We start from the raw sequence: 56,253 nt of genomic DNA on the forward strand, positions 1-56,253 counted from the left end.
CAAGATTAGCCTTTCAACGCATAATTGGGACAGCGCCATAAAAAACGCCCGGCACATGCCGGGCGTTTTTATGGCTGAGGTGCAGCGGCCAAGGTGCGCAAGGAAGTACGCCCTGCACGCCGCCACGCCATCCGCTTATTGCACGGCGGCGCGCGCCTGGGTCAGCCAGTCGTTGACCAGGGCCTCATGCCCCTTGAGCCAGGCCTCGGCGTGGCGCTCAATATCCGCCGGTTTGTTCTGACCCTTGTTCATCAGCCCGTTCTGGATGTTGATGTCGTTCAGCGGCAGCTTGACTATGCTGAACAACTTGGCCGCCGCCGGGTTGGCCTCGGTGAACGCCTTGTTGGCCACTATGTGCATGGTGTTGACCGGAAAGCCATAATCCTTGCCGCTGGGCAGGCGGGTCTGGGCGGCATCCTTGGCACCGACGGGCACTTCCAGCCACACCACATCCCGTCCCGGCACCAGCTCACTGCTCAGCCAGTAGGGGGTCCAGGTGTAGTAGAGCACCGGCTTGCCACTCTGGTAACGGGCCCGGGTATCGGCGATCAGGGCCGCGTAGTTGCCCTGCTTGTGGGTGACGGTCGGGGTCAGGCCGAACTCGTCCAGATGATGGTTGATGGCCTCTTCACAACCCCAGCCCGGGTTGCAACCCACCAGATCGGCCTTGCCGTCGCCATCGCCGTCAAACAGGGCCGCCAGCTTGGGATCCTTGAGCTGACCCAGGTTGGTGATGCCGTACTGGGTGGCGGTCTTCTTGTCGATGAGGTAACCCTGGGCGGCGCCCGATACATAGGTGCCCTGGCGGAAGAACACCTTGTCGCCGCCAGCCTGTTCGTACTTGTTGTCCTGCAACGGGATCCAGTTAAAGGCCAGGAAGGTGCCATCGCCCTGCGCCACCGAGGCGTAGGCCACGTTGTAGTCCACCTCCTGCACCGCCTGGACGTCATAGCCCAGGCGATCCATCAGCTTGCTGACCAGCAGGGTCTGGAAGGTCTCTTCCGGCAGTGAGCTCTGCAAGGGTTGAACGCGGATCCCCTCCCCCGGCAGTTCGGTGCTGGCCATGGCGACAGAACTCAGCAACAGGGAGTTCAGCACCAGGGCGCTCAGGGTCTTAGTGATGAGTCTCATGCGTTTACTCCTTTGTAATCAATAACGTTACGGCGACCGCGCAGGCGCATCAGCAGGGCCACGGGACCATGTTGATACCAGCGGCCTGTGTGGCTGCGATCCCGCTGTCCCATGGCCTGGGTCAGACGGTCGAGCACTATGGCCAGCAGCACTATGCCGAGGCCACCGATGGAAGCGAGCCCCATGTCGAGGCGACCTATGCCGCGCAGTACCATCTGGCCCAGACCACCGACCGCTATCATGGAGGCGATCACCACCATGGAGAGCGCCAGCATCAGGGTCTGGTTGACCCCGGCCATTATGGTGGGCATGGCGAGCGGCAGCTGTACCTTGAACAGCAGCTGGGAGGGGCTGGCGCCAAACGAATGGGCCGCCTCCACCAGATCTGCAGGCACCTGGCGGATACCCAGCATGGTCAGCCGGATCATGGGCGGCAGGGCGAAGATGACGGTCACCACCACCCCGGGCACGTTGCCGATGCCGAACAGCATGACGATGGGAATGAGATAGACGAAGGCCGGGGTGGTCTGCATGGCATCCAGCAGCGGCCGGGTCCAGGTGGAGAGCCGCTCGCTGCGGGCCAGCAGAATGCCGACCGGCAAGCCGATCAGGATGCAGAAGAAGAGCGAGGTCAGCACCAGCGACAGGGTCACCATGGCATCGGACCAGGCACCTATGAGGCCGATTCCGACGAGAGAAAGCAGGGTTCCGATCGCCATGCGACCGTTGACCAGCTGCCAGGCGATCAGGGTCAGCATCCCTATCATCAGGGTGGATGGCATCGTCTGCAGCAGATGGGTCATGCCGTTGAGGGTGACCTCTACCGGTGCCCGGATCAGCTGGAATAGGGGACGCAGGTTCTCGACCAGCCAGCCTATGCCGCCCTCGACCCAGACATCCAGCGGTACCAGCGCCTGCTGGAAGGGATCCAGCCAGTCGACGGCCGCGGAAGTATCCGCCGCTTCAATCTGGCTCTGCCAGTCGGCGGCCTGGGTTTCGGTACTGCCCCAGGGATCCGTCGCCACAGTCGTGGCGGCCGTGGCGTCCCAGGGATCGGCCTGCGCCTCATCGGCCCGGGCGGGGGCGCTCGCCAATAACAACAGCGCCAGCAAGCCGGTCAGCAGACGATGAAAGGGTTTGATATTCATACCGGGGTACTCCTGTCCAGGGTGTTCAGCAAGTTGGCCTTGGAGATGAGCCCCAGATAGGTGCCATCTTGCTCGACCACGGGCACCTGACAGGGCGCTGCGGCCACCTGACTGATGAGTTCGTTGAGAGAGGTGTCGGCCTGGATGGGCTGGATATCAGCCAGCAAGGCCTGCTCCAGGCTTCCCTTGTTTTGCACCGCCTGACCGAGCGACTCGACCGAGACGACGCCGAGGAAGCGACGGCTGCGATCCACCACGTAACCGAACTCCCGCTCCTGATCCTTGAGCTGACGCAGGGCGTTGCCCGGCCCGTCCGTGGTGTGCTTCTTGATGAGCGGCATCTGCTTGCGACTGACGATATCGCGGGCACTGAACACGTTGGCCAGATCCACACCGCGAAAGAAGGCGCGTACATAGTCGTTGGCAGGCTGGCTCAGGATCTCGTCGGGAGTCCCGACCTGGATCACCTGACCATCCTGCATGATGGCGATGCGATCGCCGATGCGCATCGCCTCGTCCAGGTCGTGAGAGATGAAGACTATGGTGCGCTGATGGCTGGCCTGCAGCTTGAGCAGCTCATCCTGCATCTCGGTGCGGATCAGCGGATCCAGCGCGGAGAAGGCCTCGTCCATCAGCAGGATATCGGGGTCATTGGCCAGCGCGCGGGCCAGGCCGACCCGCTGCTTCATGCCACCGGAGAGAGCATCGGGGAAGGCGTCCATCCACTGCCCCAGGCCCACCTGATTGAGTGCCTGACGGGCACTTTCCTGGCGTTCGAGAAGCGGCACCCCGGCCAGCTCCAGGCCGAAGGCGGTATTTTCCAGCACGGTCAGATGAGGCATGAGGGCGAAAGATTGGAACACCATGCTGATCTTCTTGCGCCGCACCTGGCGCAGTTCACTGTCCGAGATGGCGGCAATGTCCTCACCGTCGATCAGCACCTGACCACGGGTCGGTTCGATCAGCCGGTTGAAGAGGCGCACCAGGGTGGATTTGCCCGAACCGGACAAGCCCATCACCACGAAGATCTCTCCCTCGTGGATGGCCAGATCGACCCCATGCACACCCAGGGTCTGCCCGGTCTTCTGCAGAATGCTGGCGCGGTCGTGCCCTTTCGCCAGCAATTTGAACGCCTTTTCCGGCTGTTCTCCGAAGATTTTATAGAGTGATTTCACTTCGAGTTTGACTGTCATACTGTCCTTTTTTCATGGTCGACATCTTGGTAGTTAACCTGCCGAACGCGAACCAATTACTTTCTACACTAAGCAATTTCCATGAAAAACAAAAGAACCATAAGAGTCCACACAAAACAATAAAAACATAACACATTGATTTATATGCTTTATTTTTGACAAGAAAAAGCCATGAATCGACAAGCATGGGCCATGCCAGCATGAATTATTTGATTAGATAACTAATCATAGTTCTGTTTTGACAGGCCAATAAGAGGGGAAAATCAGGCAGATCGGGGGGATGCCGCCAAGCAGGATCCTGAACAGGCTGCAGGGCATGAGAAATCCTTACAGCCCGAATGATATGCAGGCAAAAACGAGGGAATATAAGAGGGGGGTTGAATGCAGCAATGTCAGAGGCCCTGCCTGTCGGACCTGCCCTTTGTTGCAAGAAAAAAGCCCCTGTGCAGCACGAGGGGCTTTTCGGCCTCAACGGTTATTCAATGCGATTCAGCGCCGCTGCCAGGTTTCGAAGCAGTAGGGATGGGGGTTCTTCTCGTCGGGCTCATGGGGTTCGCGCTCAACGCAATGCCACTCGTCCTCCTCGAAGGCGGGGAAACGGGTATCCCCTGCCACCGCCAGATCGATTCGGGTCAGATAGAGGCTGTCGGCCCGTGGCAGCAGCTGACCATAGAGATGACCGCCACCTATCACCATCAGCTCGTCTACCGCCTGACCATCGGCCAGCAGCGCCAGCGCAGCCTCGACCGAATCGACCACCTCCACCCCGTCGGCCTGGTAATCTGGGTTGCGGCTGATCACCAGATTGCGCCGCCCTGGCAGCGGCCGACCTATGGATTCGAAGGTCTTGCGCCCCATCAACACCGGCTTGCCCAGGGTCACCCGCTTGAAGTGGGCCAGATCCGCCGGCAGGTGCCAGGGCATCTGGTTATCCAGGCCTATCACGCGGTCGTGCGCCATGGCGGCAATCATGGAAATCTTCATGGGGTCAGCCTCTCACACCGTCTGTCAAATAATGGGCCGGTTACGGTACACGACCAGGGAGGGGATCGCCAAACCGAAACTGAGGGCCCCCACGATGAAGAGTGCCTTGAGGCCGTTCTCCACCGCACTCTGGATAAGATCCATGGTCACCCCGGAGATGTTGAGCTCCACCACGGCGATCATCGCCTTGAACGCATAGCTGCCCGGGATCATGGGGATGATGGAGGCGACACTGAACACGGGGCGCGGCGCCAGTAATCGGCGCGACCAGTAGACGCAGACAAAGCCGACCGTGGTCGCCGCCGCCAGGGTGGCCCACTCGATGGGCATGCCGTAATGAATAAGCAAGGTTCGCAGGCTGTGGGCCAGGGCACCGCCCATGGCGCAGTACTTCAACATGCGCGGCGGCACGTTGAACAGCATGGCAAACCCTACCGCCGGAATGGAGGACCAGAAGGCATCCTTGGCCAGCAACCAGACAAGATCCATCATACTTTCCACCCCCAGATACCAGTGACCGACATGGCCAGAATGATGCCGATGGCGGCGCTGATGGTGAGCAGGGTTGCCGTGCCCCAGCGGGCCAGCCCCATGTTGAAGTAACCCTTCACCATGTCGGAGACCGCATTGATGAGCGGGAAGCCCGGCACCAGCAAGAGCACGCTGGCGGCCATGGCGAGATAGGGCTGGGCGCCCCAGTTGAAGAAGGTGGCACTGGAGGAGAGCAGGGTGGCGATGAAGCCGGTCGCGGCAAAGTTGATGAGCGGGCTGTGGTGATGGCGGGCGATCAGCTGGCGCACTCGCATCGCCACGGCAGAAGAGAGGCAGGTCACCAGGAATATGGGCCAGTCGCCGCCAAACAGCAGGCTGAAGGCGCCGCAGGAGAGCCCCACCATGGGCACCACCAGCCAGGGGTGGTAATGAAACGGCACTATGCCGTCGAGCCGCTGACGCACCTCGCGCGCACCGATCAGCTCCTTCTCCGCCATGATGCAGATACGCTGGATCTCGCACACCACCTGCATGTTGATGCCGTGCTCCCGCACCCGGCGGGTGGTGGTGACGCAACTGCCCTGATAGAGGCTGGTGAGCACTATGGCGCTGGAGGAGATGGCCATCTCGACGCTCTCCAGCCCCAGCGCCATGCCGAGCCGGACCGTGGTCTGCTCTATGATGCGACTCTCGGCCCCGAACTGGGCCAGCATCTGGCCCACCTTGACGATGATACGGGTGATCTCTGTCTGCTGCTCCCGCGACAGCACCCGTCTTGGTGTGATACTTCTCATAATCCCTTCGAGTCGTAGCAAAATTAAAGTATCGCCATATTAGCCTAACTGTCGGCGCCATACATCCACACCGATCACGGCAATAATCAATTTTTAATAAAACAGCGAACGCCACGAAAACACATCAAATAGATTACAAATCACCCCAGATAAATTAACGTCGACAAGCGGACCTCACCCGATGACAAATATATAATGCGGGATATTATTCAGCCATTCCATCAAGAGGATATTTATTTCTTTTTGCGATAATAATCGAAGAAAGAAACCACATTATTTTCTCTATAGACGGGGGCCTGGTCGGCATAGAGATTGGCATTGAGCTGGATCATCTCGCTGCGCATGGAATAAAAGGAGTCGTGCATCATGGCCGCAATACGAATACAGCTATCCATGTTGTTCTTGGCCAATTGACGTTGACAGTCGATACGAAACTGCAGGCCGCGCAATCGCTGCTGCTGCTCCGGACTGACCCGGTCGATCAACCCCTCTATCTGCTGGCGCAGCAACTCGTCGAGCCGCTCCGGCTCCGCCACCGCCAGTCGCCTCAAGGTATCAAAATCAGGCAACTCCATATGCCCTCCCGCGGCCAGCCGCTGCATGGTGATACTCAAACAACAACGATCAGTACAAGATTCAACCAACCGTATAATGAGTTATATAAGACGATTGCCCTCCAGGTTCAATCCATACCACGGCCTTTCGAGGCTGACTGCGCCAAAAAATGACCGCCGTTCGGGGAATCATTTTCTTATTCGTTATGGATCAACCAATTAATCACCAATATGTCGGCTGTCTTCGTTTATACATTTTTAGGACGGCAATGCCGGAGCCTTATGTCTTATTGAAAGAGAGTCTGCAAGATTGCTTTTCATTCGACACTCCATCTTGTGCCCCAGCCTCGCCAACCCCTGACCTCGTTTAACATATCTCACTGATTATGTTATTTTATTTGCCACTTATTCCAGGCAACCAAGAGCAGACCATGAGCAAGGCAAGAATCGGCATCGTCACCGTCAGCGATCGCGCCAGTGCAGGCATCTACGAAGACCTCTCCGGCAAGGCCATCATAGAGACGCTGAACGCATATTTGACCTCAGAGTGGGAACCCGTCTATCAGGTGATCCCGGATGAACAGGATCAGATCGAGGCGACCCTGATCCGGCTGGCGGACCAGGAGCAGTGCTGCCTCATAGTCACCACGGGCGGCACAGGCCCGGCCAAGCGGGATGTGACCCCGGAGGCCACGGAGGCGGTGTGCGATCGCATGATGCCTGGCTTTGGCGAGCTGATGCGGGCCGAATCTCTCAAGTTCGTGCCGACCGCCATTTTGTCGCGCCAGACCGCAGGCCTGCGCGGCAGCTCCCTCATCGTCAACCTGCCGGGCAAGCCCAAGTCCATCCGTGAGTGCCTGGATGCCGTCTTCCCCGCCATCCCCTACTGCATCGATCTGATGGAAGGGCCCTATCTCGAATGCGACGAAGCCGTCATCAAGCCGTTTCGCCCCAAAAAATAGGCCCTGAGTGGACGGGGTGATCCCCGTCCATCTCTTATTTGCGGTATTTATTTGCGGCCGTATACCTTGACCCCGGCCTTGCTCCCCTCCGAATTGCCATAGACCTCGATCCGCTTGATGCAGAGCCGGCTGCCGAGGGATTTCCAGCCGGACTCCTGATCCTCTTTCAGATCCTTGTCGAAATTGAGGGTCTTACTGCGATCATTGCCGTAAAACACCTTGACCCTGTCCAGGGTCAATTCCCGTCCCGCCTTGACCATGATGGACTTGGCCGGTCGGCAGACAATGATGGGAATAATGGCGGCATGATCGCCGATCACCGAGCAGCATTGTGCTGCCCAGTCGAAATTCATCATCGGCCATAACAGGTGCGGGCAGCGCCAATAAAAGGGTGGACAGCAAGAGCGCATTGAAGCCGCGGCGCAGCTGTGGTTGCACTGCAAAAACAGCAGATGGAACGGACATTATGCCTCCCGAAAAATGGGAGGCATATTAATTCATCAAGGCTAAACCCAGGCTGTACCGGCGCCCTGCCCGCAGGCAAGGCGCACGGCCTCAGGACCAGCGCTTGAAGATGAGGGAGGTGTTGATGCCGCCGAAGGCGAAGTTGTTGGACATCAGGTACTCCACCGTCAAAGCGCGGCCATCACCCACCACATGATCCAGCGGGGCACAGGCCGGATCCGGCTCAGTCAGGTTGATGGTGGGGGCAAACCAGCCCTCCTGCATCATCTCCAGCGACAGCCAGGCCTCGATGGCACCGCAGGCGCCCAGGGTATGGCCGAAGAAGCTCTTGAGCGACGATATGGGGGTATTGTCGCCAAAGATGGCGGCGGTGGCGTGGCTCTCGGCTATGTCGCCGCGCTCGGTGGCCGTGCCGTGGGCGCTGATGTAGCCGATGTCGGCGGCCTTGAGCCCGGCCTGGGCCAGCGCCATCTCCATGCACAGCTGCATGGTCTCCTGCTGGGGCTGGGTCACATGGGCGGCGTCGCAGTTGGTGGCAAACCCCACCAGCTCGGCGATGATGGTGGCCCCGCGCGCCTGCGCATGTTCCAGCTCCTCCAGCACCAGGGTGCCCGCCCCCTCGCCTATCACCAGCCCGTCCCGCTGCCGATCGAACGGCCGCGGCGCCAGCTCGGGGTTGTCGTTCATCTGGCTGGTGGCAAACAGGGTATCGAACACCACGGCCTCAGACGGGCAGAGCTCCTCAGCCCCGCCGGCCACCATCAGGGTCTGATAACCGTGCTTGATGGACTCGTAGGCGTAGCCAATCCCCTGGCTGCCGGAGGTGCAGGCGCTGGAGGTGGGGATCACCCGCCCGCGCAGGCCGAAGAAGAGGCCGGTGTTGACCGCCGCCGTGTGCGGCATCATCTGCACATAAGTGGTGGCCGTGATGCTGGCGGTACTCTTGTCGTTGAGCATGACCCCGAAGGCGCGGATAGGATCCGTGCTGCCGGTGGAGGAGCCATAGGCGATGCCGGTGCGACCGTCGGTCAGCGCCGGGTGGTCGATAAGCCCAGCCCGCGCCAGCGCCAGCTCGCTGGCCACGGTCGCCAACTGGGAGACCCGCCCCATGGCCCGCGTCTTCTTGCGCGGATAGCGGGCGGGCAGCACAAAATCGGCAATGGGCGCCGCCAACCGGGTGTTGAGTCCCTCGTAGATGGCCCACTCAGGCATGGTCACCACCGCATTGCGCCCCACCTGCAACTTTGCCCGCACGCTCGGCCAGTCCTGACCGAACGCCGTCACCCCAGCCATGCCGGTTACTACTACCCGCTTCATACCATACCGCCATTCACAGAGATAAACTGACGTGCCACAGAGACAGCGCCATGTTGAACCGACATCAGGCAAGAGACCCATCGCATTTGCGTCATACCATGCCCCCGTTGATGGAGATGACCTGGCGCGTGACATAGCCGGCGATGTCCGACATCAGGTAGGAGACCAGGCCGGCCACCTCGTCCACCTGTCCCATGCGCTTGAGCGGGATCAGCTTCATCGCCTCCGCCTGCACCTCGGCATCCACCATGCCGGTGTCGATGAGGCCGGGCGCCACGCAGTTCACCGTTATTTTGCGCTTGGCCAGCTCCAGCGCCAGCGCCTTGGTGGCCCCCATGATGCCCGCCTTGGCGGCGCTGTAATTGACCTGACCACGGTTGCCCATCAGGCCGGAAACCGAGGAGATGGTCACTATGCGGCCGCCCCGGCGCAGGCCTATCATCGGCATGATGCAGGGCTTGAGCAGGTTGTAGAAACCGTCCAGATTGGTGTGCAGCACCCCGTCCCAATCCTCGTCGGTGAGGGCGGGGAAGGCGCCGTCACGTATGATGCCGGCGTTGCAGACCACACCGTAATAGGCGCCGTGTTCGGCCATGTCGGCTTCCAGCCGCTCGCGGCAGCCCTGGCGATCGGCGATGTCGAACTGGATCAGGCGCCCCTGCCCCCCTGCGGCTTGCAGGCTCGCCAGGGTAGCCTCGCCACCGGCGCGGTCGCCGTGGTAGTGCACGACGACGAGAAAACCGTCGGCGGCCAGCTTGAGGGCGATGGCGCGGCCTATCCCCTTGCTGGCGCCCGTGACCAATACGCTAGAGATCATGAAACGTCCTTCGCTAACAAATCGGATAATTCGCCGGGTGCGGGCTGATAGGTCGAGAGGCGCGCGGTGGCGCACTCCTGCCCATCTTGCAGGATCCGGCAATCGAAACTGGCCATGCCGCCGTCTTGCAACAGGCAGCTGGCCTCTATGGTGAGCAGGGCCCCCGCCGCAAAGCGGGTGGGCTGGCAGCGGTACTTGCGGGTGCCGAGCAGCATGCCGATGCGCACCGGCTCGCCGCGCAATCGCCCCTGCATGCCGGCCCAGGCGGCTATGGTCTGGGCCATCAGCTCTATGCCGACCCAGGCGGGCAACGAGCCCTCGGCATCGAGCAGCAAGGCGTGCCGGGCGCCGACCCGGGTCTCGCAGCACACCCGGCTCGCATCCACGGCGCAGAGCCTGTCCAGCAGCAGCATGGGGGCCTGATGGGGCAAGAGAGTGTCGATGGCGGGCAGCGGTACGAGCTCATTCATGAGGGTGATAATCCAAACAGCAGGCTGACATTGTTGCCACCGAAGGCAAAGGAGTTGGAGAGGACCCGGGGCGCCGCCAGCCGAGTGGCGCCACTCACCAGCCGTATGGGAGCCAGCGCCGGGTCCTGTGTCGTCACCCGCTGGGGCGGCAACGGCAGGGCCCGCTCCAGCAGCAGGCAGGCGAGCGCGGCCTCGATGGCACCGGCGGCGCCCAAGGTATGGCCGGTGAGCGGCTTGGTGGAACTGCAGGGCACCTTGTCGCCGAACAGGCGATGCACGGCCTGGCTCTCCATGGCGTCATTGAGGCGGGTGGCCGTGCCGTGCAGGTTGATGTACCCCACCTGCTCCGGCGTCACGCCCGCCCGGGCCAGCGCCATCTGCATGGCCGCCTCGGCACCCACGCCCTCTGGGTGCGGGGCCGAGATATGCCAGGCATCGGACGACTCGCCCGCCCCCAGCAAGGCCAGCGGCGCAGGCGTGCGGCTCAGCAGAAACAGCGCCGCCCCCTCGCCTATGTTGATCCCCCGGCGGCCGTTGTCGAAGGGCTGGCAGAGGGCGCCGCTCAGGGACTCCAGGCTGTCAAAACCGTTGAGGGTCAGCCCGCACAGGCTGTCGGCACCGCCCACCAGTACGGCGTCCACCAGTCCGGCCGCCAGCATCCGCTGACCGCTGATGAAGGCGCGGGCGCTGGAGGAGCAGGCGGTGGAGAGGGTGTAGGCGGGCCCTTCCAGGCCGAGATAACGGCCCAGGAATTCGGACGGGGAGCCCAGCTCCTGCTGGCGATAGTCAAAGGCCGGGGGAATCGCCTCCCCCCGCCGGGCGGCGGCGATCGCCAGCTCGGCCTCGCCGATCCCGGCTGTGCTGGTGCCGAGCACCAGGCCTACCCGCGCGGGGCCAAACTCCGTCAGCGCCTTGTCCAGTTCTGGGCGGATCTGGGCCAGCGCCGCCAGCAGCAGGCGGTTGTTGCGCGAAGCATAAGGGGCCAGCGCCGCCGGTATTTCCGGCAGCGCACCTTCCACCCGCCCCACCGGGGTCAACCGACCATCCAGCAAGGTCTGGTTGTGGCGGGTGAGCGGCGTAATCCCCTCTGCCTGCCAGGCCAGCAGGGCCCCGGCGCTGGCATCCCTGCCCTCCCCCAATGCCGAAATGAGGCCGTAGGCCGCGATATAACAACTCATTGGCTCAGAGTCTCCAGCTGCAGACGGTAGTGAAACACATGCTGTTGCAGGCTGACCGGCTCCCGCACGCCCCCCTTGTCCTGGTACCCGATCTCGGTGACCAGGGCGCCATCGGGGGAACGCAGCCGGCGCGTCAGCCCTTCGTCCCGCAGCGTCCAGCCCGGCGGCAGCTGCGGCTGCCAGCTGGCCAGCGGCCAGTAGCAGAGCATGACGTCCGCCAGCACCTGGGTCACGGGCGGCATGCCGGTGGCGAGCAGCGGGCTCAGCTGCTGAGTCGCTATGCCCTGCTGATCGTAACGCACCCGGAACAGCCGCACCCCGCTCGGGGTCAGGCCGACCAGGGTCAACTGACTGCCATCGGCCTCCAGCACAGTCATCAGCTGATGGGAACTCTCACCCACCGTGGCCGTCAGCAACTGCTGGCGATAGAAGGGGGTGGCAAGCACGGGGGCAGGCAGCGTCATGACGCTGCTCTTGTCGAGATAGGCGGTGGGGGCCGGCTGGCTGCTGCAGCCCCCCAGCAGGAGGATGAATAATGCGAACACTGATCTCATAGTGGCTCCGGCTCCCGGTCATCCCGCACTCGCGGGCTGAATACCGGCTTGTCCAATCCCTGTTTATCCAGCACCAGAGGTGACAACAGGAAGGCAGTAAAGATACCGCCACTCAGCACCAGACCGAAGCCCGCGATGGCAGAGGTGTGGCTCAGCGCCAATAAACCGAATGACAACTGGGTGGTCAGGTTGGCGAGCAGGATGGCGAACTGAGTCGAGCGTTGACGCAGGAGATCCCGGCCGCAGTAGGCAAAGAAGAGGCTGTAGTCGATGCCTATGCCGAAGATGAGGCTCATGGCCAGCACTCCGAACAGGGTGAGCGGCTGCCCGCAGGCGGCCAGCAGAGCCAGACCGGCCCCCAACGAAAAGCCGCTGACCAGCAGGATCCGCGCGCTCTTGCGCCAGCCGAACCGGACCCACAGCAGCACCCCCACCAGGGCGATCGCCAGCAGCAGCAGTTCCGTCAGCTTGATGCGGTAGTGGGCAAACAGCTGACTCCACTGGTTGCGCGGATCCTGCCAGAAGACCCCCTCCTGCCCCTCTGCCAGTTCTGCCACGGCGGCAACATCCGTCACCCCGTTGACCGGCAGCCAGAGCGCGACCCGGCCATCAGGCAGCTGATGCCAGAGCAGTCGGCTACCCTCGCTGACTGGGCTGGCCAGCCACTGCGCCGGCAGCAATGGCTGCCAGGGTCTGGGCTCGCCCTTGACCGGCACGCCAGCCTGATTGAGCCGCGCCACAACTTCGGGCAGCAAGCGAGTGAGGGCTGCATGATCCGCCCGCTGCCGTGCCAGAGACGGCAGCCATTGCGTCAGTGGCACAAAGTCCGCCAACTGACCCTGCGCCTTGGCCTGTGCCAGCTTGTGGCCAAGGGCCTCGAGGCGCTGCAACGCCGTCTCGCCATCTGCCGCCGTCACCAGAAAGCCCGTCATGCCGCCCTGCTGGCCGGTGAGGCGCTGGATCTGCCGCTCCTGCGCCTGCAGTTCGGTGGGCAAGGGTTGCAGGTGGGCTATGTCGTCATCGACGGCCAGCCGGCTCAATCCCGCCACTATCAGCGTCAGGCAGAGCAGCGGCACGCCCCAGCGCAAGACACGCCGTTCCCGCCACCACGTGAGCCAGAGCGCCATCGGCACCAGGATGCGCGCCTCCCGCTGGGGCAAGGCACCGAGCCAGAGCGGGAACAGGCAGAGCACGGTAATAAACGAGGCCGTCAGCCCCACCAGGGCGCACAGCGCCATCTGCTGCAAGCCGGGGAAGGGGGCAAGCCAGAGCAGGCCATAGCCGACCAGGGTGGCGAACAGCGCCATCGAGAGGCTTGGCAGCAAACGGGCGCGGGTCTGGTGAGGGCTCTCCTGCAACCCATGCAGGCGCCGCTCGGTCAGGAAGTGGATCCCGTAATCTATGATGCCGACCAGGCTGGAGCTGATCACCAGGGTGAACATGTGCACCTCGCCAAACCAGAGCAGCACGGCCAGCACCCCCCAGACGAGGCCGATGGCGATGGGCAGCAGGGAGATCCAGAGCGCCCGAAACGAGCGAAACGCCAGCCACATCAGCAGCAAGACCCCGACCGTGGAGCCCAGCCCTATGGTGGAGATGTCCTCCTGGGCCAGATCACTGGCATGCTGGCTGTAGAAGAGGGTGCCACGGCGCAGCAGCTCCACTCCCGGAAACTCGGCCTTGAGGCTCTGCTCCGCCTCGTTGAGCCGGTTCAGCAGCTCGGTATTGCGAGCGAGATCGAAAGCCGACAGATCCAGCTCGGCTCGCAGCAGAAACCACTGCCGCCCCGTCTCGTCCTGACTCATCAACCAGTCATGATCGAGGCGCAGTGTGCTCGTCATCTGGCCCTGCACGCCGGCGCGAGTCAGCAGCAAAGGATCGGCCTGCCACTCGGCGCGGGAGACACCGCCGAAAGGGCTGTAGATCTGGCCGAGCACCCACTGGCTCCAGGCCTCGGTGCCGGCGGCCAACCTGGCCCGGCTGCCCTCGTCGAGGCGCTGCCAGGCGTAGTCGTGGATGAAGCCTTGCCAGGCGGGAGCCAGCTCCGGTTGGGCACCGCGCACCGCGCCGAGTTCGGGCAGGGCCTTCAGGGTCTTTGCCCACGCCTGCGCCGCGGGGCGACCATCCTGTCCCGCCGGCAGGCTCAGCATCCAGACCAGCTGCTTGTCGATCTGGCGCAGCAGGCCACCCCGCAGGGCCGGATCCAGCGTGGATCGCTCCTCGTGGGGCAGCAGATCCATCAGGCTGGTGTTGATGCGGCTCTGGGAGAGCTGCCAGCCAAGCAGCGCCACCGCCAGCAGGCTGAGCAGCAGCCAGAGGTATGAGAAGCGCCGCCAGGCGGTTTCAGATTGCAGCAAAGTCGGTTCTCCCGGCCAGACCACGGGCAGTGGCAGGGCGCGATACGGGTCTAGTGGGCAGCAAAGCGGGCCTGCTCCTCAGGGGTCAGTGGCAGGCTTCGTTCCTGCCAGGCGCTGAAACGGATGCGGGTGCTGTCACCCTGCTTGTCGGCGATGATGAGTTGATCCAGCTGCCCTTGCCCGCTCAGGGTGAGGCTGGCAAACACCTTGTCCAGCGGCGTCAGGGTCGGCACCAGCAGCAACTGCCAACCCGCCTCCGTGCTCTGAAAATCGATCTTGAAGTAGCGGCTCAGGGTCGCTTCGTCCGAGCCGAACAGCGCCAGCAGCATCTGGCTGAATTCGAGCAGTTGCGGGCTGTCGATGACGGTGGCGGGCTGGCCCGCCACCTGCTGCACCATGCGTTGCGGCGTCAGGGTGAGTGTCAGGGCAAAGGGCTTCTGCTGCTGCCACCAGAGACCCAGGTCGCGCACCAGCAGCAGCTCGCCGGAGGCCTTGAGCGGCTGGCTCAACCCCGCCACCTGTTTCTCCTGCTCGAAATGGGCCTGTCTGACCGGACTCAGGGTCAGCAACTGCTGTACCTGATCACGGCTCAGGGGGGCCGCCTGCAGCGGCAACGCCAGCAGCAGGGCCAGTCCGACCATCAGCCGGTTCAGAAGACAGCTCATTGGCTCACCCCCAGCTTGTCCAGCAGCACCTGGGGCGAGGCCAGGCACATCTCGCCGCTCGCCTTGCTCACCGCCACCTGGATGCTGTAGCCCTTACTGGTGCGGGTGCCGCTCGCGGCATCGCTCAGCAGGTAGTCGATCTTCAAGCGGTTCTGGTACTCGGTCAGGGTGGCGCGCACCCGCACCCGCTGGCCGAAGCGCAGCGGTGCCAGGTACTTCATCCGGGTGTCTATGATGGGCCAGAGGTAACCGGAGGCCTCCATCTGCGGGTAGTTGTAATCGATGAGGTCGAGCAGGGCGCAGCGGGCCAGCTCTATGTAGCGAAAATAGTGACCGTGCCAGGCGACCGCCATCATGTCCACATCGTGGAAGGGGATGGTCACTTCCACTTCGGTGCTGATCTGCCAGGGTTCATTCTGCATGGGTTGTCTCATAGGGAGTGCCCCTGCCAGACCAATGCAGCCATCATGTCCACGTCGTGGAAGGGGATGGTCACTTCCACTTCAGTGCTGGTCGGCCAGGGTTCAGACGCAATCCGGGTACGGCTCATAGCGAAGATTCCTGATAGAGGGGGTAGTGACGCAGGCGAATGCGGGCGATCAGCGCCCTGAGCTCCTGCTCCAGCGCCCTGTCTTCCAGCAGAGGCGCAAACTCGGCCCGCACCTGCTGCACCATATGGGCCAGGGCCGGGCTGAGCGGCCGGGTGAAGGGCGTGGGCCGGGCGAGACGCAGCTCGACCCCCTGTACCGCCGCCAGCAGGCAGGCGGCCCCGACCTGCTCGGTCAGAGTCAGCACCCGCAGGGCATCGCGCGCCGCTATGGTGCCCATGCTCACCTTGTCCTGGTTGTGGCACTCGGTGGAGCGGGAGAAGACGCTGGCGGGCATGGTCTGCTTGAGCGCCTCCGCGGTCCAGGCCGAGACGCCGATCTGCACCGCCTTGAAGCCGTGGTTGATCATCTGCCGCCCGGCTGGCGCCCCCGAGAGATTGCTCGGCAGGCCGCCGTTGAACTTGGTGTCCACCAGCTGGGCCAGCTGGCGATCCAGCAGGTCGGCCAGATTGGCGATGGCCGTCTTCATGCTGTCCATCGCCATGGCGATGTGGCCGCCGTAGAAGTGGCCGCCGTGCATCACGTGCTCCCCCTCCCCGTCGATCAGCGGATTGTCGTTGGCGCTGTTGAGCTCGTTTTCGATGAGCTGGCGCCACCAGGGCAGGCTGTCGGCCACCACACCTATGACGTGGGGGGCGCAGCGCAATGAGTATCTGTCCTGCAGCCGGTCGCTGTGGCGCGGCAGCTCGCCGGCCACCAGATCCTCCCTCAGCCAGGCCGCTATGCCCTGCATGCCGGGGTGGGGCTTGGCGGCAAACAACCGCTCGTCGAAGTGGAAGGCGTTACCCCCCATGGCGACGCTCACCAACGCAGTGATCCGGGTCGCCAGTTGCATCAGGTAGTCAGCGCGGGCGTAGGCGAGACAGGCCAGCGCCGTCATCACGGAAGTGCCGTTCATCAGCGCCAGCCCCTCCTTGGGTCTCAGGGTCAGGGGGGTGATCCCCAACTCCCGATAGACCTCGGCGGCGGGACGCAGCGCGCCATCGTGATGGAGCTCGCGCTCCCCCACCAGCACGGCGGCGACGTAGGAGAGCGGCGTCAGATCGCCGCTGGCGCCGACGGATCCCTCTTGTGGTATGCGCGGTATGAGATCCTGCTCCAGCAACCAGCAGAGCCGCTCAAGCAAACCCGGGCTGACGCCGGAGACTCCCTGCGCCAGGGAGCAGAGCCGGGTCGCCAGCACGGCGCGACCGGCATCGAGCTCAAGATCCGCCCCCAGCCCGCAGCCGTGGAAGCGGGTCAGGTGCAGCGGCAGCTCTGGTACCAGCTCGGCGGGCACGGGTCGGGTCACCGAATCCCCGTAACCTGTGGTCACCCCGTAGATGACCCCCTCCTCGGCCAGCAATCTATCGAGAAAATCAGCCCCCCGCTGGATGCGGGCCATAAAGGCGGGATCCCGGTCCAATGCCGGGCGGGCACGGCGCTCTGCCAGCGCCACCACATCTTCAATGGTCAACGGCTCGGCGCCGAAGGTGACGCACTTCATCTCACTCTTGTTCATCGGTCAGCTGCCAGAAATCAAAGAAGTTGAACCAGTCCAGCGGGGCGCGCAGGCAGTGATGCTGCAGGCGATCGGCATAGGCCTGCACCCGGGACGCGAGTATCTGTTGTCGCCCCTGGCGCGGCAGACTGAGGCTGTCGGCAAAGGGCTCGAAATGCACTCGAAAGCGCCCCTGCTCCTTGAGGCCGAACATCAGGTAAACCGGGCAACCCAGCACACTGGCCAGGGCAAAGGGACCGAGGGGAAAGGGGGCCGGCGCGCCGAGAAAGTCGGCCCAGACCACCCGTTTCTCCCGGGTCACAGAGGTGCGATCGCCGACGATCACCACCCACTCCCCCTGATCCAGCTTCTCCTTGAGCAGGATGGCGGTATCGGCTCCCATCTCCTGCACCTGGATGAGGTTGAGCCGTGAATCCGGGTTGATCTGCTTGAGCAGGGCGTTGAAGCGGGCCGCATGACGGGTAAAGACCAGCGCATTGATGCGCACCTCCCCTTTGCGACTGCCAAGGGCCCGGCACAGCTCGAGGTCGCCGAGGTGAGAGCCCAGCAGCAGCAAGCCCTTGCCGCTGTTGATGGCGGCCTCGTAGTGATCCCTCCCCACCAGCTCGACCTGATCCTCGGCTATGTCGCCGCGCCAGCCGGCCAGCTTGTCGAGCGCCGCCTCGCCAAAGCGCAAGAAGTGGCGAAAGCTCGATCTCGGCTCAGGGGGGAGCCGTATGCCCTGAGTGCGGGAGAAGGCCTCAAGCCGGGCCAGATAGGCTTGGGATGCCTGACGCTGGGCGCGGCCGGTCAGCCAGAAGTAGCCGATGACGGGGTAGAGCAATAAGGAGAAGCCCCGCCGCCCCAGCAGGCGATAGCTGGCCAGCATGATCTGCATGCCGAGCAGGGAACCGCGCTCAGGCGTACGCGACCAGTGGGTACGGCGCTCGCGCCACAGCCGGGCCGCCCATGACCAGAGGCGGCGGGGCCCGCTCGCCAGGCGCAGCAGCAGATCCCACAGCAGGCGGCACACCAGCCGGGTGTGCATCCAGGAGATATCGCGGTTGTCGCGCCAGAGCTGGAAATGGGAGCTGCCATCGGCGGGATAGATGACCCGGGTCGGCACGAAACGCACCGCCACCCCGGCCCAGTGCAGGCGCACCATCACCTCGGTGTCAAAATCCATCCGCCTGCCGAGCGCCACCCGTTCGAGCAGCGCACAGCTGGCCGCCAGCGGATAGACCCGAAAGCCGCACATGCTGTCCTTGATGGCAAACGACAGCGTCTCGATCCAGACCCAGACATGGGTGATGTAGCGGCCATAGAGGCGCCCCTTGGGCACGGAATCGTCGTAGACAGGCCGCCCCGAGATAAGCGCCTCCGGGTGCTTGCCCGCCTCGGCCAGCAGGGCCGGAATGTCTGCCAGATCGTGCTGACCATCGGCATCCACCTGCAGGGCGTGGCTGAAACCGAGGCCATGGGCGTGGCGCAGCCCCGTCATCACGGCGCCGCCCTTGCCCTGATTGTGCGAATGGCGCAGCAGGGTGACCCAGGGGTGGCGTGCGGCCAGCGCATCCAGCGCGGCGGCGGCGACGGGTTCGCTGCCATCGTCGATCAGCAGGCAGGGCAGCTCATATTCGGCCAGCCGATCCAGCACGGCGGCCAGCGGACCTGCGTGGTTGTAACAGGGGATCAGGATGCAGGGCGTCATGGGATGAAGCGCACCCGTCCGCTGCTCGCCGGCTCATCCCCCAGCGTATAGCTGAAAACGAGCTGATCCTTTTGTGGCTGCCACTGCAGGCTCAGGCTGCACTCGGCCCCCGGCCGCAGCGGGCGCTGGAACTTGAGCTGATCCAGCCCGTGAAACGGCAACTCCAGGTTGAGTCGGCTGGCGGCATAGTGCATGACCCAGTGGATCTGGGTGACCCCTGGCAGCAGGGGCGCCCCGGGAAAGTGGCCCGCAAACCAGGGCAGCTCCGGATCGAGCCGCAGGTGCAGGCGCACGCCGTCGGCCAGCGTCTCGCAGCCCAGCACTGTCGGCAGCGAGTTCATCGGCAGCGTGTCAGCAGAGAGGCTCATCGAACAGCTCCTTGAGTTGTGGCCAGGGGCGTTTGCCCTGGGCGTTGACGGGCATGCACTCGACCCGGCGCAGGCTGCGCGGCAGGGCAACCGGTTCGAGCCAGGGGCGCAGCTGCTGGCGCAGGGCCAGCAGGAAGCGGCCCTGACCCAGTTCGCCCCAGCGGGCGGCCCCCAATTCGCTCAGCACCAGCACGGCGCCGAGGATCTGACGCTGGCCCTGCTGCAGAGGCAGCACGGCGGCCTGCTCCACCTCCGGCAGGGCTTGCAGGCGCGCCTCCACCTCGTCGAGGGAGATGCGCTTCTCCTCCAGCTTGATCACCCTGTCCTGGCGCCCCAGCAGCTCAAACCCGACCCCCGTCATCAGGATGCGATCGGCGCAGGCCAGCCAGTCGTCCTCTGCCAGAAAGGGGGAGCGCAGCAGCAGGCCCTGATCCGGGCCGACCCGCACCTGGACCCCGGGCAAGGGGATCCAGGGGGTCTTCGCCTGCTGGCGCTGGCGCCAGCCGATGCCGCCAGTCTCGCTGCTGCCGAAGATCTCCACCGGCAGCTGGCCGAGCAGGGCCCGGGCCTGATGGGCATCCTCGGGTTGCAGGGGCCCGCCGGAGGAGACGATGAGATGGCAGCCCGCGGCGGGAATGGCCGGATCGAGCCGGCTGAGAAACGCGGGGGAAGCGATCAGCGCCCAGGGAGCGGTTTGCACCGCCAGCTGCTCCGGATAGTCGATGCTGCGGCGATCGAACGGACGACCCAGAGCCAGCGGAAGCAGGATGCGAAACAGCAGGCCGTAGATATGCTGGTGACTGACGCTGGCCAGCACCCGGGTCTCGGCCAGGGCCTGGCCCCAGAGCGCCATCTGCACCCGCAGCTCGGCTTCCAGCTGGGGCCAGGCTTTGGGGATCGCCTTGGGCTCGCCGGTGGAGCCCGAGCTGAACAGGGTCAGATAGAGACGTTCGGGAAGCCGGCTGGCGTGCTCTGCATCCAGCTCGCCATGAGCGTCGGCCAGCGGCAGCCGCAGTTGGGGCATATCGAGCCCATCGGCTGGCAGCTCGCCATCGGTGAGCAGGCCGTCAAACTGATCCCGCAGCGCCAGCAGCCCGGCCGGCCGTTGATGGCCCGGCAAGATGGCCTGATGACCACCGAGGGCGCAGGCCAGCAGGGCCTGGGCAAACAGCAGGCTGTCATCGAAACAGAGTGCCCAGCGCGCGCGCGGCTGCCCGGGGCGGGCATGGCGGGCCATGGCCCTGGCCAGTTGCAGGCTGCCCAGGCGCAGCTCGGCCAGGGTCACCTCGCCCCCTTGGCCGAACGCCACCAGCTGGTCGTCGTCCCGCTGCCAGAGAGTCTGCAGCAGGGTCATGGGGCCAGCCTCTTCATCAGTCGTCGGCGTACCAGATACTCCCCCGCCATCAAAGCGCCCATCAATCCGTAGCTGATGAGGCCGTTGTAGAGGCTCCAGAGCGCCAGATCGCCGTACCAGATGGTGAAGGCCGCCAGGGCGCCGTTGACCACGAAGAAGCCGCACCAGATCTGGGTCACCCGCCGGGTGTAGCCGATGGCGACATCCGGCAGGCGGGGATCCTGCAAGCGGGCCAGCCGCTCCACCAGACTCATGGGACGGGTCAGGCTCCAGCCAAACAGGCAGAGCAGCGCCAGACTCACCGCCAGCGGGTAGTAGAGCAGCCAGTGACGGGCGTTGAACAGGGCCGACAGCAGGGTCAGCCCCAGCCCGATGCAGGCCAGCAGGCGGCCCAGCCAGAGCCACTCGGGCAAGGGGCCGAGACGGGCCCTGCCCTTGAGCAGACCCGACAGCAGCCGCAGCGAGAAGATGGCCAGCAGGCCAAGCAGCAGCGGGGTCTGACCGGCACGGGTCAGCCCCCAGTAAACCGCAAGCGGGTAGAGCAGCAGGGCACCACCGGCCAGCCAGGAGAGCCAACGCGTCATGGGCGGGAGCGCACCGGCATCAGGCGCCGGCGAGCAGACGCTCGACCGCATCCACCACGTCATTGACGCTGCGCACCGACTTGAACTCTTCCGGCTTGATCTTCTTGCCGGTCAGCTTCTGCAGGTGCACCACCAGATCGATGGCGTCTATGCTGTCGAGCTCGAGATCCTGATAGAGGCGAGCCTCGGGGGTAATGGCCTCTTCATCCACCTCGAACAACTCGACGAGGGCGGCCTTTATCTGTGCAAAGATGTCGTCACGGGTCATGGCTCAGGCCTCCCCTTTCGACTGGGCCTGCACCAGGGCGACCAGGGCCGCGACTGAGGCGAAGTGACGACGGGTATTTTCATCCTCGGCGGAGAGCACTATGCCGTAGCGGCCCTTGATGGCAAGGCCCAGCTCCAGCGCATCGATGGAGTCCAGTCCCAGGCCGTCACCGAACAGCGGCGCCTGGCTGTCTATATCCTCAGGGGTCAGCCCCTCGAGGTTGAGACTGTCGATGATGAGTTGTTTTATCTCTAGGTGCAGGTCTTGCATAACTGTTCCATACGCTGTCATTGGGGCCCCGTTTGCAGGGCCTGGGTGAGAAACCGGGTCAACTGGCGGGCGGCCAGCGCACTGCTCTGGTCGGTGGCGACCACCTCGTCTGCCGCCACTTGCGGCAGGAATTCTATGGTGAAAGTCGGCTTATTTTCCGGGATCTTGAACCATTTGTCCTGTTTGGTGAGAAATCGGGTGCTGCAGTGGATCCGCACCGGCTGCAGGGGCACCCGGCTGCGCACCGCCAACTGGGCCGCGCCGCGCTGCAGCTTGATGGATTCCCCCGGCGTGGTGCGGGTTCCCTCCGGGAAGATCAGCAGCAGGCCGCCAGCCTGGATCCGTGCCATGCACAGGGGCAGGAGGCGCTCAGCCTCCACATTGGGCAGGTAGTCGGCCGCCCGCACCACGCCGCCCACGAAGGGGTTGCGCCAGAGGGACTGCTTGACGATGCAGTCGCACACCGGCATCTCGGCCGCCAGCATGACGTAGTCGAGCAGGCTGGGGTGATTGGCCACCACCAGGGCGCCGCGCAAGTCGGCGGGCATGTCGCTCACCCGATAATCCAGCACACCCCAGCCGCGTAACACCCCGAGAAACAGCCGAAAGCTGTGGCGTATGGTCAGCTGGGCCAGGGTCCGCCGCCGCTCCCCGCGCAGGCAGAGCGCCAGCAGTGGAAACCAGCACAGGGAGAGCAGCAGGCCGCCCACCCCGAACAGGGTGAAGCCAAGGGCCGTGCCGATCAGCCGCCAGCCCCGGTTCAGCGCCGCTGCCATGTCCACTCCTGGCGGCCATCACAAAGGGTCAGGGTCGATTCATGCCGCAGCAGGGCCCGCCAGAAGGCCAGCGACTGAGGCAAAGAAGGTGCATGGGGCTCGACTGCGCGGCGCGCCCCCTCGCAGCGCCACTCGTCGCCAGCCTGCAGCACCAGCCCCAGCGCATGGGGCGGCGCCTCGTCTGGCAACCAGGGGCGATGAAACTCGGGCACAGGCCCCTCGAACGCCACCAGCAGCACCCGGCTGGCACCGGCGTGCAGCGCCGCCACCGCCTCGGTAAACCCCGCCATCAGTCCGCCCTCTCCCGCCGCCAGCGAGGTCATGGGAATGGCGGCCTTGCCCTGAATGGAGCTAAGGCCGGCGGCCGTGTTGTGCACCGACATGGAGAAATCGGTAGGGGACAGCGCCTGGCCGTCCGCCAGCGCCTGCAACAGGGTCACAGAACGGGCCAGCTCGCCGTGGCGGCTGACGAAGATGGCGTAATCGACGGGATGGCGAGCCAGCAGGCTCAGCCCCACCTGCACCGCCAGTCGGGAACCCTGGCTCAGGCGGCGCGCCATCATCATGGGCAGCAAGGGGGTCGCGGGGAACGGGGGGTCGGCGGGCCATTGTCCCTGCCGTGCCCACGCCTGCCAGTCGAGTTCGTCGACAAGGCCGGGTGACAGTGCCTGACTATCCTGCAGCGAAAAAGAGAGCATATTTCAGGCAACCTGTCCTTGACCTTGGTGTGAGCGCTTGGACGATAAAAGGCACTCACCCGGCGGGCAGTGCCTGCTCCCTGGGGATTATCCACCGGAGTCATCACATTAATACCGCGCGAATAATACCATTATTCATCAAAAATAATAGCTGGCGAGGATTATCCGTTGGCATTGTGATTGAAAATAAATGATTTGTGTTGTCTCATTGCCGGGCTCCATTTATTGAATGTCCTCGCAAGGAAATATTATGAAACTCATTAATAAAATATCCCTGTTGCTGGCCTGCGCCCTGCTGGCCGCCTGCTCCACCAGCCAGCCCATTCGCAATATGGCCGCCAACCCGGTTGCCTTCAATCTGACCGAAGATCAGGTGGCCAGCGCCATTATCACGGCGGGGATCAGCAAGAGCTGGGTGATGAAAAAAGAGAAGCCGGGACTTATTCGTGGCCAGGTCAATGTACGCCAGCATCAGGCGGTGATCGATATTCCATATAGCAGTCACGACTATTCCATTAATTATGTGAGCAGCATCAACCTTGATGACAAGGGCAAGGGCAGCATACATCGCAGTTATAACCGCTGGGTACTGGGCCTGAATCAGGCTATCCAGACCGAACTCGCCCGCGCACAGAGCCGTTAATCCGGCAGGAGCCACCCCGTGAACCATTATCAGGCAGACCCCTACAACGCGCTGGAGGCCATAGGCGCGGCCCAGAAGATCGCCTTCGGGCCCATGCTGTTCCAGGCCAGCTGGTGTCTGCGTGAAACCGGGGTGCTCGCCTTTCTCGAGACCCGTGGCCAGCAGGGGGCGCCGCTGGCGGACATAGCCCAGGCGTGCGAGCTGAGTGAATATGCGGTCAGCGTGCTGCTGGACATGGGGCTCGGCGGCGGACTCTGCTACCTGGCCGACGATCGCTATGTGCTGGGCCGGGTCGGCAAGTATCTGCAGCACGATGCCATGAGCCGGGTCAATCTCGACTTCACCCAGCACGTCTGCTATCAACCCCTCGCCCATCTGCTCGACGCCATCCGCGACGGCACGCCGGCCGGTCTGCAGGAGTTCGGCCCCTGGCAGACCCTCTACCCGCACCTGAGCGAGCTGCCCGAGCCCGCCCGCAGCAGCTGGTTTGCGTTTGATCACTTCTACTCCGACTGGGCCTTCCAGCAGGCACAGGCGAAGGTGCTTGGCTATGAGCCGCGCCACCTCTACGATCTGGGCGGCAACACCGGCAAGTGGGCCATTGCCTGCGCCAACCGGGATCCCGCCCTGCGGGTCACCATACTGGACTTGCCCGAGCAGCTGGCGCTGGCCAGGCTCAATATTGAAGAGGCGGGTCTCAGCGATCGAGTGCAGGGCCATCCGGTGGATCTGCTGCAAGCGGGTACCCTGCCCGGCGAGGCCGATCTCTGGTGGATGAGCCAGTTCCTCGACTGCTTCAGTCACGAACAGATAGTCGCCATCCTGAATCGGATCCGGCTGGCCATGCAACCGGACGCCAGGGTCTGCATCCTGGAGCTGTTCTGGGACAGGCAGACCTTCGAAGCCGCCAGTTTCAGTCTCAACGCCACCTCCCTCTACTTCACCTGTCTGGCCAACGGCAACAGCCGCTTCTATCACTCCAAACAGATGTACCAGTGCCTGCGCGAGGCGCATTTCCACGTGGAGGAGGAGCACGAGATCCCGGGCCCGGGCCATACCCTGCTGGTTGCCCGCCCGCTGCACACGAGGCCATAATGCCGTCATCGGCATCAAGATGATGATGAAACGAGGAGGAGCACACATGACGCCTAACTACCTGGCACTGCTGGCACTCGGCCTGACCCTGGGCGCAGTGACCGGCGGCTGTGCCGACATCAAGGAGGCGGGCAGGACAGTGGGGCACACCACCCGCAACGTGACCCGCGAGATTGGCCACACCACCCGGGATGTGACCCGTGAAATCGGTCACGGCACCCGGGATACCGTCAAGAAAATCGGTGACGATCTGAACGACTGACAACAGGGGCCAAGGCCCCTGTTGTCATTACCGCGAGTCAGTTGCCCCACATGGCCATCAGCCGGGATTCCATGGCCTCTTCCTGTTCATCCGGCAGCTCGGTGAAGAAATCGAGCCCGGTCTGCTCCTCCACCGCATCCACAGTCACTATGTAATCCGCAAGCTTGCTGGCCGACACGTTCTGCTGCGGCAGGACGAAGGCGATCGCCTCCTGGTTGGCCACGTCCATCACCACCCGATAATAGGCGTGGGGTACAGTCACACCATTGCCGATGGCGCCATCGGAGTTGGTGAAGATGGGGCCCGTGATCACCTGCACATCCTGATAGGCGATGGCCCACTGGCGGGTCTTCTCCTCCAGAATGCGCCAGGCCCCCTGATTGAGCGCCGGCAACTGCGGGGTCATGTTGGTCAACAGGAAGCTCTGCTTCATGGTGGTGGCGGTGGAGCGCATGTCCGCCGCAGGCGCCTGGTGGCCGCGGTCATAACCCGAGCCCTTGTAGTCCGCCAGGGTGGCGCGGTACTGCACCGGTACCTCCCTGTCTTCGGCAAAGGCATCCTTGCGCGGCACCTGGCCCTGGGCACTGGCGGCCGTCATCCGATAAGAGACCCAGTCAGAGACCTTGGTGTCATAGTTGTAACCGGCGGCGTAACCGTCACGGCACAGCAGTTGACTGGATTGGCTGGGGACCCCGAGCTTGACGTGATCCTTGCACTGGAAGCCCGCCGCCAGGGTCGGGAATGTGGTGAGAGTGAATCCGATAGCCAGAACTAATTTATTGATATTATTCATTATTATGCCACTCCTTGTATTAGGCGGAGTGATTTGACACCAGGTCGGATGAGTTAGGCAATCGAACAGATTGTGAGCGTGTTGAAATTGTGAAGAGGGCTGCAAATCGGTGAAATCCCCGTCGCCAGCTGGGGGATTGTCATCCCCTTGTCATTATGCTGAATACTGCACTTTGGCAGTGTTATCAGAGAGATAGGGCCATGAAAAAGCGGGGCATCAGCCCCGCTCGATTTCAGACTCACGACCCGCTCAGCTCTTGACCTGAGGCCTGGGGGTATCGGGTTGGGAGGGTGGCAGGATTGGCAGCACTATCTGCGGCTGCTCGCCGGTCAGGCTCTTGAGATAGGCCGTCATGTCGTCGGCCTCCTGCTCGCTCAGCGCCTGACCCAGCTGGATGTCCGCCATTATCTGCACCGCCTCCTTCAGATCCCAGACTGAACCGTCGTGGAAGTAGGGGTAGGTCAGCTCTATGTTGCGCAGGGTCGGCACCTTGAACCAGCCGATGAACTGCTTCTCGCCGGTCACGCCGCCACGGCCCAGGGCCGGGTTGTCGGTCTTGAACGGCTTGACCAGCCCCATCTTCTGATAAGAGTTGCCGCCGATGGCCACCCCGTTGTGGCAGGCGGTGCAGCCCTTCTCCTTGAACAGCTGATAGCCCTTCAGCTGCTGCGCCGTCAGCGCCTTGCCATCTCCCTTCAACCAGAGATCGAACGGCGCGTTGGGGGTGACCAGGGTCTCCTCGAAGGCGGCGATGGCGTCCGTGACCTCATCGATGCCGAAGTCCGCCTTGCCGTACACGGCGCCGAAACGGGTGCGATATTCGGGCAGGGTGTGCAGCGTCTCCACCGCCAGCTTGTGGGTGAAGGCCATCTCCAGCGGATTCTCGATGGGGCCCGCAGCCTGCGCCTGCAGATCCTTGGCACGACCGTCCCAGAACTGCACGAAGTTGAGGCTGGAGTTGAGCACTGTGGGCGAGTTGATCGGCCCCTCCTTCCACTTGTGGCCAAGAGAGCTGACCTGGTTGTCCACCCCGCCGGTCGCCAGGTTGTGGCAGGAGTTGCAGGAGATGGCGTTGGATTTGGAGAGCCGTGGCTCGAAGAACAGCATCTTGCCCAGCTCGACTTTTTCCGGCGATGCCACCTTGGGTACCTCTACCGGTTGGACCGGTTCAGCCGCCCACCCCATCCCGGGCAGACCCAGCGCCAGCAACAGACAATATTTATTCATTTTTTCTCTCCCTTGTGACTGTGCATAACAGCAGCATCAGCCTGACCGGGAAAGCCTGCTTATTATTTGTTCAAGATCAAATGAGACCAACAAAAACCACATTAAAAACAATGGATTAATATATTACAGGCGGATCGGTGGCGGGGACTTGCGAGCCAAAAAAGAGCTGAATTCTGATGGATAAATTATGAGCTAATTCATCTGCGATGACAGCCAATTAATTAGATTGCTGTCATTGAATAAAGCGATTATTCAATATGCAGGCGCTGCCGACTGTTAATTAGATTCATATTAAATGCATCATAAATATGATCGGCAATGCGGCTGTTAATAATAAACAATCCGGTCTGACATTCTGTATCCCGCATTTCAGATAATGCCATCCAGTGTTCCTTCACTTATTAAGGAAGCGGATGGCTGTGCTTTTCAATCAAGATAAGGATGTATGATGAGAAAGTCCCTGTTGGCCTGTGCCCTGTTGCTCTGTCCCACCGCCTTCGCCGCCGCCCCGCATTGGGAATACAGCGGTGAGGCCGGCCCGGCGCAATGGGCCAAACTGACCCCCGAATTTGGCCAGTGCGCGGGCAGCAACCAGTCGCCTGTCAACCTCGATGGTCTGGTGGAGGCCAAGCTGGCCCCGCTGCAGTTTCACTACCTGGCGGGTGGCCAGAGCGTCACCAACAACGGCCACACGGTACAGGTCAGCTATGCCCCGGGCAGCTCGCTTGAACTCGACGGCATGCGCTTTGAGCTCAAGCAGTTCCACTTCCACGCCCCCAGTGAAAACCTCATCAAGGGCAAATCCTACCCGCTGGAGGGGCACCTGGTGCACGCCAATGCCAAGGGTGAGCTGGCGGTGGTGGCCGTGATGTTCGAGCCGGGCCGCGCCAACCCGGCGCTGAGCCAGGCCTGGCAGCAGCTGCCGGAGAAGGTGGGCGAAAGCCGGTCGCTGGCAACGCCGCTGTCGGCGGATCAGCTGCTGCCCACCAACCGCGACTACTACCGCTTCAGCGGTTCGCTGACCACACCGCCCTGCTCGGAAGGGGTGCGCTGGCTGGTGATAAAGCAGCCGGTGCAGGTGAGCCAGGCCCAGATCGACGCCTTCAAGGCGGTGATGCACCACCCCAACAACAGACCCGTGCAGCCGCTGAACGGTCGGCTGGTGTTGCAATAACCCCCCTGGCGATCACAGAGCAGAGATAGAAAAGAGGGCCAAGAGGCCCTCTTTTTCGTTTGCAGCAACTGATTACAGACTGGCTGCGATACGCGCCCCCAGCGCTGCGTTGTTCAGCACCAGCTGGACATTAACGGCCAGGGAGTTACCGCCCCGGACTACCCGTTACAGGCTGGCGGCGATGCGGGCTCCCAGCGCGGCGTTGTTCAGCACCAGCTGGATGTTGGCCGCCAGCGAGTTGCCACCGGTCAGTTCGCACACCCGGGCCAGCAGGAAGGGGGTGGACGCCTTGCCCTTCACCCCCTGCTCGTCCGCTTCCTGCAGCGCCTGCTTGATCGCGGCATCTATGTCGGCCCTGGGCATGGCAAACTGGGTCGGGATCGGGTTGGTGACCACGGCACCGCCGGCCAGTCCCAGCTCCCACTTGAGGCGCAGCGCCTCGGCGATCGCCGCCGGGCTCTCCAGCCGGTAATCCACCTTGAAGCCGCTCTCGCGGGTGTAGAAGGCAGGCAGCTCATCGGTCTGATAGCCGATGACGGGCACGCCCTGGGTCTCCAGGTACTCCAGGGTCAGACCTATGTCGAGGATTGACTTGGCGCCGGCGCAGACCACGGCCACCGGGGTCTGGGCAAACTCCTGCAGATCCGCCGAGATGTCGAAGGTCTCTTGGGCGCCGCGATGCACGCCGCCGATGCCGCCGGTGGCGAACACCCGGATCCCGGCCATGGCGGCGATGATCATGGTGGAGGCGACCGTGGTCGCGCCCAGCCCCTTGTTCGCCAGCACGAAGGGAATGTCGCGGCGACTGCACTTGGTGGCGGCATGACCGGCCCGACCCAGCGCCTCCAGCGCCCCCGCATCCAGACCCACTTTGAGACGGCCATCCAGGATGGCTATGGTGGCCGGCACGGCGCCGTTGTCGCGCACGACTTGCTCTACCTGACGCGCCGTTTCCACGTTCTGCGGATAGGGCATGCCGTGGGAGATGATGGTGGACTCCAGGGCAACGACGGGTTTGCCGGCGGCCAGGGCCGCAGCGACTTCAGGTTGGATATCGAGGTAAGCGTTCAACATGGGTACTCCTCCAGCATGCGTTCAACGGCGGCCTTGGATAGGCCGGAAAAGACGGTATCGGAACAATTGACGGTGAGGGCGGCGCAACCGAGGGCGAACCGGGTTGTCTCCATGATGCCCTGCTCCTGCAACCAGGCATGGGCCAGCCCTGCCATGAAGGCATCGCCACCGCCGGTCACGTTGACGACCGGGCTGCCGAGCACGGGCAGATGGCCCTGGCACTCCCCGTCGCTATAGAAAATCCCCTGATCGCCGAGACTCAGGAACAGCCGCTGCACCCCGGCCCGGTGGAACCAGGCCGCCGCCATGGGCCAGGTATCGGGCCCGGCTATGGTGAAGCCGCACAGCTGCTCGGCCTCGCTGCGGTTGGGCTTGAGGGTGTGGATCCGGTGCAGCCAGGGGCGGATCTTCTCCACCTTGGCCACCGAGACGGTGTCGACGAAGATGATGTGCTCGCCCTGGCGCTCGAACAACCAGTCCAGGGTGTGGGTGGCGAGGTTGGTGTCGAGCACCCAGAGCCGGGCCGCGCCGAGAAAACCGCTCAAGGGGGTGAGCCGGGCCGGGGTGAGCTGCTCGATGATCGCCATGTCGTTGACGGCGCAGCTCATCTCGCCGCTGCCATCGTGCAGGCTGAGGTAACAGGAGGTCGCCTGGCCGTCCAGCATCAGCACCTGGCGCACGTCGACGCCGGCACGCTGGGTCACGTCCAGCAGGTGATGACCGTATTGATCGTTGCCCACCGCGCTCAGCAGCCGGGTATCTGTACCGAGCCGCGCCAGGTTCTCGGCTATGTTGCGCCCCACCCCGCCGGCGGAGGTGCGAACCTTGCCGGGATTGGAGTCGCCGATGCGCAGGTTGTCGTGGCTGCAGCCGCAGATATCCATATTTGCGCCGCCGATCACCACGGCGTAGGGCCCTTCCCGCAGCACATAACCGCGCCCCTGCACATAGCCCTGGCGCATCAGGCTGGAGATGTGGCTCGCCAGCGCCGAGCGGCTGATGCCGAGCCTGTCCGCCAGCTCCTGCTGGGCAATCATGGGGTCCTGGCGCAGCAGGGCGAGGATCTCTTGCTCACGTTCCGTCATAGACAAACATCCAGTTACAAACGTTTGTCTATTATTTCCGAAAAACGTTTTCCCGCTATCACCCCGTGCAAAAATTGTCGGTTTGCGCACAAAAAATCACCGGGCAAAGCCCGGCGATGAAAAAACGGTTTTCAGATGATTCCACTCAGCCCAACAACACCCAGACTTCGCTGGCACTCTGCATCACGGGCCAGCAGGCCACCTTCAGCGTCGGGTCGTCCAGACAGCGGCCATCGGCCAGGGCATAACGCTGCTTGTAGAGCGGCGAGGCAACCACGGGCTCGCCACCGCAATCCCCCACCAGGCCCCGGCTCAACACGGCCACCCCGGCCAGGGGATCCAGGTCATCCAGCGCATAGACACGCTCGCCGAGCCGAAACAGCGCCAGCGCCCGCCCCCCCAGCCAGGCGCTGCGCCCCGCCTGCTCCGGCAGGGCGGCCAGCTCGCATGCCCGCAACCATTCGCCATGCTCGCTCTGCAACACGTTCTCTCTGCTCGGCTCCATCTCTGCTCCTTGTCGCTGCTCATCCGGCATCTCTTGCCATGCACTCTGGTTGGCCCCGTTCATATCACCTCCTTGATACTGATGGCTGGCTTGCAACCCACTGGCCCCGTTCATATCACCTCCTTGATAGCGATATCCGGCACCCATTGGCCCCGTTCTTCCCGTCTGGGGGGCGTGCTCCCCTCCGGCTGGTTGACGAAGGCCTCGAACAGCTTCAGCTTGTCCGGATCCGCCAATGTGCTCTTCCACTCGCACTGCCAGGTGCCGACTATCTCCCCCATCATGGCCTCCAGCTCGGCCCCTATGCCGAGCCTGTCCTCTATGATCACCGACTTGAGGTAGTCGAGCCCCCCCTCCATGTTCTCCATCCAGACCGAGGTGCGCTGCAGCCTGTCCCCGGTGCGCACATAGAACATCAGCAGCCGGTCGATGTAGCGGATCAGGGTCTGCTCGTCGAGATCGGTGGCGAACAGGTCGGCGTGGCGCGGCCGCATGCCGCCGTTGCCGCACACATAGAGGTTCCAGCCCCGCTCGGTGGCGATGACGCCTATGTCCTTGCTCTGGGCCTCGGCGCACTCCCGGGTGCAGCCGGAGACCGCAAACTTCAGCTTGTGGGGCGCCCGCAGCCCCTTGTAGCGGTGCTCCAGGGTCTGGGTCAGGGTCATGGAGTCCTGCACCCCGTAGCGACACCAGGTGGAGCCGACGCAGGACTTCACGGTGCGCACCGACTTGCCGTAGGCCTGGCCGGTCTCGAAACCCGCCGCCACCAGCTCGCCCCAGATGGCGGGCAGCTGGTCGACCCGGGCACCGAACAGATCGATACGCTGGCCGCCGGTGATCTTGGTGTAGAGACCGTACTTGCGCGCCACCTCCCCGATTGTGATGAGGCCGTCCGGGGTGATCTCCCCCCCCGGAATGCGCGGCACCACTGAGTAGGTGCCATCCTTTTGCAGGTTCGCGAGGAAGGCGTCGTTGGTGTCCTGCAGGCCACGGTGCGGCTTCTCCAGCACGTGCTCGTTCCACAGCGACGCCAGTATGGAGGCGACCGTCGGCTTGCAGATGTCGCAGCCAAGGCCCTGGCCGTGTTTGTCGCGCAGCGCCTCGAAGCTCTTCAGCTCGCCGACCCGGGCCAGGTGATAGAGCTCCTGGCGGCTGTGGGCGAAGTGCTCGCACAGCCCCTTGTCCGCCTCGACCCCGATTTCGCTCAGGGTCTGCTCCACCACCTGCTTGAGCAGGTTGCTGCAGCCGCCGCAGCCGGTGCCCGCCTTGGTGCAGCTCTTGACCGCCGCCAGCTCGTGGTTGCCTGCCTTGACGGCGGCCACCACGGCCCCCTTGCTGACGTTGTGGCAGGAGCAGAGGATGGCGCTGTCCGGCAGCACCAGAGGCGCCGCCGCGCCGCCCGCTTCCCCCACCAGCAGGGAGAGCGGCGGCTGGGGCAGTGCCACCCCGTTCTGGTAGTACTGCAGCAGCCGCTCATAATCGGCTCCGTCCCCCACCAGGATGGCGCCGAGCAGCCGGCTCCCCTCGCCGTCGGTCACCAGCTTCTTGTAGATGCCGTTGACCCTGTCCAGCAGCAGCAGCTCCTGGGCACCGGCGGTGCTGGCGTGGGCGTCGCCGATGGAGCCCACGTCCACCCCCATCAGCTTGAGCTTGGTGGACATGTCGGCCCCCGCGAAGCGGCTCTCGCCGCCGCACAGGCTGGCCACGGCGGCGCGGGCCATCTGGTAGCCGGGGGCCACCAGCCCGAAGATGCGCCCCTGCCAGAGCGCGCATTCGCCGATGGCGAGGATGGCGGGATCCGAGCTGTGGCAGCCCTCGTCGATGCAGATGCCGCCGCGCTCACCGACGCTCAGCCCGGATTGACGGGCCAGGCCGTCGGCGGGTCTGATGCCGGCCGAGAACAGGATCACGTCGGTCTCAAGATGAGATCCATCCTTGAACCTCAGCCGCTGACGGGCCAGCTCCCCATCCTCGATGCACTCGGTGGCCTTCTCCACCAGCACCTCGACCCCGAGCGCCCGGATCTTGTCCCGCAGCACGGCGCCGCCGTTGTCATCGAGCTGCACCGGCATCAGCCGCGGGGCAAACTCCACCACCTGGGTCTTGAGGCCGAGCAGCCGCAGGGCATTGGCCGCCTCCAGTCCGAGCAGGCCGCCGCCGATCACCACGCCGCTGCGCGCCTGGGCGCAGGCATCGCGGATGGCGGCGAGATCCCCCAGGGTACGGTAGACGAAGCAGCCCGCCCGCTGATGGCCGGGGATGGGGGGCACGAAGGGCACGGAGCCGGTCGCCAGCACCAGCCGGTCGTAACCGAACCGCTCGCCATCGGCCAGGGTCAGGGTGCGGGTATCTCTGTCCAGCACCTCCACCTCGGCCCCCAGCCGCAGCCTGATGCCCTGCGTCTCATACCAGGCGGGATCCGCCAGTTGCAGCGCCTCGGGCGCCTTGCCGCCAAATACCTCGGACAGATGCACCCTGTCGTAGGCGGAGTCCGGCTCGGCACCAAATACCGTCACCTCGAACCGGTTCAGGCCACCGGCTGCTACCAGCTGCTCGACGAAGTGATGACCCACCATGCCGTTGCCGATCACCAGCAGACGTTGTTTCTCACCCCTCTCAGGCGAGTCGACCAAGTGATGGTCCATCTCATCATCCATGCCCTTGCCCACCACCAGCAATCTTTGTTTATTGTCCATGTTTCTCTTCCTTGAATTCTGGGGGCTCAGGCGCGCAGCTTGCTGCGCACCGGGTCGGCCGCCTTGAGGGGGGTCACCTTGCGCTGCTTCTCGTAGAGGAAGCGCAGCACCTGCTGGCGCAGCTTGTGATAGTGACCATCGTCCGCCAGGGCGACCCTGTCTCTGGGCCTTGGCAAGTCCACGGTCAGGATCTCCCCGACCGTGGCGGCGGGGCCATTGGTCATCATGACGATGCGATCGGAGAGCAGCACAGCCTCGTCCACGTCGTGGGTGATCATGATGACGGTATTGCCAAGCTCGGCCTGAATGGCCATCAGCGCATCCTGCAGGTGGGCCCGGGTCAGGGCATCCAGGGCACCGAACGGCTCGTCCATCAGCAGCACCTTGGGGGAGAGCGACAGCGCCCGGGCGATGCCGACCCGCTGCTTCATCCCTCCCGACAGCTCGTGGGGCATCTTCTGGCTGGCGTGATCCATCTGCACCAGGGAGAGGTAGTAGTCGACCCGCTCCGAAGCCGCCCGCCGGTTCGGCTCCACCTGCCCCACCGCCAGCGCCACGTTCTGCCGGACGCTGAGCCAGGGCAGCAACGCATGGTTCTGGAACACCATGGCCCGCTCCGGGCCCGGCCCAGCCACCTCGCGCCCGTCGAGGATGATGCCCCCCGTGGTGGGCTCCAGCAGCCCGGCCACCAGGTTGAGCACAGTGCTCTTGCCGCAACCTGAGTGGCCTATGAGGGAGACGAACTCCCCCCGCTCGATGCGCAGGTTGACCCGGCTGAGGGCCTCGAAGCGCCCCTGCTCCGTCTCGAACGAGATGCCGACGTCGCTTATCTCCAGATAACTCTTCATTGGCTCTTCTCCTGCCTGAATATGTGTTTCGTCACTGAACCCGGTTCCTAGCGCAGCACCTGACGCTTGTCCCAGGACAACCACTGCTGCAGGGCCAGCATGCCCCTGTCCAGGCCGCAGCCGATGAGGCCAATGGTGACCACGGCCACCATGATGCGGGCCAGGGAGGCCGAGCCGCCGCTCTGGAACTCGTCCCATACGAACTTGCCGAGCCCGGGGTTCTGGGCCAGCATCTCGGCCGCGATCAGCACCATCCAGGCCACCCCGAGCGACAACCGCAGCCCGGTGAAGATCATGGGCAGGGCGCCGGGCAGCACTATGCGGCGCACATGGGTCAGGAAAGAGAGCCGCAGCACCCGGCTGACGTTGTGCAGGTCGCTGTCCAGCCCCGCCACCCCGACCGCCGTGTTGATCAGGGTCGGCCAGAGGGAGCAGAGGGTCACCGTCAGCGCCGAGGTGACGAAAGACTTCGCAAGCCAGGGCGCAGAGCTGGTGTAGAGCGCGCTCACCACCAGCGTGATAAGCGGCAGCCAGGCCAGGGGCGACACCGGCTTGAGCAGCTGGATCACCGGGTTGGCGGCGCGGTAGAGCCCCTGATTCATGCCGAGCAGCACGCCGCACGGGATGGCGATCAGGCTGGCCAGAGCGAAGCCGCACAGCACAGTGAGCAGGCTGGTGGCGATCTGATCGAAGAAGGTGGGGCGCCCGGTATAGGGGCGCAGCCTCACCTCGGCCGCCGGATCTGCGGCCAGCCGCTCGGCATTGCGCACCTGCTGGCGCTCGAGGAAGGCGCTCGCCTTCTCCCGCTCGGCCAGATGCTCCTGCCCCAGCGACCAGAGCTGGCTGGCGGTCGCCAGCGGTCCCGGCAAGGTGCCCAGGCTGGTCTGCACCTGACTCGCCCCCCACTGCCAGAGGCCGAGGAACAGCAGCACGCCGAGCAGGGGCTGCACCATGGTTTTCCAATTGATGACTTTCCACTTGTGTCGTTTCATTGCGCTCTCCTCGCTCATTGCACCCGCTCATCGCCCTTGAGGCCGATGGCAAACTGTTGCAGATAGGCGTTGGGGTGGCGGCCGTCGTAGATGAGGCCGTCGATGAAACCATCCTGCGGGCCGCGATAGCCCTGCTCACTGGCAAAATCGGGGAAATCCTGCGCCTTGAACTTGCCCTCGGCGATCAACTCCTCGGCCGCCTGGCGGTAGACCTCGGGTTGATAGACTGCCCTGGCGACCTGCTCGAACCAGGCGTCCGGCTTGGCCGTCGGGATCTGGCCCCAGCGCCGCATCTGGGTCAGATACCAGATGGCATCCGAGTAGTAGGGATAGGTGGCCTGATGGCGGAAGAAGACGTTGAAATCCGGCAGGCTGCGCTTGTCTCCCTTGGCGTACTCGAAGGTGCCCACCATGGAGTTGGCGATCACCCCCTCGTCGGCCCCCACGTACTCCGGCCGCGCCAGCAGCTTGGCCGCCTCGCGCCGGTTGCCGTTCTGCTCGGCATCCAGCCACCAGGCCGCCCGCAGCAGCGCCTTCACCAGCCGTATGTGGGTATTGGGGTGACGCTCGGCCCACTGGCGGGTGACGCCGAACACCTTCTCCGGGTTGTTGCGCCAGATCTCATAATCGGTAATGACGGGCACCCCTATGCCCCTGGCGACCGCCTGCTGGTTCCAGGGTTCTCCCACGCTGTAGCCGGCTATGGTGCCCGCCTCCAGGGTGGCGGGCATCTGGGGTGGCGGCGTGACCGACAGCAGCACGTCCGCCTGACGCTGACCCGAGCTGTCGCCGAGGTCGGGGGCATAGAAGCCGGGGTTCAACCCGCCGGCCGCCAGCCAGTATCTGAGCTCGTAGTTGTGGGGGGAGACGGGGAACACCATCCCCATGTTGAACGGCTTGCCCGCCTGCCGGTATTGAGCCACCACGGGTTTGAGCGCGGCGGCGCTCACCGGGGCCGGTACCTGGCCCGCCACCGCCTTGGGCAGATGGGGCTGCATGGCGGCCCACACAGGGTTGGCGACCGTGATGGCGTTGCCGTTGAGATCCATGGCGAATGCCGTCACCAGCTCGGCCTGGGTGCCTATGCCGACATGGGCGGCCAGCGGCTGACCCGCCAGCATCTGGGCACCGTCCAGCTCGCCGTCGATCACCCGATCCAGCAGCACCTTCCAGTTCGCCTGCGCCTCCAGGGTGACGTAGAGCCCCTCATCCTCGAAATAACCGCGCTCATAGGCCACCGCCAGCGGTGCCATGTCGGTCAGCTTGATGAAGCCCAGCTTGAGCTCCTCCTGCTCCGGGGCCCCCACAGCCGCCAGCGTCGGCAGTGACAGCAGCGCCAGCAGCAGACCCGCACATCCTTGTCTCTTGTTCATTCGCCTTCCTCGCTCAGATCACAGTCATGGGCGGCCGTTTCCCTGCGCCGTTGCAGGGTCGCGACCAAAAAAAAACCTCACCGATCCGGGATCGGTGAGGCCTCTTTGCCCTGTTGCGAGTGACGGGCCCGTGGGCGCCATCACTCCTTGTCTTCTGGGTAATCCACTTTCCGTGCCACATTGGCCAAGCCGCCGAAACGGGCCCTATTCCACCTTTTTCCTCCCGCTTTGCCTTCTCGTTTGCCTCAATTAGGCGCAGTTGCACCAAAACGGTTTGCCAGCCCCCTCAGAATCGGTTCGCGATCTGTCACGAGAGGTCGTCAGCAAGGTAAAGAGCAGCGCAGGAACCGGAGTGTGTAAATACACATGAGCACTCTTGGTGACAAACAAGCGAGCAGCACATGAGCCTTGATCACGGCCTCGCAGTAGGATCGTGGACAGGTTCTCACACCGGCAGTGCCAGCAGCAGCTGCCGTGCCAGCTCCCCCAGACTCAGGTGCCGACTCATGGCGGTGCTGCGCATCAGGCGGTAGGCCTGCTCCTCGTCCAGCCCCTGATGACGCATCAGCCGCCCCTTGGCCTGCTCGACCAGCCGTCGCTCCACCAGCTGCTGGCGCAGTTCACTCTCGGTCTGCGCCAGCGCCTGCACCATGGCCAGCTGGCTGCGGGCCAGCCGCAGCCACTGCTCGACCGGCTCCCGCTCGCCACACGGATGCGGCACCAGCAGCACCCCCTGCTGCAACAGGGCGATCTGGGGCTCGGTGCCGATCCGCTCGCAAAACAGCAGGCGCGGCACCCCGGGCCAGAGAGAGAGGCCGAGCCGCACCTCGGCGCCAAACTGGCGACTGCTGATGAGCAGGGCATCCCCCTGTTCGTTCGGAGTCAGCAGTTGGCGACTGTCCAGGATCTGCGGCTGATGGCCGTAGTGGCTGACCAGCCGGGCCAGACGGTTGGCCTGACCCGGCTCATCGGCGTGGATCAGCAGGCGGGAAGGGGGGCCGGCACGGCCCCCGGGGGGAAGAGTGGTCATGGCGCTCCTTGCCAACGGCTAGCGCAGCTTGTCTGTCGCTGCTTGTTCACCGCAGATGACGCAACATGAAGGCCAACTATTTGAATCTACCCCCTTTTTATCTATCTGGAGGTAGTGGAGGTAGAGGCTGTGGAGGGACTCAGGCCACCCGATCCAGCGCCTGGGTCAGCAGGGCGTTCAGCTCGCTGCGCAAACCCACCACCTCCCCCATGATCATCAGCACGGGACTCTGCCCGAGCAGGGCCACGGCGGCCTCTGCCAGCATGGCCAGCCGGGTCTCATGCACCTGCTGCTGCGGGCTGCAACCGGCCACCACCAGCGCCACCGGCAGATCCGGCGAGGCACCGGCCGCCAGCAGTCCCTGCCGGATCTGCGCCGCCCGCTCCAGTCCCATGTAGAACACCAGGGTGTGGCCGGCCCGGGCCAGCCCCTGCCAGCCCTGATAGTCGCCCTCCTCCATCAGATGACCCGTCACCAGGGTCAGGGAGCGGGCCAGCCCCCTGTGGGTCAGGGGGATCAGGCTGCTGGCGGCGCAGCCCAGCGCCGCCGTGATGCCGGGCACCAGCTCGGCGGCTATGCCGTGACGGGCCAGGTGCAACGCCTCCTCCCCGCCACGGCCAAACACCAGGGGATCGCCCCCCTTGAGCCGTACCACCCGCTTGCCGGTGCGGGCCAGCGCCAGCAGCAGGGCGTTGATCTGATCCTGGCTCGGGCTCGGCTCGCCGCAGCGCTTGCCCACGTCGAAACGGGCCGCGCCATGGGGAATGCGGGCCAGGATCTCGCTTCCCACCAGGCGGTCATAGATCACCACCTCCGCCGCCTCCAGCAGTTGCAGGGCACGCAGGGTCAACAATTCGAGCGGGCCGGGACCGGCCCCTACCAGACTGACATGGCTCATCTCACACTCCTTGTATTTCTGCCCCCTAGAACCTGTTCACGACCTGTCACGAGAGGCTGTCAGCAAGGTGAAGCGCAGCGCAGGAACCGGAGCGTATAGATATACGTGAGGATTCCGAGCAGCACATGAGCCTTGATCACGGCCTCACAGTAAGATCGTGTACAGGTTCTTAAGCTGAGGCGATAAAAACATGCTTAATCAATAGCTTGTCTATCTCTGGCAGACAGGTGCCGCAGTTGCTGCCACAGCCGAGCAGGGCCTGCAGCCCCGCCAGCTCGCTCACCCCCTGCCGGGTGATGGCGTCGACGATGCGCAGCTCTGACACCCGCAGGCAGGAGCAGACCAGTCGGCTATCCCCGGCCAGGGCCGCGCTCAGGGTCTGGCTCAGGGCTCCCGCCTGCAAGGGCGTGCCGAGCAGGCTGGCCAGCAGGTCGACCTTGATGTCAGGCCATCGTTCCCCCACCAACAGCAGACCCTCGATGCGGTCCTGCGCCAGCGCCACCGCGAGCCAGCCCTGCTTGAGCGGCAGCCGCAGCCAGCGGCCCGCCACCCCCAGCCGCTGCCACAGCGCCTGGGGCCCCTCCGACCAAGAGGCCAGCAGGGTGCAGTTGCCTTCGGGCAGGGGGCGCCTGGCCCACCAGTCCACCGCCTCCCCCCAGGGTTGCTGACCGAGCCAGAGCCCCTGCCAACGGGTTTGCTGCGGCTCGGCCATCACCCGCCCCTGCTTGAACATGGGCTGGCCCGAGAGGGGATCCACCACGGCGGCGATGAGGCGGTTGACCGCCCCCTGGCTGCACTGGCTGTCGGTCCAGTGCATGGGCAGGAAGGCCTCCCCCTCCCTCAGCCCCTCGTCCACCCCGATCAGCAGCCGCGCCTCACCGAGCCCGTTGCTCAACCGCACCAGATCCCCCTCGGCCAGCCCGAGCGCCAGCAGGCTGGCGGCGCCCACCCGCAGCTTGGGCCAGGGTTCGGCCTCCTGCAGGCGGGGCACGTGGCCGGTGCGGGTCATGGTGTGCCACTGATCCCGCAGCCGGCCCGTATTGAGCAGCAAGGAGAGGCCCGCCGGCTGCAGCACAGCTTTTGGTTCGGCGACGGCGACAGGCTCGGGGGGAAAGTGCTGGGCCAGCGGCAACAACCGGGCCCGCCCATCCGGCGTGGAGAAGACCCCATCCTCGAACAGGCGGGCGCGGCCGCTGGGCCAGACGGCGTTGACCGGCCAGCTCAGGGGCGCCAGCGCCTCGAATTCGGCCCGACTGAGGCGGGCCAGCCCCGAGATGTCGAACTGGCGGCTCCCCTGGTTCTCGAACCCCGACAGGGCCGCGTGTTCGCTGAAGATGTCGTGCTCGTGCTCATAGGCAAAGCCCTCGCCGAAGCCGAGCCGGCGGGCTAGCTGGGTCAGCGCCCACCAGTCGGGTCTGGCCTCGCCCGGCAGGGGCAAGAAGGCACGCTGGCGGCTGATGGTGCGCTCCGAGTTGGTGACCGTGCCGCTCTTCTCGCCCCAGGCGGCGGCGGGCAGCAGCAGGTGGGCGAGGCGCGCCGTGTCCGTGTCCGCCGTCACCTCGGAGACCACCAGCAGCTCGCAGCGGGCCAGCGCGTCGCGCACCCGGTTGCCGTCTGGCAGGGAGACGGCCGGGTTGGTGCCGAGCACCCAGAGCGCGCGTATCTCCCCGCGCGCAACCGCCTCGAACAGCGCAACCGCTTTGTGTCCCGGCCCGCGCACCATGGTCGGGCTCTGCCAAAAGCGCTGCACCCGGTCGCACTCGACCTCGCCAAAGCCCATGTGAGCCGCCAGCTGGGTCGCCAGCCCGCCCACCTCGCGCCCGCCCATGGCGTTCGGTTGCCCCGTCATGGAGAAGGGGGCCGCCCCCGGCTTGCCGATGCGCCCGCACAGCAGGTGGGCGTTGATGATGGCGTTGGCCTTGTCCACCCCCTGATTGGACTGGTTGATGCCCTGGCAGAACAGGGTGACTGTTTTGGGGGTGCGGGCAAACAGCCGATAGAAGCCGAGCAGATCCCCTGGCGCCAGGTCGCAGCTCTGGGCCACCGCCTCCAGCTGCCAGGCCGGATCGTCCAGCGCCGCCGCCAGCGCCTCGAAACCGCTCACATGGCGCGCCACGTAATCCTTGTCCCAACCATCGTGATCGAGCAGATAACGGCAGAGACCGTTCCACAGCGCCACGTCGCTGCCGGGTTTGAGGGCCAGGTGCAGATCCCCCTGCTCCGCCGTCATGGTGCGACGGGGGTCCAGCACCACCAGCTTGAGCTCGGGGCGCCGCGCCCGCGCCTGCTGCAGCCGGCGAAACAGCACAGGGTGGGTCCAGGCCGTGTTGGCCCCCGTGATCACCACCAGATCCGCGAGCTCCAGATCCTCGTAGCAGGCGGGCACCAGATCCTCGCCGAAGGCGCGCTGATGGGCCGCCACCGCCGACGACATGCAGAGCCGGGAATTGGTATCCACGTTGGCACTGCCCAGATACCCCTTCATCAGCTTGTTGGCGACGTAGTAATCCTCGGTGGTGAGCTGACCCGACAGGTAGATGCCGATGGCCGATGGCCCGGATTCGGCCAATATGGTGGCAAACCGGCTGGCCAGGGTATCGAGCGCCTGATCCCAGCCGATGCGCTGCCCCAGCCAGCGCGGATAGAGCAGGCGGTCGGGAAAGTCGAGACTCTCCAGCAGGCTGGCCCCCTTGACGCAGAGGGCGCCCGCGTTGGCCGGATGCTGTTCATCCCCTTTAAGCTGCCAGCTTGCGCCCTCCCGGCTCAGCCGGATGCCGCACCCTACTCCACAATAGGCACAGGTGGTGTTCATTCCCTCGCTCCTTGTCGTCCGGCGACCCGGTTACGGGTTGCCTGATTGCCACGGCCCATAAAAAAGGCGTCCGCCCCTGATGGGGACGGACGCCTTTGTCCAGATGAGCCGCATTCACTCTGTCCAGGGATGACTGCAAACCCTGCGCCAAGATGTCAGCCCCTGCGCCACCGCGGCCAGGCAGGCCGAGTTGCGCCGGGACGGTGCAATTGCCCCCTTCCGGGGCCCCGCCGAGCAAAAAGAGGCCACCGCCGGGCCAAGACGGAGCCTGCAAGCGGCCGGCGCCCCCAGGCAAGCCTCGACATGCATGTCATGGGCAAAGCGCGAACCGGGAGTATAATGCGGCCGCCACAGAGGAGAACAAGATGAAAGAATCAGGTTATGGCTGCCCAGAGCAGGCCGATCCACAATCGCCAACCCAGGCGGCACCGGGCTATTGCTGCATCGGACTGGTCAATCCCAAGTCACCAGAGAACGTGGGGGCCGTGATGCGCGCCGCCGGTTGCTACGGGGCGGACGAGGTCTACTACACGGGCAACCGCTTCGAGCTGGCGCGCCGTTTTGCCACGGATACCAAGCAGATGGTGGACAAGATCCCCCTGCTCGGGATCGATAACCTCATGGAGATAGTCCCGGCCGGGTGCGTCCCCGTGGTGGTGGATCTGATCGAGGGCGCCACATCGCTGCCGGATTATGTCCATCCGGAGCGGGCCTTCTATATCTTTGGCCCCGAGGATGGCACCCTGGATCCCGCCCGTTATGGCGCCGTGAAGGATGTGGTCTATGTACCGACGCAAGGCTGCATGAACCTGGCCGCCTCGGTCAACGTGATCCTGTATGACCGCTTGGCCAAGCGCCTGCGGGCCGGGCTAACAGAGTAAAGTTGTAGTCTATGTAACCACACGGCAAGGCTGCATAAGCCTAGCCGCCTCGGTCAAGGTGATCCTGTATGATCGCTTGGCGAAACGCCTCCGTGCCGGGCTAACAGAGTAAAGCTGTGGTCTATGTGGCGACACGGCAAGGCTGCATAAGCCTGGCCGCCTCGGTCAACGTGATCCTCTACGACCGGCTGGCGAAACACCGGCGGGCCAGGCTAACAGAGTAAAGCTGTGGTCTATGTGGCCACACGGCAAAGCTGCATAAACCTGGTGGCCTCGGTCAAGATGATCCTCTATGACCGCTTGGCGAAACGCCTGCGGGCCGGCTTGTTATAACGGCGTCACTGCTCCCCTTACTTCTGCACCCTTTGTTCCAGCTCCTTGATAAAACCACGGTAGTAATCATGGAGTTGGTAACGGCGATAGATCTCGGCCAGGGTACCGCTCCGGATCAGCCGCACCATGCCCTGATCCCAGAGCTGTTGCAGATGCCCCCCTCGCTCGGTATCGGCAAAGATGGGGTAGGTCGGGATCCAGCGCAGGAAGGTGCGATTCATGTTGGCGGGGATGGAGTCGGCCGAGTAGAGCACACCTGCGGTCAGGTAATAGCGGTAGCGCTCCTTAGCCAGCAGTTGCAGCGCCATGTCGTGGCTGTCGATCTCGTGCCAGCGCATGGTGACCGGGATGTATTTGTCAAAAGCCCAGCCCCGCAGCCACAGCACCCCCTCTCCTTTCAAACTGGTCTCGCCGAGCCATTGGGGCTGCCACTTCTTGAGCATCAACACGGTCAGATCGTCGGCCGAGGCGGGATAATCCGGCTGGCGCACACCGCTGACCTCATCCCGATAGACCCCCATCGCCATGTCTCCCCCTTTTTGCGCCACCACAGCCAGCGCCCGTTTGTAGGGCACTAGGTGCGGTATCACCTCATAGCCATGGGGCAGATAGATGGCTCTGACGATATCCAGATAGACGCCCCGCCCATCAGGCTGGCAGAAGCCGGGCCAGTCATCGCAATAGACATGCAGGGGATCGGCCCGACCGGGCAGGGAGAACAGAAGAAGCAGCAACGACAGCAGCAGACGAACCATGTTTCACAATTTCCTCGGTGGCGATGTTTTCATCCGACGGATCAGCCAGCGCGATGAATGCACCCAAGCCATACCACATCATAAGAAGATATGGCGCTGAATCACCTCTTTTTCCCAGTTTTGAGAGCGAGTCGAGGGTTATTACCCTCTGAATGGGTATTATTGACAATAAGATTCATTAGTAGCCCAACCATAGGGGAGCCTTCATATGTCATCCATCAAAACCCTGCTCTGCCCCGTCGATTTTTCCCAGATGTCCCAGTCTGTGCTCGACTATGCAGTGTTCATGGCCCGGAGCCATCAGGCCGAACTCAAGCTGGTCCATGTGGTGGATCAACTGCACGGTTTCGACAGCTACAAGATCCTGCACATGACCGCCATCGAGATCACCCACGAGATGGAACGCCAGGCCAAGACCCAGCTGAAAGAGCTGGTCGCCAGCCTGCCCATTCCCGCCACCTTCGAGGTACGCTTCGGCCGCGCCGCCGACGAGATCGTCATTCAGGCGAAAGAGGAAAAGGTCGATCTGGTGGTCATGGGCAGCCACGGCCGCTCCGGCCTCAGCCACCTGCTGGTGGGCAGCGTCGCCGAATCCGTGGTGCGTCACGCCCCCTGCCCCGTGCTGGTCGTGCGTTAACGCCCAGCTCGTTCACCGCGTAACAGATAACAACAAGGCCAGCACTCGTGCTGGCCTTGTGCATGGATGCGTGCACCTCAGCCGTGGGCATAGATGACGCTTCCCCCCTTGATGATGTCTATGATGGCCCTGGACTGCTCCTTGGGCAGCGCGGGACAACCCCAGCTGCGGCCCAGCTTGTCATATTTGCGTAGGTGCCGCGGGCTGGCATAGTCAGCGCCGTGCACCACTATGGCACGCCTGCGGGCATTGCTGTTCTTGCCCGGGCTCAAGCCATCGAGGCGCAGCGAGTAGCCGTGCTTGCCCTGATAGGTCTCAGCGGTGCGATAGACGCCGAGGGAACTCTGCATGGAGTTGAGCTGGTTTGAAAACTGGCGGGCCGCCAGCTCGCCCGAGTTGCGGCCGTGGCTGACCCAGGTGTGGTAGAGCAGCTTGTGGCGTTTCACGTCGATCACGAACAGCCGGCGCTGGGTCGAGGGTTTGCTGTAGTCGATGATGGTGAGTATGGGTTTGCGCTTGTGGCGCACGCTCTGATAACTGTTGATGGCCTGGCGAAACACCTGTTTGTCGAGCTTGCCTGCCAACCCCAGCTGGCGATAGAGATCCTGATCCCAACTGGCGTGGCTGCTGGTGCTGAAACAGAGCGCACCCAGCAGCAGCGGCAAGCTCAACCAGAGCCATCCTGGCCGCGCAATCCAATCTGTTTGCTTCATCCTTGAATCTGCTCCCGTTTTTGTTGGTAGTGCAGTGTGCAAAATATCGCCATACCCTGCTGGATAGTTATATGCAAGCCCCTGATGGGGCGCAAGAAAAGAGCATAAAAATGCCGACCTGAGTCGGCATAGTTCCAGCAGGCGTTGGCAACGTCCTCAGGCACGGATCAGATAATCCGCCAATCCCACCCACTTGTAGCTGGTCAGCTCGGTCAGCCCCATGGGGCCGCGGGCGTGCAGCATCTGGGTCGAAACCGCCACCTCGGCGCCCAGCCCGAACTGGCCACCGTCGGTGAAGCGGGTGGAGGCATTGACGTAGACGGCGGCCGAACCGGCGCCATTGACGAACCGCTCGGCATTGCGCAGATCGTTGGTGAGGATGGCATCCGAGTGGCCGGCGTTATGCTCGCGCATGTGGGCCAGCGCCTCGTTCACGTCCGCCACCAGCCGGACTCCCAGAGTCAACCCCAGCCATTCGGTATCGAAGTCTTCCGGGCCCGCCTCGCGCAGCGTGTCGGCGCCAGCCAGCAGCGCCATGGCGTTGGGGGCGGCCACCAGGGCCACCTTGCGCTCGTTCATCAGGCTGACCAGCTGCGGCAGCAGGGCGGCGGCCACCTTTTCATGCACCAGCAGGGTATCGAGGGCGTTGCAGGCGGAGGGGCGCTGCACCTTGGCGTTGTCGATGACCGCCAGCGAGCGCGCCAGATCGGCGCTCTCATCCACGAAGACATGGCTGATGCCAAAGCCGCCAATGATGACGGGGATGGAGCTGTTCTCCTTGCACATCTTGTGCAGCCCGGCACCACCACGGGGGATGATCATGTCCACGTAGCGATCGAGACGCAGCAGCTCGCCCACCAGCGCCCGATCCGGATTGTCTATGTATTGCACCGCCTCGGCTGGCAGGCCGGAGGCGGCCAGCGCGCTCTGGATCACCCGCACCAGCTCCAGGTTGGAGTGGAAGGTTTCACGGCCACCGCGCAAGATGCTGGCGTTGCCCGTCTTGAGGCAGAGGCTGGCGATGTCGATGGTGACATTGGGGCGCGCCTCGTAGATGACGCCTATGACACCGATGGGCACCCGACGGCGAGAGAGGCGCAGGCCGTTCTCCAGCACCCGGCTGTCGATTTCGGCACCGACCGGATCATCCAGGGTGATCACCTTGCGCACGTCCGCCACTATCCCCGCCAGCCGGGCCGGGTTGAGCAGCAAGCGATCCAGCATGGCGTCCGACAGTCCGGCCTCGCGGCCAGCCGCTATGTCCTTGTCGTTGGCGGCCAGGATCTGGCTGCTACGCGCCTCCAGCTCATCGGCGATGGCGGCCAGTGCCCGGTTTTTCTGCGCCGTGCTGATGGTCGCCAGCTGATAGGCGGCTTCGCGGGCCGCCTGCCCCATTTTCTCCAGACTCATGATTTTGTCCCTTTCTGGGTGCCGCCTTACAGCAGCACCATGTTATCTCGGTAAATGGCCCATGATCACCGTAGCGAACCGGCGGCCTTATAGAAGCACCATATCATCTCTGTGAATGGCCACGGCGCCATAGCCATAGCCCAATATCTGTTCTATCTGATCCGAGTGAACGCCCCGCAGCTTCTCCAGCTCCAGATGGTCGTAACGGCAGATGCCGCGAGCCAGCTCGACGCCCTTGGGATCGAGAATGCGCACCACGTCGCCGCGCACGAAATCCCCCTTCACTGAGACTATGCCCTTGGGCAGCAGGCTGGAGCCCTTCTCCTGCATGGCGGCCACGGCGCCCTGATCCACCTGGACTTCACCGTGCGGGGGCGGGCCAGCCAGGATCCAGCTCTTGCGCCCTTCCAGCGGCGAGGCCAGCGCCGGGAACAGGGTGCCGATGCGCTCGCCCTTGGCGAGACGGCCTATCACCTCCGGCATCTGGCCGGTGGCGATCACCACCTTGACCCCGGCCCGGCGCGCCACGTCGGCCGCCTGCAGCTTGGTCGCCATGCCACCGGTACCAAGACCACCGACGCTGCCACCCGCCAACTTGCGCAAGGTGTCGTCTATGGTCTGCACCTCTTCGATCAGCTGGGCATCCGGGTTGCTGCGCGGATCGGCGGTGAACAGGCCGGTCTGATCGGTCAGCAGGATCAGCAAGTCGGCATCGGCCAGAATGGCGGCGCGGGCGGAGAGGTTGTCGTTGTCACCCACCTTGATCTCGGCGGTCGCCACTGCGTCGTTCTCGTTGATGACGGGAATGATACGGTGATCGAGCAGGGTGCGCAGGGTATCGCGAGCATTGAGGTAACGCTCCCTGTCTTCCAGATCGGCGCGGGTCAGCAACATCTGGCCGATGTGCAGCCCATAGAGGTTGAACAGATCCTGCCATACCCGAATGAGCTGGGTCTGGCCAACCGCCGCCAGCATCTGCTTGTTGGGCAGGGTCGGCGCCAGTGGGGGGTGACCCAGATGTTCACGCCCGGCGGCGATGGCCCCCGAGGTGACCACCACGACTCTGTGGCCGTGACGGTGCAGGGCCGCACACTGTCTGACCAGCTCCACCATGTGGGCACGGTTAAGCTGGGAAGATCCCCCGGTGAGCACGCTGGTGCCCAGTTTGACGACTATGGTTCTGTTTTCCATGGGAGCAAGAAGGCTGAAAAGTAAGGAATCCCTTTATACCCACGGCCCTGTTGCCCTGCAAGGCAATTAAGCCCGCAAGCGCTGCGTGGACCAGGGAAGCTTGCCTTGTGGCAAGAGACTGCTGGCTTGAAGAGAGGAATGGATAACGGCGGGCAGCGAGACAAGATGGCCCTGCGAGTGAGTGGACGGCTCGCAGGGCATCAGTACATCAGGCGGCGGTGACGGTCAGCTCGTTGGTCACCTGCTCGGCAGGGGAGAGCCGACACTCAAGCGAGGTGAGCTTGTCACTGATGAGCTTGTAGAAGCGGTTGAGGGTGCGATCGACTTCCACCTGATGCTTCTTCGGGATTGGCTTGTTGATCCAGGCCCCTTCCGCATTGTAGAAACCGACCTGATAGTGATAGCTGAAGCTGTGATCCTGCTGCTCCAGCACCAGCCACCAGCCCCAGAACTCCCGCTTGTCCGGCGCCGGTTTGGCGCTGACGCAGACGGAGAGACAGTCGAAACGGTAACGCCCCTCTTCACACAGATCTTCACGTAAATAGGGGCCAATCGCGGCAAACTGCCTCAGCAGTCGCTTGTAGGTCACTCTTTCTGACATGTTAACCTCCCTGTTGAACAAGCCACATCATCCTGGGATGACGTTATTTTTTAGCGCTATATCATGTACATAGGTGCTTTTTAAGCCAGTCGACCATCTCTTTCAACGCCTCGTCATACACCTCCAGCAAGGGTTGCTTGTCGAACACCACCGCCTTGCCATTGCGGCTGGCGGACGCCAATGCCCGTACATCCTGCTCGGGACAAATAAAATCTTTCTTGTGTCCGATACTTAGTATCGGCACGGGAGTGCGAGTCCCCAGCAATCCTTGCGTCTTGAGGGAAAATACCTGGCACTTGGTACGCAGCGACTCCCACTGGGCCGCGTCGGCCCCCAGACGATTCGCCAGCCCGTCGCGCATCATGCGCGGGCAGCGGGCGAACATCTCCTGATTGGTGAACACCTGATTGACGCCCGCCCCTATGCAGACCACAGTCCTGAGCTTGAACGGCTCGATGAAGGCGAGGCGCGCCGCCACATTGCCCGCCAGACGAAAACCCACCATGGCGATGCGCTGATGATCGACCCAGGCCACCTCTGACAGGTGGTTCAGCACGGCCTGATGCAGCCGGCTGGTGTCTTGCACCAGTGGCCAGTGCTCGGCATAGCCGATACCCGGCATATCCAGCGACAACATGCCGATGCCGTTGGGTTCCAGGCATTTGAGATAGAGGTTGAGGAAATCGACCTGCAGCGAGTCGATGCCGCCGCTGACGATGACCAGGGGCACGGGTTTGTCCGTGGTCGGCAGATGCAGGTAGCCCTGAATGCTCTTGCCACGAAATGGCACCTGTATCTCTTTGAGGGGCACCTTGAACAGGCGACCCGCCTCGCGGTAGGCCATGTTGCCGAGCAACTGGGCCTGATCCGCCAACTCGTCATTCTTCAGATGGGGATAACTGGCGATGGAGTAGTAACGCACCGCCCTGAGCAGATCCTTCAGGGCTGCCGCCGAGTCACCCTGCTCCACCAGGGCGCGGCCCTGATTGAAGTAACGGCCGGCCAGCTGGCTCCACTCATAGACCCAGTTGCCGGACACATAGCCCTTGATGGTATCCAGGTAACGCTCGTGGGTGCGTTCCCCTTTTCCCATGGCGATGCAGGCCAGCGTCTGTTCCACCTCGACCGGATCCGCCCCTTGCCAGGCCCAGGTTGGCCGGCGCAGCAGACGATACCAGCGCGACGACATGGAGCCATCGATAAAGGTCTCGTCCAGATTGGCATCTTGCTCTTCCACCGGGCTGCTGTTGGAGATCTCGGAGGTCTCCAGCACCTTCTTGACCCGGGTAAACAGCTTCTCGGTCAGGTTAAGGTCGTCGTTCAAGTCCAAAGTAATTACTCATACGGTCAGGCAATGGCTCCATCTTAACCACTTTTCCCGCCCGGCAGCCAGTTGCACCACAAAAAAACAGGGCTCCATATAGGAGCCCTTTGAAGCTGATTCAGTGCTTACTCTTCGTCGCAGATAGGCTGGGCAAACTCCAGCGCCATGTCCCAGGGCTGTTCGATCCAGGTGTCCTGCGGGATGGCGACTTCGAAGTCATCCAGCAGCTGCTCACCCATGGGCTTGGCGAAGATGGCGATGAACTTGGCCTTGGGGTAGAGCTCGCGGATCGCCTTGGCGGTAGTGCCTGTGTCCACCAGATCTTCCACCACCAGCCAACCTTCGCCATCACCGGCCGTGGTCGCCGCTTTGACAACCACCAGCTCGCGCTGGCTGTTGTGGTCGTAGCTGGAGATGCACAGGGTTTCGACATTACGGATGCCAAGTTCGCGGGCCATCAGCGCGGCCGGTACCAGACCACCACGGCTGACCGCTATGATCCCTTTCCACTGGCTGACAGGCAGTTGACGACGGGCCAGACGGCGCGCTTCACGTTGCAGGTTATCCCACGACACATAAAACTTTTTTGGCATGTTATCTATCTCGAAGAGTTATATAAAACAAGTACTTAAAAAATTATCACCTCGCGTTTTCACGCGCGGCTGAGTCAATGCTGGCACCCCTGCTTCCCGAATTCGGCTTGCACGTTGGCGGCCTCAGGGCTGGTACCTCGGCAGCAAAAACAGATGCAATGAAAGCAGGATGGGCATAGCTGGCGGCCATGTCGTTTGGAGGAAAGACCGCAGACAGGCTGTTGGGCCGGCATGATAGCATCGTTTGCGGATAAATTGACTGGCAAACGTATGCGAAATGCAGGAAAAAGCGTCCCGGCCCCCTGCCATCCCGCCCGGCGTCTGGCATACGCCCACGCTTTACCACATCCGTTCCAGCCCGTTGCAGATAAAAAAATAGCAGGGGGAGGATGGCATCCTCACTCACCTGCTGCTTCACATCTTGTTGCTTGTCCCCGGCGGGGCGCCCCTGCTTAGCGGTAAGCGAAGGGATTCGGGTAGCTATAACCCTGGGTGTAGAGCGATTGGGCAAACCAATAGGTTGAATTGCTGCCTGACATAGTAAAACTCCTGATTGCTTAACAAGTTACGTACCTTTATGCGGGCTCAGATCCTTGAACAGACACTCGGTTCCATGGAGGCGCACTTGCTTTGCTTCGGTTCCCTGGAGGCATTCATCGTCATCCTGACGGGTGGCGAACCACGGCCACCAATTTACCAGCCGGTGCCATAAACACAATATTTTTGTGACGAACATCACGTAATTTCTTTTGTGCTGGGCATTGTCACCTCAACCTCGGCTGCACGCTGCGAACAACCCGATTACCAGCACAAGCCGCGCGCAATTTGCGCTGATCGCTCACATTTTTGTGTGATTGACTGTATTATCGTTATCCTCTTCCTCGGCCCTCTGGGCCCGGTCAATTTCCGTGCTGGTAAGGAGTCCCGACGTGGCACAGCTTAGTTCTCTCTCTCCCCAACTGATTTGGCATTTCTTCGAACAGATCTGCTCCATCCCCCACCCTTCCAAGCACGAAGCCCGTTTAAGCGCCTGGATAGTCGAGTGGGCCCAGGGGGAAGGCCTGGCGGTCAAGCAAGACGCCGTCGGCAACATCATCATCAAGAAACCGGCCACGCCGGGGATGGAAAACCGCAAGGGTGTGGTACTGCAGGCCCATATCGACATGGTGCCCCAGGCCAACGCCGACACCCGGCATGACTTCACCCAGGATCCCATCGATGCCTATATAGACGGTGACTGGGTGACTGCCCGCGGCACCACCCTGGGCGCCGACAACGGCATGGGCATGGCCGGTTGCCTGGCCGTGCTGGCCGACAAAAACCTCAAGCACGGTCCGCTGGAAGTGCTGCTGACCACGGACGAAGAGACCGGCATGACGGGCGCGTTCGGGCTGGAAGCGGGTTGGCTGGAAGGCGAGATCCTGCTCAACACCGACTCCGAAGAAGATGGCGAGGTCTACATGGGCTGCGCCGGCGGTGTGGATGCCAATATCCGCTTCCCGCTGGAGCAGGTCGCCGCCACCGAGGGCGACGGGTTCGAGCTGCAGGTGAAGGGGCTGCGTGGCGGTCACTCCGGCGTCGATATCCACCGCGGTCGTGGCAACGCCAACAAGCTGCTGGTGCGCCTGCTGAAAGCGGCCGAGCCGCTGGGCCTGCGTCTGGCCGAAATCCACGGCGGCACCCTGCGCAACGCCATCCCGCGCGAGGCACGCGCCAAGCTGCTGGTGCCCGCTGCCCACGTCAATGAATTCAAGGCCCTGGTCGACCGCTATGCCGGCATCTACCAGAGCGAGCTGGCAGCCACCGAAGCCAACCTGACAGTGCTGCTCACGGCTCAGGAGAAACCGGCCAAGCTGATGAGCGAAACCCTGCAGGCACGCCTGCTGGACTCCCTGATGGCCTGCCCGAACGGCGTGATGCGCATGAGCGATGCCATTCCGGGCGTCACCGAGACCTCCACCAACCTGGGCGTCATCAAGACGCTCGACGGCGAGGTGTATGTGCAGTGCCTGATCCGCTCCCTCATCGACTCCGGTCGCGAGAGCGTCGAGCAGATGACCCGCTCCCTGTTCAATCTGGCCGGTGCAAGCTGCGAATTTACCGGGGCCTATCCTGGCTGGGCGCCGGATGTGGACTCCCCCGTGATGGCGCTGGTACGCAACAGCTACCAGACCCTGTTCGGCGAGATGCCCAACGTCATGGTGATCCACGCAGGCCTGGAGTGCGGCCTGTTCAAGAGCGCCTATCCGGACTGGGACATGGTCTCCTTCGGCCCGACCATACGCGGTGCCCACTCGCCAGACGAGAAGGTACACATCCCGGCGGTCGAGCGCTTCTGGCAGCTGCTGGTGCACGTGCTGGAGCAGATCCCGGCCAAATAAGGCGCCGGTTCCTCTGTACTTGCAGTCGACCTGATGCATACCCCGCCAAGTGCGGGGTATTTTTTTGCACGCATGTGGCCGCCACCGCCATCCACGCCAGGCTCCTGAGGGTCGCCTTCCTTTCAATACCCTGGCCCTCCATCTGCCCATCAGGGCTCACTTCCGGCCCGCCATTGTGCCCTCAGTGGCTCTGAAACCGTCTCCATGAACAGAACTGGGTTTGAAAACCCTTTCCATGATTTATGTAAATTTACCACACAAAAAGTTGATCCAGCTCACATAAGGCCATAGGATCAAATTGTGACCCAGGTCACACACTACAACTAGATAACAGAGCAATGAGGTGAATATATGTTTGAGAACCTGGCAGTACTGTTCCACCTTAAGGGTGCAACCAGCAAGAAAGGCGCCGTAGAGAAAGACACCTACGCCCCGTCAACCCGTGAGTATTACTTCCGTTACGGTGCCTGATGCATCGGAGAAAGAGATCTAACGTAGTAAAATTACACACATCATAATCATTACAACAGCCATCCCCTCTCGGGGCCGCTGTCCTGCCCTGGCCAGATGTTCCACGGCCAAACCTGAACTCCAACCATGAAGATGGGGCCCACAGGCCCCATTTTTTTATTGCTTGTCTCCCGTGCCACTCTGTTGCGATGCGGGCACCGGCATCATATCGCCTTTCCCAGGGGCACAGCCTCTGCCTCCGCCAAGGGGAAGTGGCAGGCCACCTGATGAGCCGCCCCGTCACAGATATGCAGGCTCGGCGCCGTGTGACGGCACAGATCCGTGGCATAGGAGCAACGCTGGTGAAAGTGGCAGCCGCTCGGCGGCGAGATGGGGGACGGCACATCGCCGGTCAGCAGTATGCGCTGGTTGCGACGGCGCGGATCCGGCACAGGAATGGCCGAGATGAGTGCCTGGGTATAGGGGTGGCGTGGCGCCAGATAGAGCGATTGAGCCTCCGCCAGCTCGACGATCCGTCCCAGATACATCACAGCAATGCGATCCGAGATGTGTTTCACCACCGACAGGTCGTGGGCGATGAAGATGATGGCCAGGTTCATCTCCCGCTGCAGGCTGAGCAGCAGGTTGATAATCTGGGACTGCACCGAGACATCGAGGGCCGACACAGCTTCGTCGCATATCAGCAGCTTGGGCTTGAGGGCGATGGCCCGGGCGATGCCGATGCGCTGACGCTGACCGCCGGAAAATTCGTGGGGGTAGCGATCCACCGCACTCTTCGGCAGGCCCACCTTGTCCAGCAGCTCCAGCACCCAGGCTCGCCGCTGCTCAGCGTTGCCTTTACCGTGGATAATGAAGGGCTCCTCCAGGATCTGGCCGACCGTGTGGCGGCTGTTGAGGGATTCTGCAGGATCCTGAAACACTATCTGCATCTCCTGGCGCAGAGAGCGCATCTCCCGGGGCGAGAGATGGGTGATGTCCCGCCCCTCGAAGCTTATCTGGCCTGCGGTCGGCTCGAACAGCTTGAGCAGGGTACGGCCCAGGGTGGACTTGCCACAACCTGACTCCCCCACCAGCCCCAGCGTCTCCCCCTGTTTGAGGTCGAAACTGATGCCATCCACCGCATAGACACTATACTTCTTGCGCAGAAAACCACCGCCAAGCTGGAAGTGCTGTTTCAAATCCCGCACGGACAACAACGCCGTCATATCGTCAACTCCTTCCAGTGATGGCAGGCCACCCCATGCCGGGCACCGAGCTGCTCGGTCGCCGGAATGACTCTTATGCAGAGGTCGGTGGCGTGGGGGCAGCGATTGGAGAAGCGGCAACCCGCCGGCATCTCGTGCAGGGCGGGCACCTGACCCTTGATGGTCTTGAGCAGGCTCTTGGGGACATCTTCCAGTCGCGGGATCGAGCTCATCAAGCCATGAGTATAGGGATGGCGCGGGTGGTCAAACAGCTCATAGACATCCGCCTGCTCCACCGCGCGACCGGCATACATCACCACCACCTCGTCGCACAACTCGGCCACCACACCGAGATCGTGGGTGATGAAGATGATGGCCATGCCGGTCTGGGCCTGCAGCTCCTTCATCAGCTCCAGGATCTGGGCCTGAATGGTCACATCCAGCGCCGTGGTCGGCTCGTCGCAGATGAGCAAATCCGGCTCGCAGGAGAGCGCCATGGCGATCATCACCCGCTGGCGCATGCCGCCGGAGAGGTTGTGAGGATAGACGGCAAAGCGCTGGGCCGGCTCCGGGATCCCCACCTTCTGCAGCATGGCGATGGCCGCGGCTTTGCGCTGGGCCCGGTTGTAATCGGGTCTGTGCAGGCCGAACACCTCCATCAGCTGATCGCCCACCGTCTGCACCGGGTTGAGCGCCGTCATCGGCTCCTGAAAGATCATGGAGATACGGTTGCCGCGCACCTTGTACATCTGATCCGGCGCCAGGGTGAGCAGCTCCTCCCCCTGAAAGCGGATGGAGCCAGCCACCACCTGACCGTGGGGCTTGGGCAGCAGCCCCATGATGGCGAGCGAGGTAACGCTCTTGCCGCAGCCGGACTCGCCGACGATACCTAAGGTCTGACCCGGGGCCACCTTGAAGCTGACCCCGTCGAGCACCTTGATCTTGCCGTCGTCGACGGCAAACTCCACCTCGAGATCGCTTACCTCAAGAATCGAGGCCTGGTTCTGGCCGTTATCAACGGCGAACTCCCCCCCGTTATCCGGTACGTCAAGAATGGGGGCCTGTGTGTTGGGCATGACTGCTGCTCCCTGCTCAATGGCATCAATGACGTGCATAGGTCTTGTCAAGCAGGGTAATGGGCGCCAGCGCCTCGTCCGCTTCCTTGGCTTTCAAGGTCGCTTCCTTCACCTTGGGATCGAGCCAGAGCAGACCGCCGCTACTGTGGGGATAGCCATCCATGGGCCAGTAGAGCAGATCCGGCGTGTTCTTGGTGGCGGGCACCTCGGGCAGCATCACATGGCGCCAGCTGCTGGCCCGCACATAGTTGAGCTGCACCCCAGGCACGAAGATGGCGAGATCATAGATACGCTGCTGGATCTGACGGGAGATCCCGGCCCGCTTGGCCATGTCGAACTCGACGTTGTAGGCGTCGATCAGCGCGTCCAGCTCCTTGTCAGCCACGTTGAACAGGTTGTTGGTCTGCGGCTTGTTGGCGTTGGCGGAGTGGAAAAACTCCCAATACTGCGGATAGAGACCACCGCCGCCCCAGCCGAGCCAGGCCGCTTCGTGTTTCTTCTCCAGCATCACCTTGAAGCCGGTGGCACCATCCACCAAGTTCAGCTCCAGATCCAGACCCGCCTTCTTGGCCTCTTCTTTCAGCACCGTCAGTCGCTTGGAGTGCTCCTGACTGGTGTAGGTGAGCGCCAGCGTCAGCCGCTCGCCCTTGTCATTTTGCAAGATGCCGTCCGGCCCCGGCTTGGCGTAGCCGCCCTTGGCAAAGTACTCGCGCGCCTTGCCTATGTCATAGGCCCGCTCCGGCAGCTTGATGTCGGTGAACTCGCCAAAGCCCGAGTCGAAGGTGGTGGCTCTGTCGTAGTCGCCGCGCAGCACTGTCTCGATCATCTTGTCGATGTTGAAGGCGTGCTGGATGCCGAGCCGTACGTTCACGTCCGCCAGCTTGGGGTTGGTCACATTGAGGTGAACCCCCTGCCCGCCCTGCTTGGTGTCTGTCATGGCCATCACCTTCTGCACATACCCCTTCTTGTACTCCGGGGTGACCGCTTTTTCATGCCAC

The 56,253-nt window shown here is 63.3% G+C and carries 55 protein-coding genes and 1 pseudogene (1 of these 56 only partly in view); 8 read left to right on the plus strand and 48 right to left on the minus strand.

Annotated elements, in window-relative coordinates:
* Window positions 1-135: 135 nt before the first annotated feature.
* The 7 genes from proX to BN1118_RS11615 form a co-directional block, all read right to left on the minus strand.
* Window positions 136-1,131, minus strand: coding sequence for a glycine betaine/L-proline ABC transporter substrate-binding protein ProX (gene proX, locus BN1118_RS11585; RefSeq protein WP_043556195.1), 996 nt, complete (start codon window positions 1,129-1,131; stop codon window positions 136-138).
* Window positions 1,128-2,279, minus strand: a complete 1,152-nt coding sequence (proW, locus tag BN1118_RS11590) for a glycine betaine/L-proline ABC transporter permease ProW (protein WP_043556196.1) — start codon at window positions 2,277-2,279, stop codon at window positions 1,128-1,130. The genes proX and proW overlap by 4 nt, the downstream gene beginning before the upstream one ends.
* Window positions 2,276-3,472, minus strand: a complete 1,197-nt coding sequence (proV, locus tag BN1118_RS11595) for a glycine betaine/L-proline ABC transporter ATP-binding protein ProV (RefSeq protein ID WP_043556197.1) — start codon at window positions 3,470-3,472, stop codon at window positions 2,276-2,278. The genes proW and proV overlap by 4 nt, the downstream gene beginning before the upstream one ends.
* A 489-nt stretch (window positions 3,473-3,961) precedes the next feature.
* A complete protein-coding gene (folA, locus tag BN1118_RS11600) occupies window positions 3,962-4,456 on the minus strand; it encodes a type 3 dihydrofolate reductase (protein ID WP_043556198.1) in 495 nt (164 codons plus the stop codon).
* 24 nt (window positions 4,457-4,480) lie between these two features.
* Window positions 4,481-4,948 carry a threonine/serine exporter family protein gene (locus tag BN1118_RS11605; protein WP_042866694.1) on the minus strand — a complete coding sequence of 156 codons (468 nt, stop codon included), beginning with the start codon at window positions 4,946-4,948 and terminating at the stop codon, window positions 4,481-4,483.
* Entirely contained in the window at window positions 4,945-5,742 is a 798-nt protein-coding gene (locus BN1118_RS11610; RefSeq protein WP_052159096.1) for a threonine/serine exporter family protein, read from the minus strand. The genes BN1118_RS11605 and BN1118_RS11610 overlap by 4 nt, the downstream gene beginning before the upstream one ends.
* A gap of 233 nt (window positions 5,743-5,975) precedes the next feature.
* On the minus strand, window positions 5,976-6,317 hold the full coding sequence (locus tag BN1118_RS11615) for a DUF3135 domain-containing protein (protein WP_043140058.1): 342 nt from the start codon (window positions 6,315-6,317) through the stop codon (window positions 5,976-5,978).
* Between the two features lie 410 nt (window positions 6,318-6,727).
* Here BN1118_RS11615 and mog point away from each other — a divergent pair, with 410 nt between their 5' ends.
* Window positions 6,728-7,258: a molybdopterin adenylyltransferase gene (mog, locus tag BN1118_RS11620; protein ID WP_043556199.1), complete on the plus strand. Its 531-nt coding sequence runs from the start codon at window positions 6,728-6,730 to the stop codon at window positions 7,256-7,258.
* 47 nt (window positions 7,259-7,305) lie between these two features.
* Here mog and BN1118_RS11625 read toward each other — a convergent pair.
* From BN1118_RS11625 to BN1118_RS11710, 18 genes and pseudogenes are all read right to left on the minus strand, one after another.
* A pseudogene (locus tag BN1118_RS11625) lies at window positions 7,306-7,621 on the minus strand (DUF2541 family protein).
* Between the two features lie 192 nt (window positions 7,622-7,813).
* Window positions 7,814-9,040 (minus strand): beta-ketoacyl-ACP synthase, encoded by a 1,227-nt coding sequence (locus tag BN1118_RS11630; RefSeq protein ID WP_043556200.1) that lies wholly within the window; start codon window positions 9,038-9,040, stop codon window positions 7,814-7,816.
* A gap of 91 nt (window positions 9,041-9,131) precedes the next feature.
* Window positions 9,132-9,857, minus strand: a complete 726-nt coding sequence (locus BN1118_RS11635) for a 3-ketoacyl-ACP reductase FabG2 (RefSeq protein ID WP_043556201.1) — start codon at window positions 9,855-9,857, stop codon at window positions 9,132-9,134.
* Entirely contained in the window at window positions 9,854-10,327 is a 474-nt protein-coding gene (locus tag BN1118_RS11640; protein ID WP_043556202.1) for a hotdog family protein, read from the minus strand. Before BN1118_RS11640 ends, BN1118_RS11635 begins: the two co-directional genes overlap by 4 nt.
* Window positions 10,324-11,505, minus strand: a complete 1,182-nt coding sequence (locus tag BN1118_RS11645) for a beta-ketoacyl-[acyl-carrier-protein] synthase family protein (protein ID WP_043556203.1) — start codon at window positions 11,503-11,505, stop codon at window positions 10,324-10,326. The genes BN1118_RS11640 and BN1118_RS11645 overlap by 4 nt, the downstream gene beginning before the upstream one ends.
* Window positions 11,502-12,059, minus strand: coding sequence for a DUF3261 domain-containing protein (locus tag BN1118_RS11650; RefSeq protein WP_043140043.1), 558 nt, complete (start codon window positions 12,057-12,059; stop codon window positions 11,502-11,504). Before BN1118_RS11650 ends, BN1118_RS11645 begins: the two co-directional genes overlap by 4 nt.
* Entirely contained in the window at window positions 12,056-14,416 is a 2,361-nt protein-coding gene (locus BN1118_RS11655; protein WP_043556204.1) for an MMPL family transporter, read from the minus strand. Before BN1118_RS11655 ends, BN1118_RS11650 begins: the two co-directional genes overlap by 4 nt.
* A 50-nt stretch (window positions 14,417-14,466) precedes the next feature.
* Entirely contained in the window at window positions 14,467-15,081 is a 615-nt protein-coding gene (locus BN1118_RS11660; RefSeq protein ID WP_156994923.1) for an outer membrane lipoprotein carrier protein LolA, read from the minus strand.
* A complete protein-coding gene (locus tag BN1118_RS11665) occupies window positions 15,078-15,503 on the minus strand; it encodes an acyl-CoA thioesterase (protein ID WP_005317781.1) in 426 nt (141 codons plus the stop codon). Before BN1118_RS11665 ends, BN1118_RS11660 begins: the two co-directional genes overlap by 4 nt.
* Window positions 15,504-15,627: 124 nt before the next feature.
* Window positions 15,628-17,190, minus strand: coding sequence for an HAL/PAL/TAL family ammonia-lyase (locus tag BN1118_RS11670; RefSeq protein ID WP_043556206.1), 1,563 nt, complete (start codon window positions 17,188-17,190; stop codon window positions 15,628-15,630).
* Complete coding sequence (locus BN1118_RS11675) at window positions 17,177-18,880, minus strand: glycosyltransferase family 2 protein (RefSeq protein ID WP_043556207.1); 1,704 nt, start codon at window positions 18,878-18,880, stop codon at window positions 17,177-17,179. Before BN1118_RS11675 ends, BN1118_RS11670 begins: the two co-directional genes overlap by 14 nt.
* Window positions 18,877-19,248 carry an ApeI family dehydratase gene (locus BN1118_RS11680; RefSeq protein ID WP_043556209.1) on the minus strand — a complete coding sequence of 124 codons (372 nt, stop codon included), beginning with the start codon at window positions 19,246-19,248 and terminating at the stop codon, window positions 18,877-18,879. The genes BN1118_RS11675 and BN1118_RS11680 overlap by 4 nt, the downstream gene beginning before the upstream one ends.
* Window positions 19,232-20,602: an AMP-binding protein gene (locus BN1118_RS11685; RefSeq protein ID WP_043556211.1), complete on the minus strand. Its 1,371-nt coding sequence runs from the start codon at window positions 20,600-20,602 to the stop codon at window positions 19,232-19,234. Before BN1118_RS11685 ends, BN1118_RS11680 begins: the two co-directional genes overlap by 17 nt.
* On the minus strand, window positions 20,599-21,186 hold the full coding sequence (locus BN1118_RS11690; protein WP_209428874.1) for a COG4648 family protein: 588 nt from the start codon (window positions 21,184-21,186) through the stop codon (window positions 20,599-20,601). Before BN1118_RS11690 ends, BN1118_RS11685 begins: the two co-directional genes overlap by 4 nt.
* 19 nt (window positions 21,187-21,205) lie before the next feature.
* Window positions 21,206-21,454: an acyl carrier protein gene (locus BN1118_RS11695; RefSeq protein ID WP_043138192.1), complete on the minus strand. Its 249-nt coding sequence runs from the start codon at window positions 21,452-21,454 to the stop codon at window positions 21,206-21,208.
* 3 nt (window positions 21,455-21,457) lie between these two features.
* Entirely contained in the window at window positions 21,458-21,724 is a 267-nt protein-coding gene (locus BN1118_RS11700; RefSeq protein WP_005317803.1) for a phosphopantetheine-binding protein, read from the minus strand.
* Window positions 21,725-21,741: 17 nt separating this feature from the next.
* Window positions 21,742-22,500, minus strand: a complete 759-nt coding sequence (locus BN1118_RS11705; RefSeq protein WP_043556214.1) for a lysophospholipid acyltransferase family protein — start codon at window positions 22,498-22,500, stop codon at window positions 21,742-21,744.
* Entirely contained in the window at window positions 22,485-23,198 is a 714-nt protein-coding gene (locus BN1118_RS11710) for a beta-ketoacyl synthase chain length factor (protein WP_043556216.1), read from the minus strand. The genes BN1118_RS11705 and BN1118_RS11710 overlap by 16 nt, the downstream gene beginning before the upstream one ends.
* A 250-nt stretch (window positions 23,199-23,448) precedes the next feature.
* Between BN1118_RS11710 and BN1118_RS11715 the strand changes: the two genes are divergently transcribed.
* The 3 genes from BN1118_RS11715 to BN1118_RS11725 are packed head-to-tail and all read left to right on the plus strand — an operon-like array spanning window position 23,449 to window position 25,198.
* Window positions 23,449-23,841 carry a hypothetical protein gene (locus tag BN1118_RS11715; protein ID WP_043138183.1) on the plus strand — a complete coding sequence of 131 codons (393 nt, stop codon included), beginning with the start codon at window positions 23,449-23,451 and terminating at the stop codon, window positions 23,839-23,841.
* A gap of 18 nt (window positions 23,842-23,859) precedes the next feature.
* Window positions 23,860-24,936 (plus strand): methyltransferase, encoded by a 1,077-nt coding sequence (locus tag BN1118_RS11720; RefSeq protein WP_043556218.1) that lies wholly within the window; start codon window positions 23,860-23,862, stop codon window positions 24,934-24,936.
* Window positions 24,937-24,982: 46 nt separating this feature from the next.
* The gene (locus BN1118_RS11725) at window positions 24,983-25,198 is read left to right on the plus strand and encodes a hypothetical protein (protein ID WP_043138177.1); all 216 of its coding nucleotides are present in this window, start codon (window positions 24,983-24,985) and stop codon (window positions 25,196-25,198) included.
* 37 nt (window positions 25,199-25,235) lie between these two features.
* Here the strand turns inward: BN1118_RS11725 and BN1118_RS11730 are convergent, their stop codons facing one another.
* The 3 genes from BN1118_RS11730 to BN1118_RS22370 all read right to left on the minus strand — a co-directional run bounded on the left by BN1118_RS11730 (window position 25,236) and on the right by BN1118_RS22370 (window position 27,601).
* Entirely contained in the window at window positions 25,236-25,991 is a 756-nt protein-coding gene (locus BN1118_RS11730; protein ID WP_043556219.1) for a DNA/RNA non-specific endonuclease, read from the minus strand.
* A gap of 249 nt (window positions 25,992-26,240) precedes the next feature.
* Window positions 26,241-27,218, minus strand: coding sequence for a cytochrome-c peroxidase (locus tag BN1118_RS11735; protein WP_043138171.1), 978 nt, complete (start codon window positions 27,216-27,218; stop codon window positions 26,241-26,243).
* A gap of 248 nt (window positions 27,219-27,466) precedes the next feature.
* Window positions 27,467-27,601, minus strand: a complete 135-nt coding sequence (locus BN1118_RS22370; protein ID WP_276203902.1) for a hypothetical protein — start codon at window positions 27,599-27,601, stop codon at window positions 27,467-27,469.
* A 65-nt stretch (window positions 27,602-27,666) separates the two neighbouring features.
* On the opposite strand from BN1118_RS22370, the gene BN1118_RS11740 reads away from it, so the two are divergent.
* Entirely contained in the window at window positions 27,667-28,392 is a 726-nt protein-coding gene (locus BN1118_RS11740) for a carbonic anhydrase (protein ID WP_043556221.1), read from the plus strand.
* A gap of 165 nt (window positions 28,393-28,557) precedes the next feature.
* On the opposite strand, the gene BN1118_RS11745 is transcribed toward BN1118_RS11740, so the two are convergent.
* From BN1118_RS11745 to BN1118_RS11790, 10 genes are all read right to left on the minus strand, one after another.
* Window positions 28,558-29,466: a pseudouridine-5'-phosphate glycosidase gene (locus BN1118_RS11745; protein ID WP_043556223.1), complete on the minus strand. Its 909-nt coding sequence runs from the start codon at window positions 29,464-29,466 to the stop codon at window positions 28,558-28,560.
* Window positions 29,460-30,551: a PfkB family carbohydrate kinase gene (locus BN1118_RS11750; protein WP_024943589.1), complete on the minus strand. Its 1,092-nt coding sequence runs from the start codon at window positions 30,549-30,551 to the stop codon at window positions 29,460-29,462. The genes BN1118_RS11745 and BN1118_RS11750 overlap by 7 nt, the downstream gene beginning before the upstream one ends.
* A 145-nt stretch (window positions 30,552-30,696) precedes the next feature.
* Window positions 30,697-31,119, minus strand: a complete 423-nt coding sequence (gene nirD / locus BN1118_RS11755) for a nitrite reductase small subunit NirD (RefSeq protein ID WP_244463602.1) — start codon at window positions 31,117-31,119, stop codon at window positions 30,697-30,699.
* A gap of 47 nt (window positions 31,120-31,166) precedes the next feature.
* Entirely contained in the window at window positions 31,167-33,752 is a 2,586-nt protein-coding gene (gene nirB / locus BN1118_RS11760; RefSeq protein WP_156994927.1) for a nitrite reductase large subunit NirB, read from the minus strand.
* Window positions 33,753-33,778: 26 nt separating this feature from the next.
* Window positions 33,779-34,600, minus strand: a complete 822-nt coding sequence (locus BN1118_RS11765) for an ABC transporter ATP-binding protein (RefSeq protein ID WP_043556226.1) — start codon at window positions 34,598-34,600, stop codon at window positions 33,779-33,781.
* Between the two features lie 47 nt (window positions 34,601-34,647).
* Window positions 34,648-35,592, minus strand: a complete 945-nt coding sequence (locus BN1118_RS11770; RefSeq protein WP_043556228.1) for an ABC transporter permease — start codon at window positions 35,590-35,592, stop codon at window positions 34,648-34,650.
* Window positions 35,593-35,606: 14 nt separating this feature from the next.
* Window positions 35,607-36,965: a CmpA/NrtA family ABC transporter substrate-binding protein gene (locus tag BN1118_RS11775; RefSeq protein ID WP_043556230.1), complete on the minus strand. Its 1,359-nt coding sequence runs from the start codon at window positions 36,963-36,965 to the stop codon at window positions 35,607-35,609.
* A gap of 445 nt (window positions 36,966-37,410) precedes the next feature.
* Complete coding sequence (locus BN1118_RS11780) at window positions 37,411-37,995, minus strand: ANTAR domain-containing response regulator (protein WP_043556232.1); 585 nt, start codon at window positions 37,993-37,995, stop codon at window positions 37,411-37,413.
* A 139-nt stretch (window positions 37,996-38,134) separates the two neighbouring features.
* Window positions 38,135-38,893, minus strand: a complete 759-nt coding sequence (cobA, locus tag BN1118_RS11785; RefSeq protein ID WP_043556233.1) for a uroporphyrinogen-III C-methyltransferase — start codon at window positions 38,891-38,893, stop codon at window positions 38,135-38,137.
* Between the two features lie 169 nt (window positions 38,894-39,062).
* Complete coding sequence (locus tag BN1118_RS11790; protein WP_043556235.1) at window positions 39,063-41,705, minus strand: nitrate reductase; 2,643 nt, start codon at window positions 41,703-41,705, stop codon at window positions 39,063-39,065.
* A gap of 365 nt (window positions 41,706-42,070) precedes the next feature.
* On the opposite strand from BN1118_RS11790, the gene BN1118_RS11795 reads away from it, so the two are divergent.
* On the plus strand, window positions 42,071-42,586 hold the full coding sequence (locus BN1118_RS11795) for an RNA methyltransferase (protein WP_043556236.1): 516 nt from the start codon (window positions 42,071-42,073) through the stop codon (window positions 42,584-42,586).
* A 350-nt stretch (window positions 42,587-42,936) separates the two neighbouring features.
* Here the strand turns inward: BN1118_RS11795 and BN1118_RS11800 are convergent, their stop codons facing one another.
* A complete protein-coding gene (locus tag BN1118_RS11800; protein ID WP_043556238.1) occupies window positions 42,937-43,674 on the minus strand; it encodes a hypothetical protein in 738 nt (245 codons plus the stop codon).
* A gap of 208 nt (window positions 43,675-43,882) precedes the next feature.
* Here BN1118_RS11800 and BN1118_RS11805 point away from each other — a divergent pair, with 208 nt between their 5' ends.
* On the plus strand, window positions 43,883-44,311 hold the full coding sequence (locus BN1118_RS11805) for a universal stress protein (protein ID WP_043138135.1): 429 nt from the start codon (window positions 43,883-43,885) through the stop codon (window positions 44,309-44,311).
* A gap of 77 nt (window positions 44,312-44,388) precedes the next feature.
* On the opposite strand, the gene BN1118_RS11810 is transcribed toward BN1118_RS11805, so the two are convergent.
* The 6 genes from BN1118_RS11810 to gpt all read right to left on the minus strand — a co-directional run bounded on the left by BN1118_RS11810 (window position 44,389) and on the right by gpt (window position 50,143).
* Window positions 44,389-45,024 carry a murein L,D-transpeptidase catalytic domain family protein gene (locus tag BN1118_RS11810; RefSeq protein ID WP_043138133.1) on the minus strand — a complete coding sequence of 212 codons (636 nt, stop codon included), beginning with the start codon at window positions 45,022-45,024 and terminating at the stop codon, window positions 44,389-44,391.
* 156 nt (window positions 45,025-45,180) lie between these two features.
* The gene (locus tag BN1118_RS11815) at window positions 45,181-46,434 is read right to left on the minus strand and encodes a glutamate-5-semialdehyde dehydrogenase (RefSeq protein WP_043556239.1); all 1,254 of its coding nucleotides are present in this window, start codon (window positions 46,432-46,434) and stop codon (window positions 45,181-45,183) included.
* Window positions 46,435-46,521: 87 nt separating this feature from the next.
* Window positions 46,522-47,625, minus strand: coding sequence for a glutamate 5-kinase (gene proB / locus BN1118_RS11820; protein WP_043138127.1), 1,104 nt, complete (start codon window positions 47,623-47,625; stop codon window positions 46,522-46,524).
* A gap of 208 nt (window positions 47,626-47,833) precedes the next feature.
* The gene (gene crl / locus BN1118_RS11825) at window positions 47,834-48,226 is read right to left on the minus strand and encodes a sigma factor-binding protein Crl (protein ID WP_043138124.1); all 393 of its coding nucleotides are present in this window, start codon (window positions 48,224-48,226) and stop codon (window positions 47,834-47,836) included.
* A gap of 61 nt (window positions 48,227-48,287) precedes the next feature.
* Window positions 48,288-49,556 carry an esterase FrsA gene (gene frsA, locus BN1118_RS11830; protein ID WP_043138123.1) on the minus strand — a complete coding sequence of 423 codons (1,269 nt, stop codon included), beginning with the start codon at window positions 49,554-49,556 and terminating at the stop codon, window positions 48,288-48,290.
* A 119-nt stretch (window positions 49,557-49,675) separates the two neighbouring features.
* The gene (gpt, locus tag BN1118_RS11835; RefSeq protein WP_042866764.1) at window positions 49,676-50,143 is read right to left on the minus strand and encodes a xanthine phosphoribosyltransferase; all 468 of its coding nucleotides are present in this window, start codon (window positions 50,141-50,143) and stop codon (window positions 49,676-49,678) included.
* Window positions 50,144-51,072: 929 nt separating this feature from the next.
* Between gpt and BN1118_RS11840 the strand changes: the two genes are divergently transcribed.
* Window positions 51,073-52,524, plus strand: a complete 1,452-nt coding sequence (locus BN1118_RS11840) for an aminoacyl-histidine dipeptidase (protein WP_043556240.1) — start codon at window positions 51,073-51,075, stop codon at window positions 52,522-52,524.
* Between the two features lie 674 nt (window positions 52,525-53,198).
* On the opposite strand, the gene BN1118_RS11845 is transcribed toward BN1118_RS11840, so the two are convergent.
* The 3 genes in view from BN1118_RS11845 to BN1118_RS11855 are tightly spaced (at most 25 nt apart) and all read right to left on the minus strand, a layout consistent with a single transcriptional unit that may run on beyond the window.
* Window positions 53,199-54,200, minus strand: a complete 1,002-nt coding sequence (locus BN1118_RS11845) for an ABC transporter ATP-binding protein (RefSeq protein ID WP_043556242.1) — start codon at window positions 54,198-54,200, stop codon at window positions 53,199-53,201.
* Window positions 54,197-55,255 carry an ABC transporter ATP-binding protein gene (locus BN1118_RS11850; protein WP_043556243.1) on the minus strand — a complete coding sequence of 353 codons (1,059 nt, stop codon included), beginning with the start codon at window positions 55,253-55,255 and terminating at the stop codon, window positions 54,197-54,199. Before BN1118_RS11850 ends, BN1118_RS11845 begins: the two co-directional genes overlap by 4 nt.
* 25 nt (window positions 55,256-55,280) lie before the next feature.
* Window positions 55,281-56,253, minus strand: partial view of an extracellular solute-binding protein gene (locus tag BN1118_RS11855; protein ID WP_043556245.1) — the 3' portion only. 845 nt of this gene lie beyond the right edge of the window; 973 of the gene's 1,818 nt are visible here — the last part of the coding sequence; its start codon lies beyond the right edge, outside the window — the gene reads right to left on this strand; the stop codon is at window positions 55,281-55,283.

It is taken from the genome of Aeromonas bestiarum, from assembly GCF_000819745.1.
GTDB classification, from domain to species: domain Bacteria; phylum Pseudomonadota; class Gammaproteobacteria; order Enterobacterales; family Aeromonadaceae; genus Aeromonas; species Aeromonas bestiarum.

Coding starts and splice junctions, on each gene's coding strand:
- proX (WP_043556195.1), bottom strand. CDS start 1,131: ATGAGACTCATCACTAAGACCCTGAGCGCCCTGGTGCTGAACTCCCTG.
- proW (WP_043556196.1), bottom strand. CDS start 2,279: ATGAATATCAAACCCTTTCATCGTCTGCTGACCGGCTTGCTGGCGCTG.
- proV (WP_043556197.1), bottom strand. CDS start 3,472: ATGACAGTCAAACTCGAAGTGAAATCACTCTATAAAATCTTCGGAGAA.
- folA (WP_043556198.1), bottom strand. CDS start 4,456: ATGAAGATTTCCATGATTGCCGCCATGGCGCACGACCGCGTGATAGGC.
- BN1118_RS11605 (WP_042866694.1), bottom strand. CDS start 4,948: ATGATGGATCTTGTCTGGTTGCTGGCCAAGGATGCCTTCTGGTCCTCC.
- BN1118_RS11610 (WP_052159096.1), bottom strand. CDS start 5,742: ATGAGAAGTATCACACCAAGACGGGTGCTGTCGCGGGAGCAGCAGACA.
- BN1118_RS11615 (WP_043140058.1), bottom strand. CDS start 6,317: ATGGAGTTGCCTGATTTTGATACCTTGAGGCGACTGGCGGTGGCGGAG.
- mog (WP_043556199.1), top strand. CDS start 6,728: ATGAGCAAGGCAAGAATCGGCATCGTCACCGTCAGCGATCGCGCCAGT.
- BN1118_RS11630 (WP_043556200.1), bottom strand. CDS start 9,040: ATGAAGCGGGTAGTAGTAACCGGCATGGCTGGGGTGACGGCGTTCGGT.
- BN1118_RS11635 (WP_043556201.1), bottom strand. CDS start 9,857: ATGATCTCTAGCGTATTGGTCACGGGCGCCAGCAAGGGGATAGGCCGC.
- BN1118_RS11640 (WP_043556202.1), bottom strand. CDS start 10,327: ATGAATGAGCTCGTACCGCTGCCCGCCATCGACACTCTCTTGCCCCAT.
- BN1118_RS11645 (WP_043556203.1), bottom strand. CDS start 11,505: ATGAGTTGTTATATCGCGGCCTACGGCCTCATTTCGGCATTGGGGGAG.
- BN1118_RS11650 (WP_043140043.1), bottom strand. CDS start 12,059: ATGAGATCAGTGTTCGCATTATTCATCCTCCTGCTGGGGGGCTGCAGC.
- BN1118_RS11660 (WP_156994923.1), bottom strand. CDS start 15,081: ATGAGCTGTCTTCTGAACCGGCTGATGGTCGGACTGGCCCTGCTGCTG.
- BN1118_RS11665 (WP_005317781.1), bottom strand. CDS start 15,503: ATGCAGAATGAACCCTGGCAGATCAGCACCGAAGTGGAAGTGACCATC.
- BN1118_RS11670 (WP_043556206.1), bottom strand. CDS start 17,190: ATGAACAAGAGTGAGATGAAGTGCGTCACCTTCGGCGCCGAGCCGTTG.
- BN1118_RS11675 (WP_043556207.1), bottom strand. CDS start 18,880: ATGACGCCCTGCATCCTGATCCCCTGTTACAACCACGCAGGTCCGCTG.
- BN1118_RS11680 (WP_043556209.1), bottom strand. CDS start 19,248: ATGAGCCTCTCTGCTGACACGCTGCCGATGAACTCGCTGCCGACAGTG.
- BN1118_RS11685 (WP_043556211.1), bottom strand. CDS start 20,602: ATGACCCTGCTGCAGACTCTCTGGCAGCGGGACGACGACCAGCTGGTG.
- BN1118_RS11690 (WP_209428874.1), bottom strand. CDS start 21,186: ATGACGCGTTGGCTCTCCTGGCTGGCCGGTGGTGCCCTGCTGCTCTAC.
- BN1118_RS11695 (WP_043138192.1), bottom strand. CDS start 21,454: ATGACCCGTGACGACATCTTTGCACAGATAAAGGCCGCCCTCGTCGAG.
- BN1118_RS11700 (WP_005317803.1), bottom strand. CDS start 21,724: ATGCAAGACCTGCACCTAGAGATAAAACAACTCATCATCGACAGTCTC.
- BN1118_RS11705 (WP_043556214.1), bottom strand. CDS start 22,500: ATGGCAGCGGCGCTGAACCGGGGCTGGCGGCTGATCGGCACGGCCCTT.
- BN1118_RS11710 (WP_043556216.1), bottom strand. CDS start 23,198: ATGCTCTCTTTTTCGCTGCAGGATAGTCAGGCACTGTCACCCGGCCTT.
- BN1118_RS11715 (WP_043138183.1), top strand. CDS start 23,449: ATGAAACTCATTAATAAAATATCCCTGTTGCTGGCCTGCGCCCTGCTG.
- BN1118_RS11725 (WP_043138177.1), top strand. CDS start 24,983: ATGACGCCTAACTACCTGGCACTGCTGGCACTCGGCCTGACCCTGGGC.
- BN1118_RS11730 (WP_043556219.1), bottom strand. CDS start 25,991: ATGAATAATATCAATAAATTAGTTCTGGCTATCGGATTCACTCTCACC.
- BN1118_RS11735 (WP_043138171.1), bottom strand. CDS start 27,218: ATGAATAAATATTGTCTGTTGCTGGCGCTGGGTCTGCCCGGGATGGGG.
- BN1118_RS22370 (WP_276203902.1), bottom strand. CDS start 27,601: ATGGCATTATCTGAAATGCGGGATACAGAATGTCAGACCGGATTGTTT.
- BN1118_RS11740 (WP_043556221.1), top strand. CDS start 27,667: ATGAGAAAGTCCCTGTTGGCCTGTGCCCTGTTGCTCTGTCCCACCGCC.
- BN1118_RS11745 (WP_043556223.1), bottom strand. CDS start 29,466: ATGTTGAACGCTTACCTCGATATCCAACCTGAAGTCGCTGCGGCCCTG.
- BN1118_RS11750 (WP_024943589.1), bottom strand. CDS start 30,551: ATGACGGAACGTGAGCAAGAGATCCTCGCCCTGCTGCGCCAGGACCCC.
- nirD (WP_244463602.1), bottom strand. CDS start 31,119: ATGAACGGGGCCAACCAGAGTGCATGGCAAGAGATGCCGGATGAGCAG.
- nirB (WP_156994927.1), bottom strand. CDS start 33,752: ATGGACAATAAACAAAGATTGCTGGTGGTGGGCAAGGGCATGGATGAT.
- BN1118_RS11765 (WP_043556226.1), bottom strand. CDS start 34,600: ATGAAGAGTTATCTGGAGATAAGCGACGTCGGCATCTCGTTCGAGACG.
- BN1118_RS11770 (WP_043556228.1), bottom strand. CDS start 35,592: ATGAAACGACACAAGTGGAAAGTCATCAATTGGAAAACCATGGTGCAG.
- BN1118_RS11775 (WP_043556230.1), bottom strand. CDS start 36,965: ATGAACAAGAGACAAGGATGTGCGGGTCTGCTGCTGGCGCTGCTGTCA.
- BN1118_RS11780 (WP_043556232.1), bottom strand. CDS start 37,995: ATGACCACTCTTCCCCCCGGGGGCCGTGCCGGCCCCCCTTCCCGCCTG.
- cobA (WP_043556233.1), bottom strand. CDS start 38,893: ATGAGCCATGTCAGTCTGGTAGGGGCCGGTCCCGGCCCGCTCGAATTG.
- BN1118_RS11790 (WP_043556235.1), bottom strand. CDS start 41,705: ATGAACACCACCTGTGCCTATTGTGGAGTAGGGTGCGGCATCCGGCTG.
- BN1118_RS11795 (WP_043556236.1), top strand. CDS start 42,071: ATGAAAGAATCAGGTTATGGCTGCCCAGAGCAGGCCGATCCACAATCG.
- BN1118_RS11800 (WP_043556238.1), bottom strand. CDS start 43,674: ATGGTTCGTCTGCTGCTGTCGTTGCTGCTTCTTCTGTTCTCCCTGCCC.
- BN1118_RS11805 (WP_043138135.1), top strand. CDS start 43,883: ATGTCATCCATCAAAACCCTGCTCTGCCCCGTCGATTTTTCCCAGATG.
- BN1118_RS11810 (WP_043138133.1), bottom strand. CDS start 45,024: ATGAAGCAAACAGATTGGATTGCGCGGCCAGGATGGCTCTGGTTGAGC.
- BN1118_RS11815 (WP_043556239.1), bottom strand. CDS start 46,434: ATGAGTCTGGAGAAAATGGGGCAGGCGGCCCGCGAAGCCGCCTATCAG.
- proB (WP_043138127.1), bottom strand. CDS start 47,625: ATGGAAAACAGAACCATAGTCGTCAAACTGGGCACCAGCGTGCTCACC.
- crl (WP_043138124.1), bottom strand. CDS start 48,226: ATGTCAGAAAGAGTGACCTACAAGCGACTGCTGAGGCAGTTTGCCGCG.
- gpt (WP_042866764.1), bottom strand. CDS start 50,143: ATGCCAAAAAAGTTTTATGTGTCGTGGGATAACCTGCAACGTGAAGCG.
- BN1118_RS11845 (WP_043556242.1), bottom strand. CDS start 54,200: ATGACGGCGTTGTTGTCCGTGCGGGATTTGAAACAGCACTTCCAGCTT.
- BN1118_RS11850 (WP_043556243.1), bottom strand. CDS start 55,255: ATGCCCAACACACAGGCCCCCATTCTTGACGTACCGGATAACGGGGGG.